Annotated in this window: 46 protein-coding genes and 2 pseudogenes (1 of these 48 running past the window's edge); 13 read left to right on the plus strand and 35 right to left on the minus strand. The window is 72.9% G+C overall.

Annotation, left to right across the window (positions count from 1 at the left end; all coding sequences use genetic code 11):
• Positions 1-100 precede the first annotated feature (100 nt).
• The 9 genes and pseudogenes from AMK24_RS26775 to rimP all read right to left on the minus strand — a co-directional run.
• Positions 101-1,048 (minus strand): annotated as a pseudogene (locus AMK24_RS26775) (bifunctional riboflavin kinase/FAD synthetase); the annotation flags it as partial.
• Between the two features lie 44 nt (positions 1,049-1,092).
• Positions 1,093-4,647: a trypsin-like peptidase domain-containing protein gene (locus AMK24_RS26780; RefSeq protein WP_073771468.1), complete on the minus strand. Its 3,555-nt coding sequence runs from the start codon at positions 4,645-4,647 to the stop codon at positions 1,093-1,095.
• 220 nt (positions 4,648-4,867) lie between these two features.
• The gene (gene truB, locus AMK24_RS26785) at positions 4,868-5,767 is read right to left on the minus strand and encodes a tRNA pseudouridine(55) synthase TruB (protein ID WP_073771469.1); all 900 of its coding nucleotides are present in this window, start codon (positions 5,765-5,767) and stop codon (positions 4,868-4,870) included.
• Positions 5,764-6,246 (minus strand): 30S ribosome-binding factor RbfA, encoded by a 483-nt coding sequence (rbfA, locus tag AMK24_RS26790; protein WP_073771470.1) that lies wholly within the window; start codon positions 6,244-6,246, stop codon positions 5,764-5,766. The genes truB and rbfA overlap by 4 nt, the downstream gene beginning before the upstream one ends.
• A gap of 53 nt (positions 6,247-6,299) precedes the next feature.
• Positions 6,300-6,593: a DUF503 domain-containing protein gene (locus AMK24_RS26795; protein ID WP_073771471.1), complete on the minus strand. Its 294-nt coding sequence runs from the start codon at positions 6,591-6,593 to the stop codon at positions 6,300-6,302.
• A gap of 199 nt (positions 6,594-6,792) precedes the next feature.
• Positions 6,793-9,906 (minus strand): translation initiation factor IF-2, encoded by a 3,114-nt coding sequence (infB, locus tag AMK24_RS26800; RefSeq protein WP_073771472.1) that lies wholly within the window; start codon positions 9,904-9,906, stop codon positions 6,793-6,795.
• A 147-nt stretch (positions 9,907-10,053) separates the two neighbouring features.
• Positions 10,054-10,341: a YlxR family protein gene (locus AMK24_RS26805; protein ID WP_199876509.1), complete on the minus strand. Its 288-nt coding sequence runs from the start codon at positions 10,339-10,341 to the stop codon at positions 10,054-10,056.
• A 113-nt stretch (positions 10,342-10,454) separates the two neighbouring features.
• Positions 10,455-11,495: a transcription termination factor NusA gene (gene nusA / locus AMK24_RS26810; protein WP_073771474.1), complete on the minus strand. Its 1,041-nt coding sequence runs from the start codon at positions 11,493-11,495 to the stop codon at positions 10,455-10,457.
• Between the two features lie 2 nt (positions 11,496-11,497).
• Positions 11,498-12,001 (minus strand): ribosome maturation factor RimP, encoded by a 504-nt coding sequence (gene rimP, locus AMK24_RS26815; protein WP_073771475.1) that lies wholly within the window; start codon positions 11,999-12,001, stop codon positions 11,498-11,500.
• A 176-nt stretch (positions 12,002-12,177) separates the two neighbouring features.
• Between rimP and AMK24_RS26820 the strand changes: the two genes are divergently transcribed.
• The 3 genes from AMK24_RS26820 to AMK24_RS26830 are packed head-to-tail and all read left to right on the plus strand — an operon-like array spanning position 12,178 to position 14,262.
• Entirely contained in the window at positions 12,178-12,732 is a 555-nt protein-coding gene (locus AMK24_RS26820; RefSeq protein WP_073771476.1) for a hypothetical protein, read from the plus strand.
• On the plus strand, positions 12,729-13,247 hold the full coding sequence (locus AMK24_RS26825; RefSeq protein WP_073771477.1) for a ferritin-like domain-containing protein: 519 nt from the start codon (positions 12,729-12,731) through the stop codon (positions 13,245-13,247). Before AMK24_RS26820 ends, AMK24_RS26825 begins: the two co-directional genes overlap by 4 nt.
• Before the next feature lie 31 nt (positions 13,248-13,278).
• A complete protein-coding gene (locus AMK24_RS26830) occupies positions 13,279-14,262 on the plus strand; it encodes an aminoglycoside phosphotransferase family protein (protein ID WP_073771478.1) in 984 nt (327 codons plus the stop codon).
• 70 nt (positions 14,263-14,332) lie between these two features.
• On the opposite strand, the gene AMK24_RS26835 is transcribed toward AMK24_RS26830, so the two are convergent.
• The 12 genes from AMK24_RS26835 to AMK24_RS26895 all read right to left on the minus strand — a co-directional run bounded on the left by AMK24_RS26835 (position 14,333) and on the right by AMK24_RS26895 (position 32,359).
• Complete coding sequence (locus tag AMK24_RS26835) at positions 14,333-16,036, minus strand: proline--tRNA ligase (RefSeq protein ID WP_073771479.1); 1,704 nt, start codon at positions 16,034-16,036, stop codon at positions 14,333-14,335.
• 36 nt (positions 16,037-16,072) lie between these two features.
• Positions 16,073-16,672: a GNAT family N-acetyltransferase gene (locus AMK24_RS26840; protein WP_073771480.1), complete on the minus strand. Its 600-nt coding sequence runs from the start codon at positions 16,670-16,672 to the stop codon at positions 16,073-16,075.
• A gap of 139 nt (positions 16,673-16,811) precedes the next feature.
• Positions 16,812-17,657: a GNAT family N-acetyltransferase gene (locus AMK24_RS26845; RefSeq protein ID WP_073771481.1), complete on the minus strand. Its 846-nt coding sequence runs from the start codon at positions 17,655-17,657 to the stop codon at positions 16,812-16,814.
• 205 nt (positions 17,658-17,862) lie between these two features.
• On the minus strand, positions 17,863-19,017 hold the full coding sequence (ispG, locus tag AMK24_RS26850; protein ID WP_073771482.1) for a flavodoxin-dependent (E)-4-hydroxy-3-methylbut-2-enyl-diphosphate synthase: 1,155 nt from the start codon (positions 19,015-19,017) through the stop codon (positions 17,863-17,865).
• Between the two features lie 182 nt (positions 19,018-19,199).
• Positions 19,200-20,510 carry a M50 family metallopeptidase gene (locus AMK24_RS26855; RefSeq protein ID WP_073771483.1) on the minus strand — a complete coding sequence of 437 codons (1,311 nt, stop codon included), beginning with the start codon at positions 20,508-20,510 and terminating at the stop codon, positions 19,200-19,202.
• On the minus strand, positions 20,507-21,760 hold the full coding sequence (dxr, locus tag AMK24_RS26860; RefSeq protein WP_073771484.1) for a 1-deoxy-D-xylulose-5-phosphate reductoisomerase: 1,254 nt from the start codon (positions 21,758-21,760) through the stop codon (positions 20,507-20,509). Before dxr ends, AMK24_RS26855 begins: the two co-directional genes overlap by 4 nt.
• A 346-nt stretch (positions 21,761-22,106) precedes the next feature.
• Complete coding sequence (locus AMK24_RS26870; RefSeq protein ID WP_073771486.1) at positions 22,107-24,062, minus strand: acyl-CoA dehydrogenase family protein; 1,956 nt, start codon at positions 24,060-24,062, stop codon at positions 22,107-22,109.
• 361 nt (positions 24,063-24,423) lie between these two features.
• Positions 24,424-25,869 (minus strand): aldehyde dehydrogenase family protein, encoded by a 1,446-nt coding sequence (locus AMK24_RS26875; protein WP_073771487.1) that lies wholly within the window; start codon positions 25,867-25,869, stop codon positions 24,424-24,426.
• Between the two features lie 87 nt (positions 25,870-25,956).
• Positions 25,957-27,252 (minus strand): MFS transporter, encoded by a 1,296-nt coding sequence (locus tag AMK24_RS26880; protein ID WP_073771488.1) that lies wholly within the window; start codon positions 27,250-27,252, stop codon positions 25,957-25,959.
• Between the two features lie 238 nt (positions 27,253-27,490).
• Positions 27,491-28,087 (minus strand): TetR/AcrR family transcriptional regulator, encoded by a 597-nt coding sequence (locus AMK24_RS26885; protein ID WP_073771489.1) that lies wholly within the window; start codon positions 28,085-28,087, stop codon positions 27,491-27,493.
• A gap of 55 nt (positions 28,088-28,142) precedes the next feature.
• Positions 28,143-29,717, minus strand: a complete 1,575-nt coding sequence (locus AMK24_RS26890; protein ID WP_073771490.1) for a PucR family transcriptional regulator — start codon at positions 29,715-29,717, stop codon at positions 28,143-28,145.
• A gap of 206 nt (positions 29,718-29,923) precedes the next feature.
• On the minus strand, positions 29,924-32,359 hold the full coding sequence (locus AMK24_RS26895; RefSeq protein WP_073771491.1) for an ATP/GTP-binding protein: 2,436 nt from the start codon (positions 32,357-32,359) through the stop codon (positions 29,924-29,926).
• 267 nt (positions 32,360-32,626) lie between these two features.
• Between AMK24_RS26895 and gabT the strand changes: the two genes are divergently transcribed.
• Positions 32,627-33,967: a 4-aminobutyrate--2-oxoglutarate transaminase gene (gene gabT / locus AMK24_RS26900; protein WP_073771492.1), complete on the plus strand. Its 1,341-nt coding sequence runs from the start codon at positions 32,627-32,629 to the stop codon at positions 33,965-33,967.
• 169 nt (positions 33,968-34,136) lie between these two features.
• Entirely contained in the window at positions 34,137-34,985 is an 849-nt protein-coding gene (locus AMK24_RS26905) for a phosphatase PAP2 family protein (RefSeq protein ID WP_073771618.1), read from the plus strand.
• Here the strand turns inward: AMK24_RS26905 and AMK24_RS26910 are convergent.
• The 8 genes from AMK24_RS26910 to AMK24_RS26945 all read right to left on the minus strand — a co-directional run bounded on the left by AMK24_RS26910 (position 34,936) and on the right by AMK24_RS26945 (position 44,881).
• Positions 34,936-36,759 carry a chitinase gene (locus AMK24_RS26910; RefSeq protein WP_073771493.1) on the minus strand — a complete coding sequence of 608 codons (1,824 nt, stop codon included), beginning with the start codon at positions 36,757-36,759 and terminating at the stop codon, positions 34,936-34,938. The genes AMK24_RS26905 and AMK24_RS26910 overlap by 50 nt on opposite strands.
• 69 nt (positions 36,760-36,828) lie before the next feature.
• Positions 36,829-37,323: a hypothetical protein gene (locus AMK24_RS26915; RefSeq protein WP_073771494.1), complete on the minus strand. Its 495-nt coding sequence runs from the start codon at positions 37,321-37,323 to the stop codon at positions 36,829-36,831.
• Positions 37,324-37,646: 323 nt separating this feature from the next.
• Positions 37,647-39,062 (minus strand): NAD(P)/FAD-dependent oxidoreductase, encoded by a 1,416-nt coding sequence (locus AMK24_RS26920; RefSeq protein ID WP_073771495.1) that lies wholly within the window; start codon positions 39,060-39,062, stop codon positions 37,647-37,649.
• 23 nt (positions 39,063-39,085) lie between these two features.
• Positions 39,086-39,889, minus strand: coding sequence for an ABC transporter permease (locus tag AMK24_RS26925; protein WP_073771496.1), 804 nt, complete (start codon positions 39,887-39,889; stop codon positions 39,086-39,088).
• Entirely contained in the window at positions 39,889-40,821 is a 933-nt protein-coding gene (locus AMK24_RS26930) for an ABC transporter permease (protein ID WP_073771497.1), read from the minus strand. Before AMK24_RS26930 ends, AMK24_RS26925 begins: the two co-directional genes overlap by 1 nt.
• A complete protein-coding gene (locus AMK24_RS26935) occupies positions 40,818-41,969 on the minus strand; it encodes an ABC transporter ATP-binding protein (RefSeq protein WP_073771498.1) in 1,152 nt (383 codons plus the stop codon). The genes AMK24_RS26930 and AMK24_RS26935 overlap by 4 nt, the downstream gene beginning before the upstream one ends.
• Positions 41,970-42,044: 75 nt before the next feature.
• Positions 42,045-43,292: an ABC transporter substrate-binding protein gene (locus AMK24_RS26940; RefSeq protein ID WP_073771499.1), complete on the minus strand. Its 1,248-nt coding sequence runs from the start codon at positions 43,290-43,292 to the stop codon at positions 42,045-42,047.
• Positions 43,293-43,366: 74 nt separating this feature from the next.
• Entirely contained in the window at positions 43,367-44,881 is a 1,515-nt protein-coding gene (locus AMK24_RS26945) for a gamma-aminobutyraldehyde dehydrogenase (protein ID WP_073771500.1), read from the minus strand.
• 210 nt (positions 44,882-45,091) lie between these two features.
• Between AMK24_RS26945 and AMK24_RS26950 the strand changes: the two genes are divergently transcribed.
• Positions 45,092-45,649, plus strand: a complete 558-nt coding sequence (locus tag AMK24_RS26950; protein ID WP_073771501.1) for an NADAR family protein — start codon at positions 45,092-45,094, stop codon at positions 45,647-45,649.
• A gap of 212 nt (positions 45,650-45,861) precedes the next feature.
• On the opposite strand, the gene AMK24_RS26955 is transcribed toward AMK24_RS26950, so the two are convergent.
• Positions 45,862-46,578: a DUF4190 domain-containing protein gene (locus AMK24_RS26955; RefSeq protein WP_079190649.1), complete on the minus strand. Its 717-nt coding sequence runs from the start codon at positions 46,576-46,578 to the stop codon at positions 45,862-45,864.
• 121 nt (positions 46,579-46,699) lie between these two features.
• Here AMK24_RS26955 and AMK24_RS26960 point away from each other — a divergent pair, with 121 nt between their 5' ends.
• The 3 genes from AMK24_RS26960 to AMK24_RS26970 all read left to right on the plus strand — a co-directional run bounded on the left by AMK24_RS26960 (position 46,700) and on the right by AMK24_RS26970 (position 49,363).
• Positions 46,700-47,734, plus strand: coding sequence for an adenosine deaminase (locus tag AMK24_RS26960; protein ID WP_073771503.1), 1,035 nt, complete (start codon positions 46,700-46,702; stop codon positions 47,732-47,734).
• 22 nt (positions 47,735-47,756) lie between these two features.
• Positions 47,757-48,479, plus strand: coding sequence for a glycerophosphodiester phosphodiesterase (locus tag AMK24_RS26965; RefSeq protein ID WP_073771504.1), 723 nt, complete (start codon positions 47,757-47,759; stop codon positions 48,477-48,479).
• 86 nt (positions 48,480-48,565) lie between these two features.
• Positions 48,566-49,363, plus strand: a complete 798-nt coding sequence (locus AMK24_RS26970; protein WP_073771505.1) for an SAM-dependent methyltransferase — start codon at positions 48,566-48,568, stop codon at positions 49,361-49,363.
• A 74-nt stretch (positions 49,364-49,437) separates the two neighbouring features.
• Here the strand turns inward: AMK24_RS26970 and AMK24_RS34935 are convergent.
• From AMK24_RS34935 to AMK24_RS26980, 3 genes and pseudogenes are all read right to left on the minus strand, one after another.
• Positions 49,438-49,620 (minus strand): annotated as a pseudogene (locus AMK24_RS34935) (hypothetical protein); the annotation flags it as partial.
• Between the two features lie 98 nt (positions 49,621-49,718).
• Positions 49,719-50,882: a polyamine ABC transporter substrate-binding protein gene (locus AMK24_RS26975; RefSeq protein WP_073771506.1), complete on the minus strand. Its 1,164-nt coding sequence runs from the start codon at positions 50,880-50,882 to the stop codon at positions 49,719-49,721.
• A 181-nt stretch (positions 50,883-51,063) separates the two neighbouring features.
• Complete coding sequence (locus AMK24_RS26980; protein ID WP_073771507.1) at positions 51,064-52,503, minus strand: gamma-aminobutyraldehyde dehydrogenase; 1,440 nt, start codon at positions 52,501-52,503, stop codon at positions 51,064-51,066.
• 176 nt (positions 52,504-52,679) lie between these two features.
• Here AMK24_RS26980 and AMK24_RS26985 point away from each other — a divergent pair, with 176 nt between their 5' ends.
• The 4 genes from AMK24_RS26985 (at position 52,680) to AMK24_RS27000 (ending at position 56,631) form a co-directional block, all read left to right on the plus strand.
• Complete coding sequence (locus AMK24_RS26985; protein WP_073771508.1) at positions 52,680-53,171, plus strand: Lrp/AsnC family transcriptional regulator; 492 nt, start codon at positions 52,680-52,682, stop codon at positions 53,169-53,171.
• Positions 53,156-54,535: an aspartate aminotransferase family protein gene (locus tag AMK24_RS26990; RefSeq protein ID WP_073771509.1), complete on the plus strand. Its 1,380-nt coding sequence runs from the start codon at positions 53,156-53,158 to the stop codon at positions 54,533-54,535. Before AMK24_RS26985 ends, AMK24_RS26990 begins: the two co-directional genes overlap by 16 nt.
• Positions 54,536-54,751: 216 nt before the next feature.
• Positions 54,752-55,489 (plus strand): ABC transporter ATP-binding protein, encoded by a 738-nt coding sequence (locus tag AMK24_RS26995; RefSeq protein WP_073771510.1) that lies wholly within the window; start codon positions 54,752-54,754, stop codon positions 55,487-55,489.
• Positions 55,471-56,631, plus strand: coding sequence for a hypothetical protein (locus AMK24_RS27000; RefSeq protein WP_073771511.1), 1,161 nt, complete (start codon positions 55,471-55,473; stop codon positions 56,629-56,631). Before AMK24_RS26995 ends, AMK24_RS27000 begins: the two co-directional genes overlap by 19 nt.
• 105 nt (positions 56,632-56,736) lie before the next feature.
• Here the strand turns inward: AMK24_RS27000 and AMK24_RS27005 are convergent, their stop codons facing one another.
• Both AMK24_RS27005 and AMK24_RS27010 read right to left on the minus strand, forming a co-directional pair.
• Positions 56,737-57,192: an SRPBCC family protein gene (locus AMK24_RS27005; protein WP_073771512.1), complete on the minus strand. Its 456-nt coding sequence runs from the start codon at positions 57,190-57,192 to the stop codon at positions 56,737-56,739.
• Positions 57,193-57,338: 146 nt separating this feature from the next.
• On the minus strand, positions 57,339-57,545 hold the final stretch of the coding sequence (locus AMK24_RS27010) for an ABC transporter ATP-binding protein (RefSeq protein WP_073771513.1). 822 nt of this gene lie beyond the right edge of the window; the window shows 207 of its 1,029 coding nt (coding positions 823-1,029); its start codon lies beyond the right edge, outside the window — the gene reads right to left on this strand; its stop codon occupies positions 57,339-57,341.

Genomic DNA, 57,545 nt, shown 5'->3' on the forward strand with positions numbered 1-57,545 from the left:
TGACCTCCGGGGAGTTCCGCGACCAGGTGCTGGCCCTGGCCCGGGGCCTGATCGCCCACGGTGTGCGGTTCGGCGACCGGGTCGCGCTGATGTCCCGCATCCGGTCGTAGGCGGCGGTCAGCTCGCCGCAGCGCTTCACGTCGGCCGCCATCGCGACGAGGAGATCGTCGATCGAGTCGAACTTCAGCATGCCGCGTACGTACGCGAGGAAGTCGATGGCCACGTGCAGCCCGTACAGGTCCAGGTCGACCCGGTCGATGGCGTACGCCTCGACGGTCCGTTCGGTGCCGTCGAACTGCGGGTTCGTGCCGACCGAGATCGCGGCGGGCATCGACTCGCCGTCCACCTCCAGCCAGCCGGCGTAGACGCCGTCGGCGGGGATCGCGGTGTGCGGCAGGGTCTCGACGTTGGCCGTGGGGAAGCCGAGCTCGCGACCGCGCTGGGCCCCTCGCACCACGATGCCCTCCACCCGGTGCGGGCGGCCCAGGATCTCGGCGGCCCCGGTGACGTCGCCCTCCGCGATCAATCGGCGGGTCAGCGTGGAGGAGAACGGCAGTCCGCCACCCGCCTCTCCGGTGACGTACAGGTCGATGACCTCGACGGTGTAGTCGTAGGTGGCGCCCAGCTCGGTCAGCAGCCCGACGTCGCCGGCGGCCTTGTGGCCGAAGCGGAAGTTGGGGCCCTCGATGACGGCCTTCGCGTGGAGCCGGTCGACGAGGACCTTCGCGATGAAGTCGGCGGGCGCCAGCTTGGAGAACTCGGCGGTGAACGGCAGGATCAGCACCGCGTCCACGCCCAGCTCCGCCATCAGCTCGGCGCGCCGGTGGTGCGGGGCGAGCAGCGGGGGGTGGCTGCCGGGGCGGACGACCTCGCTGGGGTGCGGGTCGAAGGTGACGACGACGGACGGGATGCCCAGCTCACGGGCGCGCTCGACGGCCCGTCCGATGATCAGCTGGTGTCCGCGGTGCACACCGTCGTAGGAGCCGATGGTGACGACGCTGCGTCCCCAGTCCTGGGGGATGTCCTCCAAGCCACGCCAGCGCTGCACTGTGACCGCTCCTCGCCCGAACCCGTGTACGTGTCGTTAGTCGATTACGCAGGTCTAAGACTGCCATGCTCACGTCCCGCCGCCTGCATCGGCATCGGGATCGGCGGACGTGACGTCTGCGACGAGGCGAGCGCCCGGCGGGCGCCCGGGCCGACCACCGCCGCCCACTCCTCGGGGGCGTCGGCCAGCCAGCGGCTGATGAGGGCGGCGAAACCGGGCACGTCACGGGCGCTGTCGACCAGCCCCCGGTCGAAGCGGGCGGCGCCCTCGGGGGTGCGGACCAGCAGCATCCCGGTGCGGTGGACGAGGGCGCGCGTACGGGCCTCCGGGCGGCGCGGCGAACCGGCGGCGGCGGCCCGGAGCAGGGCCTCCAGCACGTCCGGATCCCGGCCGGTGGTCTGCTCGAACTCCAGCAGGACCTCCAGCAGTTCGGCCCGCAGCGGCCGGGAGTCCGGGCTTCCGGGCCCGGCGAGCACCCGGGCCAGCTCGGCGCGGACCGGAGGCGGCGCGGGGCGGTCGCGCAGCAGGCCGGTCACCAGCGGCAGCAGCAGGGCGCGGGCCGCCGGGCCATGCTCCAGCCGGAGGTCGACGTACTCGGCGACGTGCACGCCGTCGTCGGGGTGGGCGTCGATGTACTCCCGTACCAGTCCGGCGACGTGCAGCGCGAGCGCGGGCGTGTCGAGCCCGGCGAGGGCCCGCAGCACCGCCGCCCCGCCCTCGCCGGGGTGGGCGAGGCGGGCGCGGAGGGCGGCGAGGACGGGCTCCGGGTGGGCCGGGAACACCTCGGCGAGGAGTTCGACGGGGAGGCGGGGGTCTCCGGTGGCGAACGCGCGCAGGGTGTCGGGGAGGTGGCGGCCCCGGGACTTCGGGTCGCGGACGAGCAGGGCGCGGGCGGCGGCGTGGAGCTCGGCGTCCTCCGCACGCCCCAGCAGGATCTCGGCGGCGCCGCGCAGCAGGGCCCGGTCGTCCTCGGCGGTGACGTGCCGGTGGAGGAGCCCGGCGTAGCGGGCGGCGGCGGATCGGCGGGCCGGGCGGTCCTCGTCGCGGGCCCAGCGCTCGACGGCCCGGCAGAGTGCGGTGGGTTCACCGTCCGCGAGCGCGGCGAGCAGCTCCCCGGCCCGCTGGTGCGGGGTGGCGATCAGTGCGTCGGCCAGCTCGTCGAGGGCGAGGCCGCGGCGGGCGTACAGGAGGGTCTGGGCCGCGGCGGCGACCGTGGGGGGCTGCGGTACGTCCGGTGCGTCGGGGCCCGCGAGCAGCGGGCGTTCGTCGGTGAACCAGCGGCACAGCAGCGGCTGCACGGCGGGGGCGTCGAGGGCGAGCCGGTGGGCGACGGCGTCCAGATAGCGTTCGTCGCCGTCGGTGCGGGGCAGTCCGTCGACGGGCACGAGGCGGCGGAGCAGGTCGATCCGGTCCTCCTCGGGCAGCCGCAGCCGCCGCCAGAACCAGGGGCCGAACTCTCCGTACGCCCCGAGGCCTCCCGGTCCGCCGCGGGCGGCGGAGCAGCGCGTGATGCGTCCGGCGAGGACCCGCAGGACGCCCAGGTACGGGCGGGCGTCGGCGACCCGGAGCAGGCTGCCGCCCAGGAGATGGGCCGCCCACCAGGCGGCGTCCTCGTCCTGCGGGCCCCCCTCGCTCCTCAGCCGGTCCAGGGCCTCGATGAGGTCGGCCATCCGGTGCGCGAGGGCTGCGGCCCCCTGGCGGCGGCCGAGGAGCACCATCGCCTGGATCACCGGTCCGATGCGGTGCCGGGGCACGGGCAGGCTGCGGGGGTCGCCCGCGTCGTGGGGACGGGGGGTCGCCCGGTCCCGCTCGGCGCTCCCCCGGTGCCAGCGGTGCACCAGGGAGCGCAGGGCCGCGTCCAGGTCGAGATGGGCGCCTTGCACCCAGTCGCCCAGTTCCTCGTGGGCGAAGCGGTAGCCGGTCCCGGCGGGGACGAGCAGGCCCTCGGTCAGCACGGCGGAGGCCCACCCGGTACGCCAGGGGAAGACCTCCTCGAACGCCGCCCGGTCCAGCTCGCCCTGGCCGGGGCCCAGGCAGCGGCGGGCCGCCTCGTGGACCTGGCCCGCCACCCGGGCGGCCAGCCGGCGCACGTCCGCGCCCCGCGGCTGTTCGTCGGCGGCGGCCGCGATGCGGACCGCGGCGCGCACGCACAGCAGGTCCAGGTGGGCGCCGAAGACGTCCTCGGTGTCCGGGCGGCCCGGCACCCCGGGCGGCAGGGCGGCGCGGACCTCGGCGAGGAGGCGCAGGGTGAGCGGGTGGCGGTCGTGGCCGGGGGCCAGGGCGGTGGGCGGGATGCCGTACGCCTCCTTGGCGCGCTCCGCCTGCTCGGGGGTGAGGTCGCCCAGGCGCAGGGCGGGCGGCAGCCGGCGGGCGGGACGGCGCGGGCGGTGCAGGGCTCCCGGCGGGTAGAGGCCGCCCGCGGTCTCCCAGTGCTCGGGGCGGCAGGCGACGACGAGCCGGACGCCCCGCTCGCGCAGCCAGGCGGCGGTGGCGGCCGTCCACTCGGGGAGCCGGTGGGCCAGCAGCGGCGGCATCTCCTCGGGGCCGTCCAGGACCACCAGGAGCGGGTGCCCGGCCTCGGCGGCGAGCCGGGCGACGCGCTCGGGGGTGGCCGTGCCCATGTCGCCGCGGGCGCCCCCGGCGGTGACGATCCGGCCGGAGCGGACGAGCGCCCGCTGTGCCGCGTCCGCGATCGAGACGTCGTCGGCCAGCAGGTCCGCCCCGCGCAGCCAGAGCGTGGGGGCGGGCGCGCCGCCGTCCGCGCGGCGGGCGGCGAGGGCGGCCAGTTCGGTGGTGCGGCCCGTGCCGGGAGCGCCGACGAGGCCGAGGACCGGGGCCGTACCGGAGGCGAACGCGGCCAGCTCGGCGTGGACCTCCTCCCGCTCGACCGGCGCGATACGGGGCTTGGGGCCGTCCGCCGAGCCGACCGATGTGGCGGTGAGCTGGAGGGCTCCGGCGAGGTTGAGGTGGGGGCCGTAGCAGGGGGCGACGGCGGCGTTGCGCCGCAGCAGGGCGTCGAGCGCGTCGTCCGCGCCCCGGGCGATCGGCAGGGCGAGTCCGGCCGCCTGGTGCCCGGCGGTGAGGGCGGTGCACAGGACGCCGAGGACCGCGCCGGTGGCCGGGTCGGTGACGGGGCCGCCGATGGCCGCGCCTCCCGAGCGCAGGGCGTCGCGGCCGTCGGTGCCGAGGGCCAGCTCCAGGGCGGCGGGGACCGGGTGGCCGGCGCCGTCCGGGGCGGTGTAGGTGGCCGGGGTGGTGCCGAGGACCCGGGCCTCACGCCGTCCGTGGGCGGCGATGTCCACGTAGCCGCCGGGTTCGGGGCGGTCCCGCCCGGCGATGGGCAGGGGCTCCGCGCCCAGGGCGTCGGGGCCGCCGGTGCGCAGCAGGGCGAGGCCGAGGGCGGGCAGCGCGGTGATGTCCTCGGGGGCGATGGAACAGGTGCGGTCGTCGGTTCCGCGGAGGAGGAGGGGGCCCGGGGAGGTGACGGCCTGGTGGGCGGTGACGACGGTGCCGCGGTCGTCCGCGACGAACCCCGTCCCGCGCGGCCGGCCGGCCTGATCACAGATGCTCACCAGTTTCGACCGGTCCCCACTGCCCATGGGTCGACGGTAGGCCGCCGGTGGTCCCACGGAGCGCGCGGACGGGGAAAGCGCCCCCCACGCCCCCGGCGTTCACTCCGAGCGCCCGTCCGTTGGGGTGAATAAGCGTGTCCCCCGGGGAGCAGGAATGGTGCCGGGGAGGGGAACGTGGAGCGGGCACCGGGTGGGGGCAGGGGCGCCCGCTCCACGCAGGAGAGGAGGCCGGTCGTGCGACCCCGGCTCAGGCGAAGACGGCGAGGCTCTTGGCCTTGCCCTTCTCCTCCTCGACGAGCACGAGGAACGCGCCGTCCGGCCCGAAGACCGCGACCGGCCCGGGCGGGTGGGCGGGCATGTCCAGCCGTACGCCGTTGAGGAGCAGCTTGGCGCGCCTGTCGTCCACGTCCCAGCGGGGGAAGGCCGCGTCGGCAGCCCGGGCGATCGGCATCACGGCCAGCTCCTCCTGGTGCTGGTCGAGCGTCCGGGCCGCGTCCAGCCCGTACGGGCCGACCCGGGTGCGGCGCAGCGCGGTCAGGTGGCCGCCGACGCCGAGTCCGGCGCCGAGGTCGCGGGCGAGGGCGCGGATGTACGTCCCCGAGGAGCAGACGACGGAGACGACCAGGTCGAGCACGGGGGTTCCGTCCTCGGCGACGGCCTCGCGGACGTCGTAGACGCGGAAGGAGGAGACGGTCACCGGACGGGCCGGGATCTCGAACTCCTCGCCCCCGCGCACCCGCGCGTAGGACCGCTTGCCGTCGATCTTGATGGCGCTGACCTTGGACGGCACCTGCATGATCGCGCCGGTCAGCGCGGCCACCCCGGCATCGATGCCTTCGCGGGTCACACCGGAGGCGTCGGTGGACGAGGTGATCTCGCCCTCGGCGTCGTCGGTGACCGTGTCCTGGCCGAGGCGGATCGTGCCGAGGTACTCCTTCTCGGTCAGGGCGAGGTGGCCCAGCAGTTTGGTGGCGCGCTGGACGCCGAGCACGAGGACGCCGGTCGCCATCGGGTCCAACGTGCCGGCGTGGCCGACGCGTCGCGTGCGGGCGATGCCGCGCATCTTGGCGACGACGTCGTGCGAAGTGAAGCCGGACGGCTTGTCGACGATGACAAGGCCGTCCGGCGTGGTGGTCTGCTCGGTCATGCGGAGGCGGGGCCCTCGTTCTCGTCGGTCGAGCCGGGGGTCTCCGCCTCGTCGTCCTCGTCCTCGGGCTTGCGGTACGGGTCGGCCTCGCCGGCGTACGTGGCGCCCGTGGACACCTGGCGCACCTCCGCGTCCTTGGCCCGCGCCTTGTCGAGGAGGTCCTCGATGGTGCGGGCGTTGTCCGGGAGGGCGTCCGGCACGAAGGCCAGGGTCGGTGTGAACCGGACCCCGGTCTGCCGCCCGACCTCGGAGCGGAGGACGCCCTTGGCGCTCTCCAGCGCCGCGGCGGAGGCCGCGCGCTCCTCGTCGTCGCCGTAGACCGTGTAGAAGACCGTGGCCTCCCGCAGGTCCCCGGTGACCCGGGCGTCCGTGATCGTCACGAATCCCAGCCGCGGATCCTTGATTCGCCGGTCCAGGGTCTCCGCGACCACGACCTGGATGCGATCGGCCAGCTTGCGGGCCCGCGCGTTGTCGGTCACCGGTCCGTCACTCTTCCTTCTGGTTTCGCTCGACTGTCAGTCTTCGTCACGTGTCAGTCTTCGTCACTGTGCAGCCGCCGTCTCACCGACAGCAGCTCCACCTCGGGGCGCGCCGCGACCAGCCGCTCGCAGCGGTCCAGCACGTCCGTGAGGTGTCCGGTGTCACCGGAGACCACGGCAAGGCCGATCTCGGCCCTGCGGTGGAGATTCTGCCCGCCGGTCTCGGCCGCGCTCACCGCGTACTTGCGCTGGAGCTCGGCGACGATCGGGCGGACGACGGAACGCTTCTCCTTCAACGACCGTACGTCGCCGAGGAGCAGATCGAAGGACAAGGTCCCCACATACATGTGTGTCCGGATGTCCCGCCGGTTCGGGTTCGTGCCCCGCCAGAGCTTGCCGGGGACATCAGAACCGTACCGGAACGGCCGGAGCCGATCGACGGAAATACGACCCGTCGACCGGCCCCGACCGTGGTGGAGGGGGGCCGGGAGCGGACTCCCGGCACCCTTCCGACTTCCCTGCGGATCCTCGCGGACCCGAGGTGGATCAGCCTCGCGGCTTCTCGCGCATCTCGTACGTCGCGATGACGTCGTCGATCTTGATGTCGTTGAAGTTTCCGAGGTTGATACCGCCCTCGAAGCCTTCGCGGATCTCGGTGACGTCGTCCTTGAAGCGGCGCAGACCGGAGATGTTGAGGTTCTCCGCGATGACCTTGCCATCGCGCAGCAGGCGCGCCTTGGTGTTGCGCTTGACCTCGCCGGAGCGGACCAGCACACCGGCGATGTTGCCCAGCTTGGACGAGCGGAAGATCTCGCGGATCTCCGCCGTGCCGAGCTCGACCTCTTCGTACTCCGGCTTGAGCATGCCCTTGAGGGCCGCTTCGATCTCCTCGATCGCCTGGTAGATGACCGAGTAGTACCGGACGTCCACGCCCTCGCGCTCGGCCATCTGCTCGGCACGCCCCGCGGCGCGCACGTTGAAGCCGATCACGATGGCGTCGGAACCCGTCGCCAGGTTGATGTCCGACTCGGTGACCGCACCCACACCGCGGTGCAGGACCCGGATGTCGACCTCTTCGCCGACGTCGAGCTGGAGCAGCGAGGACTCGAGAGCCTCGACCGAACCGGACGCGTCGCCCTTGATGATGAGGTTGAGTTCCTGGACCAGTCCGGCCTTGAGCGCCTCGTCCAGGTTCTCCAGGGAGAACCGGACGCCCTTGCGGGCGAAGTTGGCGTTGCGCTCACGGGCGGCGCGCTTCTCGGCGATCTGACGGGCCGTGCGGTCCTCGTCGACGACCAGGAAGTTGTCGCCGGCGCCCGGGACGTTGGTGAGACCGAGCACCAGGACGGGGGTCGAGGGACCCGCTTCCTGGACGTTCTGACCGGTGTCGTCGAGCATGGCGCGGACCCGGCCGTAGGCGTCGCCCACGACCATCGTGTCGCCGATGCGCAGCGTTCCGCGCTGGACCAGGACCGTCGAGACGGCACCGCGACCACGGTCGAGGTGGGACTCGATGGCGATGCCCTGCGCGTCCTGGTCGGGGTTGGCCCGCAGGTCGAGCGAGGCGTCGGCGGTGAGGACGACGGCCTCCAGAAGCGCCTCGATGTTGAGGCCCTGCTTGGCGGAGATGTCGACGAACATGGTGTCGCCGCCGTACTCCTCGGCCACCAGACCGAACTCGGTGAGCTGACCGCGCACCTTGGTCGGGTCGGCGCCCTCGACGTCGATCTTGTTGACCGCGACCACGATCGGCACCTCGGCCGCCTTGGCGTGGTTCAGCGCCTCGATCGTCTGGGGCATCACACCGTCGTTGGCCGCCACCACGAGGATCGCGATGTCGGTCGACTTCGCACCACGGGCACGCATGGCGGTGAACGCCTCGTGGCCCGGGGTGTCGATGAAGGTGATCCTGCGCTCTTCGTCGTTGACGTCCGTCGTGACCTGGTAGGCGCCGATGTGCTGGGTGATGCCGCCGGCCTCGCCCGCGACCACGTTGGTCTTGCGGATCGCGTCCAGGAGTCGGGTCTTACCGTGGTCGACGTGACCCATGACGGTCACGACCGGCGGACGGGAGACCAGGGCCTCTTCGCCGCCCTCGTCCTCGCCGAACTCGATGTCGAAGGACTCGAGCAGCTCGCGGTCCTCCTCCTCCGGGCTGACGATCTCCAGGACGTAGTTCATCTCCTCGGCCAGGAGGCGCAGCGTGTCGTCGGAGACGGACTGCGTGGCCGTGACCATCTCGCCGAGGTTCATCATCACGGCGACGAGCGACGCCGGGTTGGCGTTGATCTTCTCCGCGAAGTCGGTGAGTGAGGCGCCGCGCGACAGCCGGACGGCCTGTCCGTTGCCGCGGGGCAGCATGACGCCGCCGACCGACGGGGCCTGCATGGCCTCGTACTCCTGGCGCCTCTGCCGCTTCGACTTGCGGCCGCGACGCGCGGGACCGCCGGGGCGGCCGAAGGCGCCCTGCGTGCCACCGCGGCCACCGGGACCACCCGGACGGCCACCGAAGCCGGGACGACCGCCGAAGCCGCCGCCGCCACCGGGACGACCGGCACCGCCGCCGCCACCGCCGGGACCGGCCGGACGGCCGGCGAACCCGCCGCCGCCGCCACCGGGACGACCCGCGAAGCCGCCACCGCCGGGACGACCGCCACCGGCGCCGCCGGGACGGCCGGCGCCGCCGGGACCGCGGCCACCGCCGCCGGGACCGGGACGCGGGCCGGCAGCGGGACGCTGCGGCATCATGCCCGGGTTCGGACGGTTACCGGCGGGACCGCCGCCGGGACGCGGAGCCTGCGGGCGGGGCATGCCGCCCGGGGTGGGGCGGGCGCCGCCCTGACCCTGGGCGCCCTGGGGGCGCGGGGCGCCGCCGGGGCCACTGCCCTGCGGGCGCGGGGCGCCGGGGCGCTCCGAGCCGCCACCGGGGCGCGGGGCGCCGCCGGGACGGGGCGCCGAGGGGCGCGCCATGCCGGTGGAACCGCCGGAGGTGAAGGGGTTGTTGCCCGGACGGGGACCGGCCGGACGGGCGCCGCCGGGGCGCGGTGCGCCCTGGCCGGCGGGACGCGCGGGGCGGTCGCCGCCGCGCTGGCCGCCGTCACGCTGACCGGCGTCGCGCTGACCGCCGTCACGCTGGCCGCCGCCCTGGGCCGGACGGGCCGGGGCGGGGCGGGGGCCGGGGGTGGCGCCCGCGGGACGCGGGGCCTGGGGCTGCTGCGGGGCTGCCGGGCGCTCCGGTGCCGGGGCCGAGAACTCGGCGGCCGGGACCGGGGTGACCGGGGCCTTCGGGGCAGGCTTCGGGCCCGGACGGGGGCCCGCCGAGGGCGAGGGCGCCGCCGGGGTGCTGCTCGGGGCCTCGGCGGCGGCCGGCTTGGGGGCCGGTGCGCCGGGCTTGGGGGCAGCGGGACGTGCCGCGGCGGCCGGGGAGGGCGCCGCGGGCTTGGCGGGCGTCGCCTTGCGGGGCGCGCCCGGCTTCGCAGCGGACTTGCCGGCGTTGCCGCCGGGCCCCTGCAGTGCGTCGGTCAACTTGCGTACAACCGGCGCCTCGATCGTCGAGGACGCCGAACGGACGAACTCACCGAGTTCTTGGAGCTTGGCCATGACGACCTTGCTCTCCACTCCGAACTCCTTGGCGAGTTCGTATACCCGGACCTTAGCCACTTCGCTCCTTTTAGGTCCGGGTTACCGCCGGACCGTCGCTACTTCATGGGCGTACTCATCGCGTACTCATCGAGTGCTCATCGCAATCTCGACCTACTTCCAACTCGCGAGGTACCTGACCGCACGGGGCCCCGTGCCGTTCATTTCTTACGTTTCTTCCGGTGTCGCCCGCTCAACGAACCGCGTCAGAGCCGCGGTGTCGAACGGCCCCTTGGCCTTGAAGGCCCGGGGGAACGCCCGGCGGCGAACCGCCAGGTCGAGACAGACAGAGACGGGGTGCACGTAAGCACCCCGGCCGGGCAGCGTACCGCGTGGATCAGGGGCGCAGGCGCCCTCGTCCACCACGATGCGCAGCAGCTCGCTCTTGGCCGCTCGCTCCCGGCACCCCACACAGGTGCGCTCGGGGCAAGCGCGTGCTTGCGTCCGGCCAGACACGGTTAAGTCTACCTCCCCGTACCGACCTCGCCGCTTTGGGGCAAAAATCGAACGGATGTTGTCGTGATCTCAGCGGCGTGCACTCCAGATCTATTCCCTGGAGCCGCTCCGGGTCAACGCCTTTCCGAGCGCTCCCGGGCGCGCTCGGCCCGCTCGCGGTCGGTGTTCTCCCGCTGCTCGTCCGTCTCGGTGTCCGGCCGGATGTCGATCCGCCAGCCGGTGAGGCGGGCGGCGAGGCGGGCGTTCTGCCCCTCCTTGCCGATCGCCAGCGACAGCTGGTAGTCCGGCACGGTGACCCGGGCGGAACGGGCTCCGAGGTCGACGACCTCCACCTTGCTCACCCGGGCGGGCGAGAGGGCGTTGGCGACCATCTCGGCCGGGTCGTCGGACCAGTCCACGATGTCGATCTTCTCACCGTGCAGCTCGGCCATCACGTTGCGCACCCGGCTGCCCATCGGGCCGATGCAGGCGCCCTTGGGGTTCAGGCCGGAGCGGGTGGAGCGCACGGCGATCTTGGTGCGGTGGCCGGCCTCGCGGGCGATGGCCTCGATGACCACCGAACCGTCCGCGATCTCCGGGACCTCCAGCGCGAAGAGCTTCTTCACCAGGCTCGGGTGGGTGCGCGAGAGGGTGACCGAGGGGCCTCGGACGCCCTTGGCGACCCGGACGACGTAGGTGCGCAGGCGCAGGCCGTGGGTGTACTGCTCGCCCGGGACCTGCTCCTGGACCGGGAGGATGGCCTCCAGCTTGCCGATGTCGACCAGGACGTTCTTGGGGTCCTTGCCCTGCTGGACGACGCCCGTGACGACGTCGCCCTCGTGGCCCGCGTACTCCCCGAAGGTCTTGTCGTCCTCGGCGTCGCGCAGCCGCTGCAGGATGACCTGCTTGGCGGTGGTCGCGGCGATCCGGCCGAAGCCGGAGGGGGTGTCGTCGAACTCCTCGGGCTCCTGGCCCTCCTCGAGGTCGGCCGGGTCCTCCTTGGCCCACACCGTGACGTGGCCGTTCGCGTCGAGCTCCACGCGCGCCCGGCGGTGGCTGCCGTCGGTGCGGTGGTACGCGATGAGGAGGGCCGATTCGATCGCCCCGACGAGCACCTCGAAGGGGATCTCCTTGTCCTGCGCCAAGCCCTTCAGAAGCTTCACATCGATGTCCACGGCTACGCCTCCTCTTCCTTCTTGTCCTTGCGGTTGAATTCGATCTCCACGCGCGCCTTGGCGATCTCGTCGAAGGCGAGGCGGCGGGCGGTGGGCTTGCGGCCCTTGACGCCGGGAACCTCCAGGTCGAGCCCGTCCTCGTCCACGGCGAGGATGCGGGCGACCAGCTCCCCGGAGCCGTCGCCGGCCAGGTGGAACCTGGCCAGCCGGCCGACGGCGCGTACGTAGTGGCGGTGCTCGGTCAGCGGGCGGTCCGCGCCGGGGGAGCTGACTTCGAGGACGTACTCGCCCTCGCCCATCGCGTCGGTCTCGTCCAGCTTCTGGGAGATCGCGCGGCTCAGCTCCGCGCAGGCGTCCAGCTCCACGCCCTCGTCGGAGTCCACGATGATCCGCAGCACTCCTCGGCGGCCGGCCCGGGACACCTCGATCTCCTCGAGGTCCAGCTGCTGCGCGCTGACGAGCGGTTCCAGCAACCCGCGCAGCCTCTCGCTCTGGGTGGTGCTCATCCGGGTGACTCCTCGGCCGCGTGTGCTGTTGTGGGGATCGTCGTGCGTCAGGTCAAAGGGTATCCGGTCGCCAGGGGTGTTGCCGTCCGCCCACCGGCCGGCCGCGGGTACGCTCACGTGCGGTGATCACATCAGGACAGATCCTGTCAGGACCGGTCCAGGGCCGAAGGAGAAACGTGCGGCGCACGGGGACGACGCGCAGGGGGGCGCTCACCGCGACGGGGGCCCTCGCCCTGGGGGCGGTGCTGACCGGCTGCGGGGGCGACGGCGAGGCGGCCGGGGGCGGGGGGCCCGCGCGCTCCGAAGCGGAGAGGGCCGAGCGGGCGCTGCGGGAGAAGGCGGTGCGCGACGGCGCCCTCCTGCTCGCCCGGTACGACCTGGTGGCCGAGGCGCACCCGGCGACGGCGGCGGGGCTGGCGCCCCTGAGGGCGGCGGTGGCCGAGCACGGGAAGGCGCTGGCGCCGCCCCGCGCGAAGGGCGCACCGCGGCGGGACGGACCGGAGGGCGCGTCCGCGAAGAGCTCCCCGCCCGCGCCGCCGGGCCCGGTGGCGGCCGACCCCGGGGCCGCGGTCAAGGAGTTGGCGACGGCCGAGCGCCGCCGGGCCGACGCGCACGCCGAGGCCCTGCTGAAGGCCGGCCCGGAGCTGGCCCGGCTCCTGGCCTCGGTGGCGGCGGCCGCGGCGGCGCACGCGTATCTGCTGACCGGACTGGCCGAGGAGGCGGCCGCATGAGCGTCCGTTCCGTCCGGCCGTCCGAGGACGACGCCGCTTCCCCCGAACTGACCGCCGTCCAGGCGGCCCTGGCCGCCGAGCACGCCGCGGTGTACGGGTACGGGGTGCTGGGCGGCCGCCTCGACGGGAAGCGGGGCGCCGAGGCCCGCGCGGCGTACGACGGACACCGTTCGCGGCGTGACGCGCTGGCGCGCACCGTCCGCGACCTGGGCGGCCGGCCGGTGGCGGCGGCAGCCGCGTACGCTCTGCCCTTCGCCGTCGCGGACGCCGGGTCGGCCGAACGGCTGGCCGCGGTGCTGGAGGACCGGATCGCGGGGGCGTACGCCGACCTCGTGCGGGCCTGCGAGGGCCCGCGCCGCAAGGAGGCCGCGGGCGCGTTGCGGGAGGCCGCGGTGCGGTCGGCCCGGTGGCGGGGAGGCAACGTAGCCTTTCCGGGGCTCGCCGAGCGGGCCGCGGGCGCGGACCCTGCCGCGACGGCCCCGGTGGAGGCGGCGGGCGCGGACGGGCCGCGCTGATCCGAAGGACCGGAAAGGGAACACACGACGTATGGGCTTCGAACCGCCACCGCGCCTGGAGCGCGCACTCGGTGAGATGTACGGGGACGCCGCGGCGGCCGACTGGCTGGCCGGGCTCCCCGCGTTGACCGAGCGGGCGCTCGCCGCGGGGGACGGCCTCACCGCGGAGCGGGTGGCCGCTCCCGGCGGGCGCAGCTCCCTGGTGGTGCTGGTGCGGCGGGCGGACGGGGCCCCGGCGGCGCTGAAGATCGCTCCGCCGGTCGCCCGGCCCGATCTGGAGCGGGCGGCGCTGGAGCACTGGAACGGCTGGGGAGCGGTGAAGACGCTGGCCGCGCCGGGGCTCGGGGCGTCCGAGGAGCCGGGGCCGGGCACGCCCGGGCCGAAGGGGGCGGAGTCCGGCGCGGCGGAGGCCGGAGCGAGCGGGCCGCTGCTGCTGGAGCGGCTGCACCCGGAGGTGTCGCTGCGTTCGCTGCCCGAGGCGAAGGCCCTGCTGGAGGCGGCGGGAACGGTGCGCCGGCTGTGGGTGGAGCCGCCCGCCGGGCACGGTTTCGAGACGGTGGCCGCGCGGACCGGGCGGCAGAGCGCCGGGATGCGGACGGCGGCCGAGGCCGATCCGGAGCTGGCCCCGCTGGTGGAGGCGGCGTTCGCGGCCCGCGCGGAGCTGGTCGAGGGGCCGCCCGAGCTTCTGCTGCTGCACGGCAACTTCCGGCAGAGCAAGGTGCTGTCCGGGGAGCGGGCGCCGTGGCTGACGGTGGGTCCGGAGCCCTTGGTCGGGGAACGCGCCTACGACCTGGCCCGGCTGGTGCGGGACCGGGTGGAGGACCTGATCGCCTCGCCCGGCGGTCCGGTGACGGCCCGGCGGCGGATCAAGAAGCTGGCGGAGTCGCTGGAGGTGGACCAGGCGCGGCTGCACGGCTGGACGCTGTTCCGGGCGGTCGAGTCGGGCACCCGCGCACTGGCCGAGGGGCGGCGGCAGATGGGCGAGGTCAATCTGGAGTTCGCGGGCTGGCTGTGAGCGCCGACCGCGCCGACGGTACGAGGAGGCCCCCGCGCGACGTGCGCGCGGGGGCCTCCTCAGCGGTCGATCAGGTGAGATCGGCCGTCAGGCGGGCGATCGCCTCGTCCGCCGTCAGCTCCTCGCGCTCGCCGGTGCGGCGGTCCTTCAGCTCCAGGACGCCGTCGCCGGAGCGGCGGCCGGCGACCAGGATCTTGGGCACGCCGATCAGCTCGGAGTCGGTGAACTTCACACCGGGCGAGACGCCGGGGCGGTCGTCGACCAGGACCCGCAGGCCCGCCTCGGCCAGCTTCTCCGAGACCTCCAGGGCCAGCTCGGTCTGGAGGGCCTTGCCCGCGGCGACGACGTGGACGTCGGCCGGGGAGACCTCGCGGGGCCAGCACAGGCCCTTGTCGTCGGCGGTCTGCTCGGCGAGGGCGGCCACCGCGCGGGAGACGCCGATGCCGTACGAGCCCATCGTGACCCGGACGGGCTTGCCCTGCTGGCCGAGGACGTCGAGCTGGAAGGTGTCGGCGTACTTGCGGCCGAGCTGGAAGATGTGGCCGATCTCGATGGCGCGGTCCAGGGTGAGGCCGGCGCCGCACGCGGGGCAGGGGTCGCCCTCCTCGACCACGACGACGTCCACGTACGCGTCGACCTCGAAGTCACGGCCGGCGACGACGTTCTTCGCGTGCTTGCCCTCCTGGTTGGCCCCGGTGATCCAGGAGGTGCCGGGGGCGACGCGGGGGTCGGCGAGGTAGCGGACCTTCTCCAGGCCCTGGGGGCCGACGTACCCGCGTACGAGGTCGTCGCGGCCGACGAAGTCCTCGGCGGTGACCAGCTCGACGACGGCGGGCGCCAGGTGCTCGCCCAGCTTGCCGAGGTCGACCTCGCGGTGGCCGGGGACGCCCACGGCGACGATCTCGCCGTCCACCTTGACCAGCAGGTTCTTCAGGGTGGCGGAGGCGGGGACGCCCAGGTGCGCGGCGAGCGTCTCGATGGTCGGGGTGTCGGGGGTGTCCAGCTCCTCGACGGCGCCGTGCGCCGAGCCGTCGACCGGGGCGAGCGCGAAGGTCACGGCCTCGGTGTTGGCGGCGTAGTCGCAGTTCGGGCAGTCCGCGAAGGTGTCCTCGCCGGCGGCGGCGGGGGCGAGGAACTCCTCGGAGGCGGAGCCGCCCATCGCGCCGGAGACGGCGGAGACGACGCGGTGGTCCAGGCCGAGCCGCTCGAAGATCTTGATGTACGCGGCCCGGTGCAGGGCGTAGGAGTGCGCCAGGCCCTCGTCGGTGGTGTCGAAGCTGTACGAGTCCTTCATCTGGAACTCGCGGCCGCGCAGCACACCGGAGCGGGGGCGGGCCTCGTCGCGGTACTTCGTCTGGATCTGGTAGAGCATCACCGGCAGGTCCTTGTAGGACGTGCACTGGTCCTTGACCGTCTGGGTGAAGATCTCCTCGTGGGTGGGGCCGAGGAGGTAGTCGCCGCCCTTGCGGTCCTTGAGGCGGAAGAGCAGGTCGCCGTACTCCTCCCAGCGGCCGGACGCCTCGTAGGGCTCCTTGGGCAGCAGGGCGGGCAGCAGGACCTCCTGGGCGCCGATGGCGTCCATCTCCTCGCGCACGACGTGGGAGATGTTGTCCAGGACCTTCTTGCCGAGCGGCAGCCAGGACCAGATGCCGGCCGCGTTGCGGCGCACGTACCCGGCGCGGACCAGCAGCTTGTGGCTGAGCGTCTCGGCGTCCGCCGGGTCGTCGCGCAGTGTCTTGACCATCAATCGGGACATGCGCTGGACCTGGGCCATGGTGAACTCCTGCTCGCAAGGGTGGTGAGCCCGAGGTTAACCGGGCGGCGCGGGCGGGCGGAAATCCATTCCCCCCGGGCGCAGCAGCGGGAGGGGCGCGCCCATGACCGCGTACGGCTGCGGGGCGCTCGGGAAGACGACCCGGCCGGCGAGGTCGCGGTAGCCGAGGGAGCGGTACAGGGCGCGGGCCGGGCTGTCCTTGTCGATCGCGGAGAGGATCGAGCGGGGCTGCTCGACGGCGTCGGTGACGGCGGTGATCAGGGAGCGTCCGAGGCCGTGCCGCTGGTGGTCGGGGTGGACGTGGAGTTCGGTGATGACGAAGGAGTCGTCGAGCCAGTCGTCGGTGCCGGTGGCCCGCAGGTAGGGCTCGACGACGGTGGACCACCACTGGGCGCGGTCGTTGGGCAGCCCGTAGACGAACCCGACGAGCCGCCCGTCCGGTGCGAGGGCGCCGAGGGCGCGGGCGCGGGGGTGCTCCAGGTGCCTGAGGACGATGTGGCGGCGCACGTCGATCTCGTCCTGCCTGAGTCCGAAGGCCGCGGCCTGGACGTGCAGGGCTTCGTCGACGCGGGCGGCCAGGTCGACGGGGCCGATCCGGGCGCGGGGGTGTGCGGGGCCTTCTCCGGGGGCTGCCATGCCGGAACCCTACTGGCCGGGGGGACCGGACGGGGCGGCGCGGCGGGGCGGGGCAGGCCCCGGCGCGGGGCGGTCGGCGTCCGACGCGTCCGGAACGGGGCCCGGCGGCTCGCGGGTCGCGGGTCGCGGCGGGACGGCGTCAGAACAGGACGCTCATGAACGCGCCGACCTCGCGGAAGCCGACGCGGTGGTACGCCTTGCGGGCGGGGGTGTTGTAGTCGTTCACGTACAGGCTGACGACGGGGGCGACGTCGGCCAGGGCGTAGCGCAGAACGGCTGCCATGCCGGCCTCCGACAGGCCCCTGCCGCGGTGTTCGGGGGCGACCCAGACGCCCTGGATCTGGCATGCCTGGGGGGTGGCCGCGCCGATCTCCGCCTTGAAGACGACCTTGCCGTCGTCGATGCGGGCGAACGAGCGGCCGGAGCCGATGAGTTCGGCGACGCGGGCCTGGTAGAGGAGTCCGCCGTCGCCGGCGAGCGGGGAGACGCCGACCTCCTCGGTGAACATCGCCACGCAGGCCGGCATCAGGACCTCCATCTCGTCCTTGCGGATGCGGCGGACGAGCGGGTCGGGCGTGATGTCGGCGGAAAGGCTCTCGGTGACCATGAGGGGCTGGTTGGCGCGGACCTCGCGGGCGGGGCCCCAGCTCGGTTCGAGGAGCCGCCACAGCTGGGTGGTGGGCTCGGCGGGGCCGACGATGGAGGAGCAGCGGCGGCCGGCGCGGCGGGCGCGGTCGGCGAAGGCGCGGACGGCTTCGGGACCGGCGCAGATGGGGACGAGGTTGGCGCCGGAGTAGCACAGGGAGCGGAGCATGCCGTCGGCGTACCAGCCCCACATCTCGCCGCCGAGGCGCCAGGGGTCGAGTCCCGCGACCTGCACGCGGGACGTGACGAAGGCGTTGGCCACGGGCTCGCTCTCCAGGATGGCGAGTGCGGCGCCGAGGTCGCTGGGTTCGAGGACCCGGGTGGTGGTCTGCGTCAACACGAGGGGGCCTCACCATACGGTCTGCTGATTTCCGCACTGTAACCGAGAAGGCTCTCGAACGCCGCCCGAGTCCGGGGACCGGCCCGCCGGGAGACCGCCGCCCCGTCGTGCCGTGCGCGGACGCCTCCGTCCGGCCGGGCGGCACGGGTACGCCGCCGCCCCGCCGGGCGCGGGGCCCGGCGGGGCGGCGGGGTGGAGGCGCGGGTCAGCTGATGGAGACCTCGGGCTCGCCGGACGGGATGCCGTCCTTCTCCATCTGCTCGGCGATCTTCATGGCCTCTTCGATGAGGGTCTCGACGATCTTCGACTCGGGGACGGTCTTGATGACCTCGCCCTTCACGAAGATCTGGCCCTTGCCGTTGCCGGAGGCGACGCCGAGGTCGGCCTCGCGGGCCTCGCCGGGGCCGTTGACGACGCAGCCCATGACCGCGACGCGGAGCGGGACCTCCATGCCCTCCAGGCCGGCGCTGACCTGGTCGGCGAGCTTGTAGACGTCGACCTGGGCCCGGCCGCAGGAGGGGCAGGAGACGATCTCCAGGCGGCGCTGCTTGAGGTTCAGCGCCTCCAGGATCTGGAGGCCGACCTTGACCTCCTCGGCGGGCGGGGCCGAGAGGGAGACGCGGATGGTGTCGCCGATGCCCTCGGAGAGCAGCGCGCCGAACGCGACGGCCGACTTGATGGTGCCCTGGAACGCCGGGCCGGCCTCGGTGACGCCGAGGTGCAGCGGGTAGTCGCTCTGGGCGGCGAGCTGGCGGTAGGCGTTGACCATGACGACCGGGTCGTTGTGCTTGACCGAGATCTTGATGTCGCCGAAGCCGTGCTCCTCGAAGAGGGACGCCTCCCACAGGGCGGACTCGACCAGGGCCTCGGGGGTGGCCTTGCCGTACTTCCTGAGGAGCCGCGCGTCCAGGGAGCCGGCGTTGACGCCGATCCGGATCGGGGTGCGGGTCTCGCCGGCCGCCTTCGCGATCTCCTTGACCTTGTCGTCGAACTGCTTGATGTTGCCGGGGTTGACCCGGACGGCAGCGCAGCCCGCGTCGATCGCGGCGAAGACGTACTTCGGCTGGAAGTGGATGTCGGCGATCACCGGGATCTGCGACTTCTTGGCGATGGTGGCCAGCGCGTCGGCGTCGTCCTGCGTCGGGCAGGCGACCCGGACGATCTGGCAGCCGGACGCCGTCAGTTCGGCGATCTGCTGGAGCGTGGCGCCGATGTCCGACGTACGCGTCGTCGTCATCGACTGCACGGACACGGGCGCGTCGCCGCCGACCGCGACCGAGCCGACCTGGATCTGTCGGCTGACCCGTCGGTCGGCGAGCTTGGTCGGAACGGCCGGCATTCCGAGAGAAATCGCAGTCATGCGCTGTGCATCCCCAAGGTGTGGATCGAGGTCCCGAGATCGGCGGGCTCCGGCCTTCGAGGTTACGGCACCGGCGGCGGGACGGACGCACCGTGTCGACATGTCCCCCCCTTGGTGAGCGGCCGGACACGGTAGGTGTGTCCGGCCGTCACCCGTGGGGCGCCCGGGGCGGGGGGGGGTCGTCAGGTGATCTTGACGGGGTTCACGATGTCGGCCACCAGGACCAGCAGCGTGAAGCAGATGAAGAGACCGGCGACCACGTAGGCGACCGGCATCAGCCGGGCCACGTCGAACGGTCCCGGGTCGGGGCGCCGGAAGACCTTGGCCGTGTTGCGCCGCAGCGACTCCCAGAGCGCGCCCGCGATGTGCCCCCCGTCCAGCGGGAGCAGCGGGAGCATGTTGAACAGGAACAGCGAGAGGTTGAAGCCCGCGAGCAGGAACAGCATCATCGCGACCTGGTTCTGCGCGGGGATGTCCAGGTTCATCACCTCGCCGCCGATCCGGGCCGCGCCGACCACGCCGACCGGCGAGTCGTCGGCCCGTTCGCCGTCGCTGAAGGCCGCGTCCCACAGGGCGGGGATCTTGGACGGCAGGGCGATGATCGAGTCGACGCCGTTCTCGATCATGTCGCCCATGCGGACGACGGAGTCGCCGAAGGAGAGCGGCACGATCTCGGTCCGCGCGGCGAAGCCGAGGTAGCCCGCCTTGACGAACTCGTCGGGGACGACCTCGCCCTTGCCGTCCTTCCTGGCGACGGCGTTCTCACGCAGGACCGCGTTGAGCGTGACTTCCTCGCCGTCGCGTTCGACGACGATGGTGGCGGGGCCGATGGTCTCGCGGATGCGGTCGGAGAGCGTCGCCCAGTCGTCGACCTCGGTGCCGTCGAAGGCGACGATCCGGTCGCCCTCCTGGAGCCCGGCGGCCTTGGCGGGCGAGACGGGGTCGCCGCTCCTGCAGGTGTCGCGCTTCTCGCTCTGCGCGATCACGCACTTCTGGACCCCGGCGACCTCGGTGGTCTGGGTCTGGAAGCCGAAGGTCATCGCGACGCCCATGAAGATGGCGACGGCGAGGACCAGGTTCATGAAGGGGCCGGCGAACATCACGATGACGCGCTTCCACGGCTTGCGCGTGTAGAAGAGCCGCTTCTCGTCGCCCGGCTCCAGTTCCTCGTAGGCGGCGGAGCGGGCGTCCTCGATCATGCCGCGCCACGGGGAGGTGGAGCGGGCTTCGAGGCGGCCGTCGGGTCCTGGCGGGAACATCCCGATCATGCGGATGTAGCCGCCTGCCGGGATGGCCTTGATGCCGTACTCGGTGTCGCCCTTCTTCTTCGACCAGAGCGTCGGGCCGAAGCCGACCATGTACTGCGGAACCCGGACGCCGAACATCTTGGCGGTGGAGAGGTGGCCCAGCTCGTGCCAGGCGATGGAGAAGAGCAGGCCCACGACGAAGACGGCGATGCCCAGGACCGTCAGCAGGATCGAGGTCAGACTCATGCGTGCGCCTCCGCTGTCGCTTTCGCCGAGAGTTCCCGGGCCCGTGCGCGGGCCCACGTTTCCGCTTCGAGGACGTCCGCGACGGTGAGCGGGGTTCCCGGGGCGGGAGCGCCGTGTTCGGACACCACGGCGGTGACCGTGTCCATGATGCCGTTGAACGGCAGCCGTCCGGCGAGGAACGCGTCGACGCACTCCTCGTTCGCCGCGTTGAAGACGGCCGGGGCCGTGCCGCCGAGCCCGCCGACGTGCCGGGCGAGCCCGACGGACGGGAAGGCGTCGGTGTCCAGCGGGAAGAACTCCCAGCTGGACGCCTTCGTCCAGTCGAAGGCCGGGGCGGCGTCCGGGACGCGCTCGGGCCAGCCGAGGCCGATGGCGATGGGGCCGCGCATGTCGGGCGGGGTGGCCTGCGCCAGCGTGGAGCCGTCGCTGAACTCCACCATCGAGTGGACGTAGGACTGCGGGTGGACGACGACCTCGATCCGGTCGAACGGGATGTCGTAGAGGAGGTGCGCCTCGATGACCTCCAGTCCCTTGTTGACCAGGGTCGCGGAGTTGATGGTGATGACCGGTCCCATCGCCCAGGTGGGGTGGGCGAGGGCCTGCTCGCGGGTGACGTGGGCCAACTCCTCGCGCGTACGGCCCCGGAAGGGCCCGCCGGAGGCGGTGACGACGAGCTTGCGGACGTCGGCGCGGGAGCCCGCGGCGAGCGCCTGGAAGAGCGCGGCGTGCTCGGAGTCGACCGGGATGATCTGGCCGGGGGCGGCGAGCGCCTTCACCAGCGGCCCGCCGACGATCAGCGACTCCTTGTTGGCGAGGGCGAGCGTGCGGCCCGCCTTCAGCGCGGCGAGGGTCGGGGCGAGCCCGATGGAGCCGGTGATGCCGTTGAGCACGGTGTGGCACTCGCTCGCCGCGACGGCGGTGGCCGCGTCGGGGCCGGCCAGGATCTCGGGGAGCGGCTCCCCGGCCCCGTACCGTTCCCGCAGCGCGGTGCGCAGGGCGGGGACCGCGGCCTCGGCGGCGACGGCCACCGTGTTCACCCGGAGGCGGTGGGCCTGTTCGGCGAGGAGGGCGACCCGGCCGCCGGCGGCCGAGAGCGCCGTGACCCGGAAGCGGTCGGGGTTGCGCAGGACCAGGTCGATGGCCTGGGTGCCGATGGACCCGGTGGAGCCGAGGATCACGAGATCCCGGCGGCCGTCCGCGGCGTCGAAGACGAGATGCGGATCGGCGAGGGGGGCGGGGCTGTCGCTCATGCCCCCATTGTTGCCGCTCCCGCTGTGCGGGAGGACAGCGCGTCCCGGCGGGCCGCGGATCGGCTGCGGGGGCGGACCGGAATCCCCGCCGTCCGGGCCCGGCCCCGGACCCGCGTACTCCCGGGCCGCCACCCCCAGCCGGCGTTGACGACGCTCGTGATCAATACACCTGGGGCATGTTGCGAAAGTAGCGTCGTCCGCCCGGAGGGCGGGTTCGGCGGCGTCCGGTGCGTGCGATCGCAAGGCGGAGGGACGCCCCGATACCGGATGTATCGGGGCGGCCCCGACAACGCCGCGAGCGTGCGTGCCGGGCGTCGCCGAGCAGGCGGGACTCTCGAAACACGCCCTAGAGGACCGGTCGGCGCCGGTTCTCCCGTGCGGAGGGCCCGGGGGTGGCGTCCGCGATCCAGGGGCCTTCGCCGCTGGGGTCGACGACCCCCTCCTCCAGCCAGGTGTACATACCGGACAGGACGCCGTCGACCACGCGCCGGTCGAGGTCGTCGGTGTTGGACCACAGCCGGGTGAACAGCTCCTCGACCCGGACGCGGGCCTGCTCGCAGAAGGCGTCCGCGAGCTGGTACGCCTCGCGGCCGTGCTCCCCCGCCCCCCGCAGGTGCTCGGCGCGGACGCAGGCGGCGCTCATCGCGAAGAGCTCCGCGCCGATGTCGACGATCCGGCTGAGGAAGCCCTGTTTGGTCTCCATCCGGCCCTGCCAGCGGGACATGGCGTAGAACGTGGACCGGGCGAGCTTGCGGGAGGACCGCTCGACGTACCGGAGGTGGCGGGAGAGGTCGCGGTGCCCGGCGGGGTGGAACTCCGCGTACGTACGCGGAAGGCGGCCCGGCCCGACGGCGAGTCCGGGCAGCCAGCGGGCGTAGAACGCGGCGGCGTCCACCCCCGCCCTCGCCTTGGCGGAGAGCGGCTTGTCGGGGTCGATGAGGTCGCCCGCGACCTTCAGGTGGGCGTCCACGGCCTCACGGGCGATCAACAAATGCATGATCTCGGTGGAACCCTCGAAGATCCGGTTGATCCGCATGTCGCGGAGCATCTGCTCGGCGGGTACGGCGCGTTCGCCGCGGGCGGCCAGCGAGTCGGCGGTCTCGAAGCCCCGGCCGCCGCGGATCTGGACCAGTTCGTCGGAGATGAGCCAGCCCATCTCGGAGCCGTACAGCTTGGCGAGGGCGGCCTCGATGCGGATGTCGTTGCGGTCCTCGTCGGCCATCTGCGAGGAGAGGTCGACGACGGCCTCCAGGGCGAAGGTGGTGGCCGCGATGAAGGAGATCTTCGAGCCGACCGCCTCGTGCTTCGCGACGGGTCTGCCCCACTGCTCGCGTACGCCGGACCATTCGCGGGCGATCTTCAGCGACCACTTGCCGACGCCCACGCACATCGCGGGCAGGGAGAGGCGGCCGGTGTTGAGGGTGGTCAGGGCGATCTTCAGCCCGGCCCCCTCCGGCCCGATCCGACAGGCTCCGGGCACCCGGACGCCGTGGAAGCGGGTGACGCCGTTCTCGATGCCGCGCAGTCCCATGAAGGCGTTGCGGTGCTCCACGGTCACGCCGGGGGCGTCGGCCTCGACGACGAACGCGGTGATGCCGCCGGGGTGGCCGTCGGAGGCGGGGACGCGGGCCATGACGACCAGGAGGTCGGCGACGACGCCGTTGGTGGTCCAGAGCTTCACCCCGTCCAGGACGTAGTCCGGCCCGTCGGGCACGGCGGTGGTGGCGAGGCGGGCCGGGTCGGAGCCGACGTCCGGCTCGGTCAGCAGGAAGGCGGAGATGTCGGTGGTGGCCAGCCGGGGCAGGTAGACGTCCTTCTGCTCCCGGGTGCCGAAGATCTTCAGGGGCTGCGGTACGCCGATCGACTGATGCGCGGAGAGCAGCGCGCCGATCGCGGGGCTGGCGGACCCGGCCAGGGCGAGCGCCTTGTTGTAGTACACCTGGGTGAGGCCGAGGCCGCCGTACCTGGTCTCGATCTTCATCCCGAGCGCGCCGAGCCGCTTGAGCCCGTCGATCACCTCGTCGGGAATCCGCGCCTCGCGCTCGATCAGCGCGCCGTCGACCCGCGTCTCGCAGAAGGCGCGCAGCCTGGCCAGGAACTCCTCGCCGCGCCGGATGTCGTCGGGCGGCGGCAGGGGGTGCGGATGGATCAGGTCGAGCCGGAAGCGCCCGAGGAACAGCTCCTTGGCGAAGCTGGGCTTGTGCCAGTCCCGCTCACGGGCGGCCTCGGCGACGCGGCGCGCCTCGCGCTCGGTGACCTTGGGCGCCTCGGGGACCTGAGGCGTGTTGTGCGGTGCGGACATGGGGGACCTCGCCTCGCCGCGCGCCGCCGGGGCGGATGGGCGCCTGGGCGCACGGGCTTCTCGTCGCTGCTGCCGGTGGGCTGCTCCTGGTCCGTATGTAACCCGTGCACCGGCGGTTCGGCACCCGCACAAGGTCCGCGCGGAGCGAGCGGAGGGGGCGTGCGAGCCCCGCTCCTCACCGCTCGCGGCGGCCCGGCGGGCAGCGGACACGGCGATCCCAGGCCGCCTTCACCGCCCCGCGCTCCGCCCGCCGTGTACGCGCGAACGGCCCGAACCCCCGCACAGTGGGTTCGGGCCGTCCGTCGTGCACCCCGCCCGCGCCCGCTGTCCAGGCGGGGGCACGGGCAGGGTCGTCCGGGGGTTACAGGGCGAGGCCGGTGAGGACCAGGACGCGCTCGTAGGTGTAGTCGTCCATGGCGTAGCGCACGCCCTCGCGGCCGACGCCGGACTGCTTGGCGCCGCCGTACGGCATCTGGTCGGCGCGGTAGGAGGGGACGTCGCCGATGATCACGCCGCCGACCTCCAGGGTGCGGTGGGCGCGGAAGGCGGTCTGGAGGTCGTGGGTGAACACGCCTGCCTGAAGGCCGTACTTGGAGGAGTTGACGGCGGCGAACGCCTCGGCCTCCCCGTCGACCTTCTGGAGGGACATGACCGGGCCGAAGACCTCTTCGCAGGAGAGCGTCACGTCGTCGGGGAGGGCGGCGAGGACGGTCGGGGCGTAGGTGGCCCCGTCGCGCTTGCCGCCGGTGAGCAGCTCCGCGCCGCCCCGGACGGCCTCGTCGACCCACGCCTCGACGCGCTTGGCGGCGTCCTCGCTGACGAGCGGGCCGACGTCGGTCGTGGCGTCGGCCGGATCGCCGGTGGCCAGGGCCTCGACGGCGGCGACGATCTTCGGGACGAGCCGGTCGTAGACCGAGGCGTCGGCGATGACGCGCTGCACCGAGATGCAGGACTGGCCGCCCTGGTAGTTGGAGAAGGTGGCGATCCGGGTGGCCGCCCAGTTGAGGTCCTCGTCGGAGGCGTAGTCGCCGAGGACGACCGCCGCGCCGTTGCCGCCCAGCTCCAGGGTGCAGTGCTTGCGGGGCACCGACTCCATGATCGCGTAGCCGACCGGGCCCGAGCCGGTGAAGGAGATGACCGGCAGCCGCTCGTCCTGGACCAGGGCGGGCATCCTGTCGTTCGGGACGGTCAGGACGGACCAGGAGCCGGCCGGGAGGTCGGTCTCGGCCAGCAGCTCGCCCAGGATCAGGGAGGAGATGGGCGTGGCCGGGGCGGGCTTGAGGATGATCGGGGCGCCGACGGCGATGGCCGGGGCGACCTTGTGGGCGCTGAGGTTCAGCGGGAAGTTGAAGGGCGCGATGCCGAGGACGGCCCCGCGCGGGAAGCGCCGGGTCAGCCCGAGCCGGCCGGTGCCGCCGAGGTCGGTGTCGAGCCGCTGGGCCTCGCCGCCGTTGAAGCGGCGGGCCTCCTCGGCGGCGAACCGGAACACGGACACGGCCCGGCCGACCTCTCCGCGGGCCCACTTGATCGGCTTGCCGTTCTCCGCCGAGATCAGCTGGGCGATCTCCTCGGTGCGCTCCCCCAGCCGCCGTACGACGTGGTCGAGCGCGGCGGCCCGGACGTGCGCCGGGGTGGCGGCGAACTCGTCGCGCACCGCGTGGGCGGCGGCGACGGCCTCCTCGACCTGGGCGTCGGTCGGCACGCTGACGGTGCCGACGAGGCGTCCGTCGTACGGGTTGGTGACGTCGAAGCTGTCGGCACCGGTGGCCCGGCGGCCGGCCACCCAGAAGGCGTGGGGCGAAGTCATGGAGGTTCCGGCCCTTCGGAGGTCGTGACGGAGGTGGCGGGCGCCCGGGGGCTTCCGCCGTCGTCCCACGGTAGGGGGACGAGACGCTCAGGGCGTTTGTCCGGCATGGAGCGGAGCGGGGGCCCGCTGCTCCGAATTGGCGGAAGGGTCGTCACCTCCGGCCGGGTCTTCACCGGTGGACGGGCCGCCGTCGGCGGAAGGGCCGCCGTGGAGGGAACGGTCGTCCGGTCCGGCCGCCCCGGGCGCCTTCCCGCGTCGGAGCAGATCCGGTACGAGAGTGAGCAGACCGGTCACCGCGAGGGCCGCGCCCAGCCAGAGCGGGGCCCGGGGGCCGAACCGGTCGAGGCCCAGACCGCCCAGCGCGGAGCCGAGGACCACGCCGAGGGTGATGAAGGAGCTGTGGACGGTGTTGACGAGCGGCCGGGCGTTGCCGGTCCGCTGCACCCGGGTGACCAGAGCCGGGTTCATGGTGACTCCGACGAGGCCGACGCCCAGCATGCAGAGAACCGCCCAGACCTCCACCCCGGCCAGCAGGGCGAATCCGGTGAGGAACACCGCGTTCAGGGACAGGCCGCCGACCAGGACGGGAAGGGTGTGCCGGTCCGCGAGTCGGCCGACGACGGTGTTGCCGACGACGGTGGCGGCGCCGTACGCGAGGAGGAGCAGCGGGACGGCGCCCGGGGAGAAGCCGGTGACGTCGGTGAGGATCGGGTTGAGGTAGCTGAAGGCGGAGAAGGTCGCGCCGATGACCATGGTGCTGGTCAGCAGGGTGAGCCAGAGCCGGGGAGCGCGGAAGGCCGTCAGTTCGGAGCGGAAGGTCCCGCTGCCCTCCGGTCGGTCCGTCCGGCGCACGCCGACCGCGGTGCACAGTGCGGCGGCCGCCGTCAGCGCGGAGATGGCCCAGAACGCGGCCCGCCAGCCGTACCGCTCGCCGGTCAGGGTGGCCAGCGGGAGCCCGAGCAGGGTGCCGAGCATCAGGCCGTTGAGGACGACCGCCATGGCCCGGCCGCGCTGTTCGGGGCGGGTGAGCTGGGAGCCGAGCGAGATCGCGACGCCGAAGAACGCCTGCGAGGCGACCCCGGTGACCACGCGGGCGACCACCATGACGGGGTAGCCGGACGCGGTGGCGGCGAGCACGTTGCCGGCCAGGAAGAGCGGGAAGAGGACCATCAGCGCGGTCTTGGGCGGGAGGCGCAGCAGGGCGACGGAGAGCAGCGGGCCGCCGAACGCCATGGAGAGGGCGAAGACGGTGATCAGGTAGCCGATCTGCGGGACAGTGACGTCCAGGCCCTCGGCCATCTGCGGCATCAGTCCGGCGACGACGAATTCACTGGTGACCATGGCGAAGATGCCGAAGGCCAGAACGTGGACAGCACGGGGCACGGGCGGGTTCTCCCTGGAGTGAGATTTTGTATCGATCAGTTCAAAACGTGGATGCGGGCAGCCCTGACCCGCCCCGGCCCGGCAGACGGAGATCCGACCGGACGGGCGGACGGGGAGGCGGACAGTCGGGCGGCTGGGCGGACACCCGGACACCCAGGCGGCCAGGCGGTCAGGCGGTCAGGCGGTCAGGCGGTCAGGCGGTCAGGCGGTCAGGCGGTCAGGCGGTCCAGAGCAGCGCTCAGCGGGTCAGGGCGTCCAGCGCGACGTCGGCGACGGACCGGACGGCCGCCCGGTCGGCCCCGCCCTGGGCGGCGATCCGCATGCCGCCGATGACCGCGTTGAGGTATCGGGCGAGCGCGTCGGGGCCCCGCGCGGAGGTGATGGAGCCGTCGCGCAGGCCGGCGGCGAGGACGCCGGACAGGCTCCGCAGCCTGCGGGCGGCGTCCCGGTCCAGGAGGCGGGCGACCTCCGGGTCGCGGGCCGCCAGCTCGACCGTGGAGTTGACCCCCAGGCATCCCAGGCTGCGACCGTCGGGGCGGTGGTCGAACTCGTCGGCCACGATCTTGTCGAGCAGGGCGCGCACCCGCTCGCCCGGCGGGCGCGACGCGTCGTCGAGCACGGCGTCCTGGGCGTCGGCCATGGCGTCCAGGTAGCGCGCGAGCGAGCGAGCGAACAGCTCGCGCTTGCTCCGGAAGGTGTTGTAGATGCTGCTGCGCCCCAGCCCCGTCGCGTCGCACAGGTCCTGGGTGGAGGCGGCCTCATAGCCGTACTCCCAGAAGGTGCGCATCGCGGCGTCCAGGGCCTGTTCCTCGTCGAACTGTCGCGGTCGGGCCATGGCAGCACTCTAAGGTTTTGTACTGAACGATGCAATACGGTGCCGGGCCGGTCGCTCACCCTTCGGCGGGGGCCGCCGCCTCGGTCGCCTTGAGGGCGAGCCACAGCTCCATGCGGACGTCCGGGTCGTCCAACGAGCGGCCCAGGATCTCCTCCACCCGGCGCATCCGGTAGCGCAGGGTGTGCCGGTGCACACCGAGGTCGGCGGCCGCCGCGTCCCACTGGCCGTGGCGGGAGAGCCAGGCGCGCAGGGAGGCCACGAGGTCGCCGCGCCCCTTGGCGTCGTGCTCGTACAGCGCGCGGAGCATGCCGTCGGCGAAGGCCCGTACCGCGTCGTCGGCGAGCAGAGGCAGCACCGAGCCGGTCGCCAGCTCCTCGTGTTCGACCAGCGCCCTGCCGCGGCGGCGGGCGACCGAGAGGGCCTGCTCGGCCTGCTTGTACGCGGCGGAGACGGCGATCGGGCCGGCGGGGGCGGAGAGCCCCACCACGACGTCGCCGTCGTCGGCGCCCCCCTCGCGCGGGGCGCGGTCGTCCTGGGCCGCGGCGTAGGCGGCGCAGGCGGCGACGGCGGCACCCCCGTCGGCCGCCAGGACGAGGACGCGCTCGGCCTCGGGGACCAGGAGCAGGGCCTCTCCGGTGCGGGCGGCGGCCGCCTCCATCGTCTCGGTGAGCGCCTCGGCCCCGGCAGGCGTGGCGGCCTCCGCGATGAGCAGCCGGAACGGGGCGTCGAGCAGGTCGCCGTAGAGGTCCCCCGCGACGGCGCGGGCGTGGTCGGGCCGCCCGGCGAGCAGCATGCGCAGGACGGCGGCGCCCAGGCGCTGCTCGGCGCCGTGGAGGGCGCGGGAACGGGCGGTGGTCAGGGTGAGGAGGGCGACGGCGGAGTTCACGGCGTACCGCTCGGCGGTGCCCAGGGCGGCCCCGGTGCCGACCGCCAGCGCGCCGCGGGCCCGTCTGCCGGTGCCGAGGGACTGGAGCTCGACCCGGTCGTCGCTGCCGCCGACGACGACGCTGGCGGGGGCGGGGCGGTCGCGGAGGCGTTCGACGTCGGGGGTGAGGCGGGCGGCACGGCGGGCGGCCCACTCGGGGGCGGCGGCGAGGACCGCGCCGGAGGCGTCGTACAGGGCGGCCCAGCCGTCGACGTGGGCGGCGAGCCGGGCGAGGAGGCCGGCGGGCCCGTCCCCCGCGAGCGCGGCCTTCGTCAGTTCGCGCTGGGCCTCGAAGCCGGCGGTGACCGCGCGGTACTGGTCGGCGGCGATGGCGGCGGAGACGGCCTTGCTGATGGCGAGGAACGGGGTGCGGCGGGGCACTTCGAGGAGCGGCAGCCCGGCCTCCTCGGCGGCCTCGACCAGGGCGGCCGGAACCTCCTCGTAGTTCACCCCGACCGCGAACCCCACGCCGGCGACCCCGGCCCCCTCCAGCCGTCGCACGTAGCGCCGCATGGAGTCGGCGTTCTCGGCGTCGAGGTTGGTGGCGGTCACGAGGAGGAGTTCGCCGCCGTCCATGTACGGGACGGGGTCGGCCAGCTCACTGGCGTGGGCCCACCGCACGGGCGTACCGAGCCGGTCCGCGCCCGCCCGCACGACGAGCTTGAGCGCCGGGTGCTGGACGAGCGAGGCGAGCGTGGGGGGCATGAGCGGAAAACCCTCGGGTCGGGGACGGGGCGCGGCACCGCGATCCGGCCCGCGGAACCACCGGCCGGTTCGCGGGCCGGATCGCCGAGGGGATCGGGGATGCCGTTTGCGCCGTCGCGTATGAACGGCCGTCTCCGATTCTGCCAGGGCGGCAGAGTCCCCGGAACCGCGCGCCCCCGCCCCGAGCTCTTCCGGCCCGCCGCCGCTCAGCCGTCGAGGCGGACGAGGAGCGGGGGGGCGTGTTCGCCGTGGACGGTGGTGACCCGGATGACGGCGTGCCCAGCCGGGACCGCGTAGGCCAGTTCGGACGCCGACCAGCGCTCCTTCTCCACCTGCCGTACGGTCACCGCGTCCGTGGTCACGGCCTTGCCCGTGACGAGCTTGCGCACGGCATGCAGGGCTCGAGTGAACGGCTGGTCAGCGAAGACGGTGTGCTGGGCGACCTCCCGGGTCTCGACCCATTCCTTGCCCCACGCTTCGGCGAAGCGCTTGCCGTCCCAGGTGGTGATGCCGGAGAAGGCCGCCGTGCAACCGACCGCCCCGAGCAGCGGGGTGTGCAGGGCCTCGGGGACGTCGTCGACGGTACGGAGGGCGAGGACCGCCCCCGCGTTGACCGAGCGCAGCCGGCGGATCCCCCGGACTGTCTCGGCGGTCACGGTGTGGGTGGCGTCGTCCAGGACGAGGCAGGCGAAGAGCGTCGTGTCGGTGCGGGCGGCGGTGATCGCGGTGAACTGGGCCAGGAGCAGCCGGGCGAGCAGCCGGGACGCCTCCGCGTGGCCGCGCTCCGGCAGATCCACGCGGACCCGCAGCGGGTACTGGCCGAGCGCGCGCAGTTCGAAGGGCCGGGCGTCCGGGCCGGTGGCGAAGAACCCGGCGAACGCGGGCCGGTCGAGCAGGGCGATCCGGTCGGCGAGGACGGGGGCGGGATCACCGGAGCCGCCCGCCTGCCGGGCCCGCGCGTCCAACTCTCGGAGCATCGCCTGGTGGCCGCCGGCTTCGAGGGTGGCGCGGAGCGCGGTGAGCGCGACCGGTGCGCCGTCGAGGAGTTCACGCAGTTCGGGCACGGAGGGGAAGTGGCCGTGGGCGGTGCGGTACGGGCCGAGCAGTTGGGCGAGGACGGTGGCGGCGCGGCGGCTGTCGAGGCTGCCGACGTCCCCGACGAGTCCTTCGGCGAGGACGGCCGCCGCCTCGTCGGGGTCGGTGGTGCCTCCGTACAGGTCGATGTCGTGGGCGGAGTCGGGGTGGCCCACGCGGACGACGACGTCGAAGGCGTCGTCCGGGCCGAGCGGGGCGTCGGTCCCGCCGACTGCGAGGACCGCGGCCTGTCCGGCCAGGGCCCGTAGCGCGAGGGCCTCGACAACCGGTCGGACCAGCCGGTCCGACTTCCCGGCCCCGGGCGGCCCGACCGCGAGCAGGGAGGTGCCGAGCAGGGCGGGATCCAGTGCGAGGCCCGTGCCCCGGCGGACGTAGGGGTTGTGCGGGTCGTCGGCGCATCGGCCGATCCGGACCTGGCCGGTGAGCACGTCGTGGCGAGCGGTGCGGCGGGGCAGGTCGCGGTGGCCGGAGGGATGGGGGGCGGCGGCTCCGCCGGTGCGCAGCACGGCCTCCGCGAGAGGGGGGAGCCGGTCGGGCCGCTGGGCGGCGCGTGCCCAGGCATGGCGCAGCCGGGCCACATCCACGTCGTTCATGCGTCCGGTGCGGACCTCGGCGGTGAGCGTGTCGGCGGCATCGGTCCAGCCCGCGGCGCGCAGGTCGGGCCACTGGTCGGCAGTGGTCGCGGTGGCGGTGGCGGCGACGTCCCGTGGGGGTGGGGAGCCGCCGCCGCGACGGGCGGCGACCAGCTCGCGCCAGCGTCCGAGCCGGGCGAAGGGCCAGAGGACGGCGGCGGCGATCAGCCCGTAGATCACGTTGACGACGGTCTGACTCTGGTAGATCTCCCCGCCTGCGACGGAGGCCACGAGGACCAGGATCGGGCGGACGACCGGAAGCGTCTCCTTCCAGACGAGCAGTTGGGCCAGGCCCGCCGCCGCGGCCGTCGCGAGGGCGAGGAAGGGTTGCCCGCGCTCAGTCACATGGCGGCGGAACAGCTCGGCGAAGTTGCCGATCCGGCCGCACCCGTAGGCCAGCAGGCCGAAGAGGATCGCCTCGTACACGGTGAGAGCGTCCCTGCCCTCGATGGTGCGGGGGCCGCCGGAGGTGCCCGGGTTCCACCACTCCCCCGGCGTGAAGAGCTTCAGGGGAACGAGACGGTAAGGGAGGTAGCCGTTGCGCCACAGCGCCCACAGCAGCAGGGCGGAGAGCAGGGAGATCAGCGCGCCGACCAGCAGCGATCGGTCCGAAACGGTTTCGGACGCCTCGGGCGGCGGCGGGGTGTACCCGTACCGCCAGACGCCGGGCTCCTGGGGCGGGCGGGGCGTACGCAGCCAGGCGTCGACCGAGGCGCCGGGGGGCGGCTGCTCGGCCGGCGGAGCTGTCGCCGGCCGGGCCGGCGGGGGTTCGACCGGTGCGGCCCCGTACCGGGGCGCCTCGTAGGCGGTGGGCGGCGGCACCCGCGGCGGGGCGGCGGGCGGGGGCGGAACGGCCGGTGAGGGGATCCTGCCCGCGCTGGATCCCCGTACGTTCCGCGTGCCCTCGTCGTCCATGAACCACTGCCCCCTTGACCTGCCGGTCCGTATCGCTGCCCCGGTCAATCTAGTGTGCGCGCACGGGGAGTTCAGCGACGCGCCCGGATGGTGAACGTCCGGGCGGCGTGGGGACTCGTGTCACCTCGGGAGACCGCCCGCCCGGCCATCTGTCCGCCGAGGACAAGGACACACCCCCACCACTCCCGATCGGAGCATGCCCGCACCCCTCCCCCGCCCCTAGCCTGCAGAAAACAAGAGCGTCCGAAACACCCCCAGGAGCCCCTCATGACCGCAATCCCGCAGGAGCGCCGCGTCGTCACTGCCATCCCCGGCCCGAAGTCCGTCGAGCTGCAGGCCCGGCGTACCGCGGCCGTCGCCGCGGGTGTGGGCTCCACGCTGCCGGTGTTCACCGCCCGCGCGGGCGGCGGGATCATCGAGGACGTGGACGGCAACCGGCTGATCGACTTCGGGTCCGGGATCGCCGTGACCTCCGTGGGCGCGTCCGCCGAGGCCGTCGTGCGGCGGGCCTCCGCGCAGCTCGCGGACTTCACCCACACCTGTTTCATGGTCACGCCGTACGAGGGGTACGTCGAGGTCTGCGAGCAGCTCGCCGAGCTGACGCCGGGCGACCACCCGAAGAAGTCCGCGCTGTTCAACTCGGGCGCCGAGGCCGTCGAGAACGCGGTGAAGATCGCCCGCGCCTACACCAGGCGCACCGCCGTCGTCGTCTTCGACCACGGCTACCACGGCCGCACCAACCTCACCATGGGCATGACGGCGAAGAACATGCCGTACAAGCAGGGCTTCGGCCCGTTCGCGCCCGAGGTGTACCGCGTCCCGGTCGCCTACGGCTACCGCTGGCCGACCGGTGCGGAGAACGCCGGCGCCGAGGCGTCCGCGCAGGCCGTCGACCAGATCACCAAGCAGATCGGGGCGGAGAACGTCGCCGCGATCATCATCGAGCCGGTGCTCGGCGAGGGCGGCTTCATCGAGCCCGCCAAGGGCTTCCTCCCGGCGATCGCGCAGTTCGCCAAGGACAACGGCATCGTGTTCGTCGCGGACGAGATCCAGTCCGGCTTCTGCCGTACCGGCCAGTGGTTCGCCTGCGAGGACGAGGGCATCGTCCCGGACCTGATCACCACCGCCAAGGGCATCGCGGGCGGGCTGCCTCTCTCCGCCGTCACCGGCCGCGCCGAGATCATGGACGCGGCGCACGCGGGCGGTCTGGGCGGCACGTACGGCGGCAACCCGGTCGCCTGCGCCGGCGCCCTCGGGGCCATCGAGACCATGCGCGAGCTGGACCTGAACGCGAAGGCCAAGCGGATCGAGGAGGTCATGAAGGGCCGCCTCGCCGAGATGCGGGCCAAGCTTCCCAACGGCGACGTCATCGGGGATATCCGCGGGCGCGGCGCGATGATCGCGATCGAGCTGGTGAAGTCCGGCACGAAGGACCCGAACCCGGAGGCGGCGGGCGCGCTCGCGAAGGCCTGCCACGCCGAGGGGCTGCTCGTCCTCACCTGCGGTACGTACGGCAACGTCCTGCGCTTCCTGCCGCCGCTGGTGATCGGCGAGGACCTGCTGAACGAGGGCCTCGACCTGATCGAGCAGGCGTTCGGCAAGCTCTGACCGTCCGCACACACGGTCGAGGATTTCGTCGGACGGATGCCGGGCGGGGCGGCGGAAGACCGCTCGCGCCCGGCATCCGGGTGAAGCCTGTGAAGAACGTGTGCGGGGGCGATGGCGGGTGGCGGTGGCGGCTGTCGGCCGCCCCCTCACTGCCGTACGGTTTCTGCAGATGAGAGAAACACCTCGGCCGCGGGAGACCTCGGCCGACTCCGGGCCGGGGCTTCCCCGGCACCGCCCGGAGCATGCGTCCGCGCATGCCGGAGCCGACGGCTCCGGGACTCCTCACCGATCGGACGGCCGCCCGCCCCACACCCCCCGGGGCGCGCGGCGAACCGATCCCGCCGGCCATCCCGGAACAACCCCCCCTGTTCCCGGGTGGCCGGCCCCTCTCGTTTCCGGCGTCCTCGGCCTCCTCGCGCTCCTCTTCGCGCTGATCACCTGGCAGGTCGTCGTCGAGGGCCCGCTCCTGCGGCTGGACGAGCGCGTGGGGGCGGCGCTGTTCGAGCGCGGGCCCGCGGCCCTGACCCAGTTCCTCTCCGACCTCGGCGGGATGCCGGTGGCGCTCCCCGTGCTGGCCTGCGTGCTCGGGTACGCCCTGTGGCGCCGCGCCCTCGGGCTCGCCGTCTGCGCGGCCCTGACCATGGCGGCGGTGCCCGCGCTGGTGATCCCGCTGAAGGTGGCGACCGCCCGGCAGGGGCCGCTGACCGAGGCGGTCGACTACTACCCGTCCGGCCATACGGCGACGGCCGCCGTGGCGTACGGAGCCTCGGCCCTGGTGCTGCTGGCCCTCCCCCGCCCGGCGTTGCCGCGCAGGGCCTCCTGGCCACGGGCGTGGATGACGCCCGTCGCCGCGATCCTGCTGACCACGGCGACGGGCGTCGGTCTGGTGCTGCACGGCTACCACTGGCCGCTGGACGTGCTGGCCAGTTGGTGCCTGGGGCCGTTGGTGCTGGCGCCCCTGGGGTGGGTCAGTTGCCGAAGTAGGCGTCGAAGTTCTTCGAGAACTCCCAACCGTTGAAGCGGTCCCAGTTGATGGACCAGGTCATCAGGCCGCGCAGGTCGGACCAGGTCCCGTGGGTCTGGTAGGAACCGCAGCCGGTCTTCCTGGTCAGGCAGTCGAGCGCCTTGGTGACCTCGGCCGGCGAGGTGTGGCCGTTGCCCGCCTGGGTGGAGGCCGGGAGGCCGATGGCGACCTGGTCGGGGCGCAGCCCCGGGAACACCTTGGTGGTGTCGCCCGCCACCGGGAAGCCCGCGAGCAGCATGTCGGTCATCGCGACGTGGAAGTCCGCGCCGCCCATGGTGTGGTACTGGTTGTCCAGCCCCATGATCGGGCCCGAGTTGTAGTCCTGGACGTGCAGCAGGGTCAGGTCGTCACGCAGCGCGTGGATGACCGGCAGGTACGCCCCGGCGCGCGGGTCCTGGCCGCCCCAGGGGCCCGAGCCGTAGAACTGGTAGCCGAGCTGCACGAAGAAGGTCTCCGGCGCCATGGTGAGGACGAAGTCGGAGCCGTACTTCGCCTTGAGCGTCTTCAGCGCGGAGATCAGGTTGACGATCACCGGTGAGGTCGGGTTGCGGAAGTCGGTGTCGCCGGTGTTGAGCGAGAGGGAGTGGCCCTCGAAGTCGATGTCGAGGCCGTCGAGGCCGTAGGTGTCGATGATCTTCGAGACCGAGGTGACGAAGGCGTCCCGGGCGGCGGTGGAGTTGAGCTGGACCTGGCCGTTCTGGCCGCCGATCGAGATCAGCACCTTCTTCCCCGCGGCCTGCTTGGCCTTGATCGCCGCCTTGAAATCGGCCTCGGACTCCACGTTCGGGCACTCGGCGGCCGGGCAGAGCGAGAAGCGGATGTCGCCGGAGGTGACGGAGGTGGGTTCGCCGAAGGCGAGGTTGATGACGTCCCAGGAGTCGGGCACGTCCGCCATCCGCGTGTAGCCGGAGCCGTTGGCGAAGCTGGAGTGCAGGTAGCCGACGAGGGCGCGGGGCGGGAGCTCGGCGCCGCCGCCCCCGCCGCCCGCGGTGGTGGTCACGCTGAGGGCCGCCGACTTCGCGGACTCCCCGGCCGCGTTGGCGGCGGAGACCTGGAAGCTGTACGCCGTGGAGGGCGTCAGGCCGGTCACGGTGGCGGAGGGCCCGGTGACCGAGGCGACCTTCGTGCCGCCGCGGTAGACGTGGTAGCCGCTCGCGCCGGAGACCGCGTTCCAGGAGAGGGCGACGGAGGTGGACGTGGTCGCGGTCTGCTTGAGGCCGGCGGGGACGGCCGGGACCACCACGGGGTCGCCGCCGGGACCGACGAGGGTGAGGTCGTCGGCGTAGTAGGCGGGGGCGCCGTACCAGCCGTGGGTGTACACGCTCACGGAGGTGGTGGAGGGGCCGGTCTTGAAGGTGGTGGTGAGCTGCTTCCACGCCCCCGGGGACTGGGTCCAGGTGGAGACGTCGGTGGCGCCGGTGCCGGACGCGCCGAGGTAGACGTAGCCGCCCTGCACCCAGGCGCTCAGCGTGTACGTGGAGTTGGGCTTCACCGTGACGCTCTGGGAGCACTTGGCGTGGTCGCTGCCGGCCGGGACGGCCTTGAGCGCGGAGGCTCCGGAGCGCTTGGGCGCGGTGACCGCCGCCCCGCTGGAGCTGGAGCAGGCCCAGCCGTCCAGGCCGGCTTCGAAACCGCCGTTGCGCGCCAGGTCCGTGTCGGCGGCGCCGGCCGCCGGGGCCGTGGCGACCAGGGCCCCGGCGGCGATCAGGCCGGCCGAGCAGGCGGCCAGGAGTCGGGAGAATCTCACGGTTGGTCCGGTGCGTTCCACAACAGCCTCCGCGCGGGGGGAAATTCGGGGTGTGGCGTGCGCACAACATGGTCCAGACCAATGAGGTTGTCAAGACCTCTGGCAGTCGGCGCGGCCCTCCGGCCGCCGCTCGCGGGCTTCCTGGGCGGCGGCGCCCGCCGCTTCGTGCATCGCGCGTTCGAGGAGCCCGGCGTCGGTGAGGGTTCCCGAACCGTCCGGCGGGATCAGCCAGCGCACGCCCCCGGCGGGCCGGCCCGGGTGCGGCACGACGACCCAGGCGCCCCAGCCGCAGGCCCGGACGCCGGCGCCGACCCAGCGGGAGGAGGTGCCCGACGGGACGAAGAAGCCCGTGCGGGACCCCCCGTGGCCGGTGAGCACGGGGCCGGGGCGGTCGAGGAGGCGGGCGAGGACGCCGAGCGTCGGACGCCCCAGCTCGCCCGGGAGGACCAGGACGTCCCAGCACCTGCCGGCGGGAAGGAGCGCGATCCCTTGCGGGTGGCGCTCCCACTCCCACCGGCAGGCGCCGGGATCCGGCGCCGCCGATGCGAGCCACTCGACCGCCGCTTTCGTTTCCGGCCCTGCCATGGTCCGCCTCCCGTGACCGCGAGCGCCGACGGAGTTCCGCCGGTGCGTCTGTGTACGAGAGGGGATTCGGAGCCGGCTGTGACGCGGATCGGGCCCACCGGTCGGTAGTGAGGTGGATCACATCGGCCGACCGGGGCGTGTTTCGAAAGTAGCGTCGTCCGCCCGGAGGGCGGGCTCGGCGGCGTCCGGTGCGTGCGATCGCAAGGCGGAGGGACGCCCCGATACCGGATGTATCGGGGCGGCCCCGACAACGCGGCGAGCGTGCGTGCCGGGCGTCGCCGAACAGGCGGGACTTTCGAAACACGCCCCAGGGCCGGGGCGGCTCAGCTGTCGAAGCCGAGGCCCAATCTGTCCATGGTCTTCAGCCACAGGTTGCGGCGTCCGCCGTTGTCGTCGGCGCGGGCCAGGGACCGCCGGGTGATCTCGATGCCGGCCCAGGCGAAGGGCTCCGGCGGGAACGGCATCGGCTTGGAGCGGACCATCTCCAGCCGGGTCCGCTCGGTCTCCTCGCCGGAGAGCAGGTCCAGCATCACCTCGGCCCCGAACCGGGTGGAGCCGACGCCGAGACCGGTGTATCCGGCGGCGTAGGCGACCCGCCCCCGATGGGCCGTGCCGAAGAACGCGGTGAAACGCGAACAGGTGTCGATCGCCCCTCCCCAGGCGTGCGAGAAACGCACTCCGGAAAGCTGCGGAAAACAGGTGAAGAACTGCTCCGCGAGCTTCAGGAACGTCTCGGGGCGCTGATCGAGATCGGCGTTCAGCTTTCCCCCGTAGGGATAGATCGCGTCGTATCCGCCCCACAGGATCCGGTTGTCGGCGGAGAGCCGGAAGTAATGGAACTGATTGGCGCTGTCGCCGAGCCCCTGGCGTCCCTTCCAGCCGATGGACTCCAGCTGCCGGGGGGTGAGCGGTTCGGTCATCAGCGCGTAGTCGTAGACCGGCACGGTGTACGGCCTCACGCGCTTCACGAGCGAGGGGAAGATGTTGGTGCCGAGCGCGACGCGGCGGGCGAAGACCCGGCCGTAGGGGGTGCGGAGCGCCATCCCCGTACCGGAGCGGACGAGGTCCAGGCCGCGGGTGTGCTCGTAGATCCGTACGCCCAGCTCCCGGCAGGCCCGCTTCAGCCCCCAGGCGAGCTTCGCGGGGTGCAGCATCGCGACCCCGCGCCGGTCCCAGAGGCCGCCGAGGAAGGTGGGCGAGTCGACTTCGGCGCGCAGGGCGTCGCGGTCCAGGAAGTCCACGCCCGTGATGCCGAGCTTCACGATCTCCTCGTGCCATTCCCGCAGCTCCTGGAGCTGGTGGGGCTCGGTGGCGACGTCGATCTCGCCGGTCCGCTCGAACTCGCAGTCGATGCCGTAGCGGGCGACGGCGGCCTCGATGGCGTCGAGGTTCCGCTCCCCCAGCTCCTCCAGCTTCGCGATCTCGCCGGGCCACCGCTCCACGCCGTTGGCCAGCCCGTGGGTGAGGGAGGCGGCGCAGAAGCCGCCGTTGCGGCCCGAGGCGGCCCAGCCCACCTCGTGCCCCTCGATGAGGACGACGTCCCGGTCCGGGTCGCGCTCCTTGGCGATGAGCGCGGTCCACAGACCGCTGTAGCCGCCGCCGACGACCAGCAGGTCGGTGTGCTCGTCGCCGGTGAGGGCGGCCAGCGCGTCGGGCCTGTCCGGATCGTCGAGCCAGTACGGGACCGGCTTGGCGCCGGAAAGGGAATGTGCAGCGGTACGCATGGCAGCTGGGGCCATGGTTTCCAACTCCTTCGGGAATTTCAGTTTCGTGCGGTGCTCTTGCGTCGGCTCGCGATGAGCTGGCCGACGAGCACCATCAGTACCGCGAGGACGAACATCGCGGTGCCGATGACATTGATCTGCACGGGCGTGCCGCGCTGCGCCGAACCCCAGACGAACATGGGGAACGTGACGGTGGAGCCCGCGTTGAAGTTCGTGATGATGAAATCGTCGAACGAGAGCGCGAAAGCGAGCAGCGCCCCCGCCGCGATGCCCGGCGCGGCGATGGGGAGGGTCACCCGTACGAAGGTCTGCACGGGGCCCGCGTACAGGTCGCGGGCGGCTTCCTCCAGTCGCGGGTCCATCGACATGACGCGCGCCTTGACGGCGGTCACCACGAAGCTGAGGCAGAACATGATGTGCGCGATCAGCACGGTCCAGAAGCCGAGCTGGGCGCCCATGTTCAGGAAGAGGGTGAGCAGGGAGGCGGCCATGACGACCTCGGGCATCGCCATCGGCAGGAAGATCAGCGAATTGATCGCCCCGCGCGCCCGGAAGCGGTAGCGGACCAGGGCGAAGGCGATCATCGTGCCGAGCGCGGTCGCCCCGAGCGTCGCCCAGAAGGCGATCTGGAGCGAGAGGGAGAGCGAGCCGCACAGGTCGGCGACGCCGCACGGGTCCTTCCAGGCGTCGAGCGAGAACCGCTGCCAGGCGTAGTTGAAGCGCCCCTTCGGCTTGTTGAACGAGAACACCATCACGACGATGTTCGGCAGGATCATGTACGCGAGGGTCAGCAGACCCGCGATGACGACCAGGTTCCGGCGTATCCAGCGCAGTACGGGCATCAGACCAGGTCCTCCGTCCCGGAGCGGCGGATGTAGACGGTGACCGCCAGCAGGACGATCGCCATGAGGATGAACGAGAGCGCGGCGGCCGTCGGATAGTCCAGCACCCGCAGGAACTGGCTCTGGATGACGCTGCCGACCATCTTGGTGTCGGTGGAGCCGAGCAGTTCGGCGTTGACGTAGTCGCCGCTGGCCGGGATGAAGGTCAGCAGGGTGCCGGAGACGACGCCGGGCATGGAGAGCGGGAAGGTCACCTTGCGGAAGGTGGTGGCGGGGGTGGCGTAGAGGTCGCCCGCCGCCTCGTGCAGCCGGCCGTCGATCCGCTCCAGCGAGGTGTAGAGCGGCAGGATCATGAACGGCAGGAAGTTGTACGTGAGGCCGCAGACCACGGCCATCGGGGTGGCCAGGACGCGGCCGGGCTCGGTCCAGCCGAGCCAGCCGGTGACGTCCAGGACGTGCAGGGTGTCGAGCACGTCCACGACCGCGCCGCCGTCGGCCAGGATCGTCTTCCACGCCAGCGTGCGGATGAGGAAGCTGGTGAAGAACGGGGCGATGACCAGTACCAGCACCAGGTTGCGCCAGCGGCCCGCCTTGAAGGCGATGAGGTAGGCGAGCGGGTAGCCCAGCAGCAGGCACAGGACCGTGGCGGTGCCCGCGTACAGCAGGGACCGGATGAACTGCGGCCAGTACTCGCGCAGCGCGTCCACGTACGTCTGGAAGTGCCAGGTGACCTCGAAGCCCTGTTCCAGCGAGCCGGTCTGGACGGAGGTGGACGCCTGGTAGACGAGCGGCAGGGCGAAGAAGACGAGCAGCCAGAGGATGCCGGGGAGCAGCAGCCAGTAGGGGACGAGCCGCTTGCGGGTGGAGGGCTTGCGGAGCACGGGCTCCTGGGGTTCGGCGGAGGGCGCGGGCGGCGCCGCGGTGGCGCTCATTCCCCGTCCTCCACGCTGGTCGCGCCCGCGTCGATGTCCTGGGCGGCGTCGAGTCCGAAGGTGTGGGCGGGGTTCCAGTGGAGGACGACCTCGGCGCCGGGGACCAGGCGCGTGTCGCGCTCGATGTTCTGCTCGTACACCTGGAGGGCCGTGCCGGCCGGGCTCTCGACGACGTACTGCGTCGAGACGCCGATGAAACTGGAGTCGGTGACGCGGCCAGTGACGCGGTTGCGGCCGGGGGCGACGGTGTCCGCGTCGTCCGCGTGGGCCAGGGATATCTTCTCGGGCCGGATGCCGAGGAGGAGCCGGCCGCCGCTCGCGGTGGGGGCCGAGCACCGCTCGCGGGGCAGGGTGAGCTTCCCGCCGCCCGCGCTCACCGTCAGCTCCTCGCCGGTGGAGAGGATCTCGCCCTCGATGAGGTTGGAGGTGCCGAGGAAGTTGGCGACGAAGGTGGTGCGCGGGTTCTCGTAGAGGTCGGCGGGCGCGCCGAGCTGTTCGACGCGGCCTCCGTTCATCACCGCGACGGTGTCGGCCATGGTCATGGCCTCCTCCTGGTCGTGGGTGACGTGGACGAAGGTGATGCCGACCTCCGTCTGGATGCGCTTGAGCTCCAGCTGCATCTGACGGCGGAGCTTGAGGTCGAGGGCGCCGAGGGGTTCGTCGAGCAGCAGGACCTGCGGGTGGTTGATGAGGGCGCGGGCGACGGCGACGCGCTGCTGCTGGCCGCCGGAGAGCTGGTGCGGCTTGCGGCGGGCGAAGTCGCCGAGCTGGACCAGTTCCAGCATGTCCTCGACCTGCTTCTTCACCGACTTGATGCCGCGCCGCCGCAGCCCGAAGGCGATGTTCTCGGTGATGTCGAGGTGCGGGAAGAGCGCGTAGCTCTGGAAGACGGTGTTGACGGGCCGTTTGTACGGGGGCAGGTCGGTGATGTCCCGGTCGCCGAGGAAGACCGTGCCGGTGGTGGCCTCCTCCAGGCCGGCGATCATCCGCAGGGTGGTGGTCTTGCCGCAGCCGGACGCGCCAAGCAGGGCGAAGAAGGAGCCCTGGGGCACGGTCAGGTCGAGCGGGTGCACGGCGGTGAAGGAGCCGTAGGTCTTGCTGATCCCGGTGAGGCGGACATCGCCGCCCGCGGTCTGCTGCTGTGTCATGGGTCGCGGTCCCAGTGTGTTCGGGGGAGGGTGCGGGGAGGGGGCGGCCCGGCCGAGGGGCGCGCCGGGGGCGGGTCAGGCGCCGATGAGCTTGGCGAACTTCTCCTCGTACGCCGTCTCTTCCTTCGTGCTCAGGGAGCGGAAGGAACGGGACTTCGCCGCCATCTCCCGGTCGGGCAGGATCAGCGTGTTGGAGGCCATCTCCGGGTCGATCTTCGCGAGTTCACCGCGTACGCCGTCGACCGGACAGACGTAGTTGATGTACGCGGCGAGCCGGGCGGCGACCGGCGGCTCGAAGTAGTAGTCCATGAGCTTCTCGGCGTTGGCCTTGTGCCGGGCGTGGGCGGGGACCAGGAGGTTGTCGCTGGAGGTGATGTAACCGGCGGCCGGGATCGCGAACTTGATGTCCGGGTTGTCGGCCTGGAGCTGGATGATGTCCCCGGCCCAGGCGACGCAGGCGGCGATGTCGCCCTTGCTGAGGTCGGCGGTGTAGTCGTTGCCGGTGAAGCGGCGGATCTGCTTCTTGTCGACGGCCTTCTGGAGCCGGCCGATCGCCTCGTCGAAGTCGGCGTCGGTGAACTTCCCCGGGTCCTTGCCCTGGTCGAGCAGGGTCATGCCGATGGTGTCGCGCATCTCGGAGAGGAAGGAGACACGGCCCTTGAGCTTGGGGTCGTCGAGGAGCTGCGTGACGGAGTCGACCTTGCGGCCGCCGGTCGCCTTCACGTTGTACGCGATGACGGTCGGTATGCCGGTCCAGGGGTAGGAGTAGGCGCGTCCCGGGTCCCAGTCGGGGGTGCGGAACTGGGCCGAGGTGTTGGCGAAGGCGTGCGGGAGGTTCGAGGCGTCGAGCTTCTGGACCCAGCCGAGGCGGATCATGCGGGCGGCGAGCCAGTCGGTGACGCAGATGAGGTCGCGGCCGGTGTCCTGGCCGGCGGCGAGCTGCGGTTTGACCTTCCCGAAGAACTCGACGTTGTCGTTGATGTCCTCGGTGTACTTGACGCGGATTCCGGTGCGCTTGGTGAACGCCTCCAGGGTGGGGCGGCTCTTCTCGTCCTCGGAGACGTCCATGTACTCGGTCCAGTTGGAGAAGTTCACCACCTTCTCCTTCGCCGAGTGGTCGTCGGAGGCGGTGCCGCCCTCGGCGCGTCCTGCGGGCGGGATGCCGCACGCGCCGAGGGTGGCTGTCCCGCCCAGCGCGAGCGCGCCCATGCCGGAGGCGCGCAGCAGCGACCGGCGGGTGAGGGCGCCCCGGCCGTTGCTCAACGACCGCCTCATCGCCGCCAGTCGGGCGGGAGTGAGGCGCTCGGTCTCGTAACTCTCCATACGCTGTTGCCCTTTCGGGTGGGAGGCCGCCGGGGGCCGCCGCCGCGGGCGGTCCCCCGATCGTGCGGCAGCTGCTATCGGTCCCCGAAGATCGTGCGGTGCCAGTCCTTGCGGGCGACCGCCGTGTTGTCGTACATGACGTGCTTGACCTGCGTGTACTCCTCGAAGGAGTACGCCGACATGTCCTTGCCGAAGCCGCTGGCCTTGTATCCGCCGTGCGGCATCTCGGAGAGGATCGGAATGTGGTCGTTCACCCAGACGCACCCCGCCTGGATCTCGCGGGTGGCGCGGTTCGCGCGGTACAGGTCGCGGGTCCAGGCGGAGGCGGCCAGTCCGTAGGGGGTGTCGTTGGCGAGGGCGATGCCCTCGTCGTCGGTGTCGAAGGGCAGCACGACCAGGACCGGGCCGAAGATCTCCGCCTGGACGACCTCGCTGTCCTGGGCGGCGTCCGCGATGAGGGTCGGCCGGTAGTAGGCGCCGTCCGCGAGGTCGCCGCCGGGGGCCTCGCCGCCGGTGACGATCCGGGCGTAGCCGCGGGCCCGCTCGACGAAGGCGGCGACGCGGTCGCGCTGGGCGTGGCTGATCAGGGGGCCGAGGTCGGTGGAGGCGTCGAAGGGATCGCCGAGCCGGACGGTCTCCATGAGGGCGGCGACGTCCCGGACGAAGGCGTCGTAGAGGGGGCGCTGGACGTAGGCGCGGGTGGCGGCGGTGCAGTCCTGGCCGGTGTTGATGAGGGAGCCGGCGACCGCGCCGTGCACGGCGGCCTCCAGGTCGGCGTCGTCGAAGACCACGAAGGGGGCCTTGCCGCCCAGCTCCAGGTGGAGGCGTTTGACGGTGGCGGTGGCGATCTCCGCGACCCGCTTGCCGACGGCGGTGGAGCCGGTGAAGGAGGTCATCACCACGTCCGGGTGGCCCACCAGGTGTTCGCCCGCCTCCTTGCCCGCTCCGGTGACGATGTTGACGACGCCGTCGGGGATGCCGGCCTCGGTGGCCGCCTGGGCGAACATCAGCGAGGTCAGCGGCGTCAGCTCGGCGGGTTTGAGGACGATGGTGTTGCCCGCGGCGACGGCCGGGAGGATCTTCCAGGCGGCCATCTGGAGCGGGTAGTTCCAGGGGGCGATGGAGCCGACGACGCCGATCGCCTCGCGGCGTACGTAGGAGGTGTGGTCGCCGTCGTACTCGGCGGCGGCCCTGCCCTCCAGGTGGCGGGCCGCGCCGGCGAAGAAGGCGGCGTTGTCGACGGTGCCGGGGACGTCGAACCCGGTGGAGAGCTTGACCGGCTTGCCGCACTGGAGGGATTCGGCGTACGCGAAGTCGTCGGCCTGCTCGGCGAGGACGGCGGCGAAGCGGTGCATGAGGTCGGAGCGTTCGCCGGGTGTCGCGCCGGACCAGCCGGGGAAGGCCGCGCGGGCGGCGGCGACGGCCGCGTCCACGTCGTCGGCGCCCGCGAGCTCGTAGCGGAGCACGCTCTCGCCGGTGGCGGGGTTGACGATGTCGTGGTGGACGCCGGACGTGCCGGGGAGCAGTCTGCCGCCGATGTACTGCGCTCCGTCCGCGAAGCGGTCCTGGACCTGGAAGCCGTTGCTCATGACGCTCTCCTCCGCCGCGATGCCCGCTCTGCGGCGGGGGCGGCGTAGCTTCTTCCTGAATTGAGTGCCGATCCTGACAGAGGGGTTCACGGCCAACAAGTGATTCCGTTGTTGCCTTTTGGTTACGCGACGGAATCTGTCGACCATGTGTCGTGTCGGTGCGGAAATCCCCGTACGGAGTGTCCGTGGCGGATGCCACACTCACCTGCCATGGGACAGATCGAGGGGCTTCTGGCGGACGTGGCGCGGGGCGAGCGGGTGAAGTATCTGCCGTTCTGGGGGCACCGCCCGCGCCCGGACGGCCGGCTGGGAGCCGGTTGTCTGAGCCAGTGGTGGCCGTCGCCGTTCACGGTCGACGGGGTCGTGTACGCGAGCGCCGAGCACTGGATGATGGCCGGCAAGGCGCGGATCTTCGGCGATCCGGAGGCGGAGCGGGCGGCGGTGTCGGCGAAGAGCCCGGCGGCGGCGAAGAAGGCGGGACGGCTGGTGCGCGGCTTCGACGAGGACGTGTGGGCGCGGGAGCGGTTCGCCCTGGTGGTGGCGGGCAGCGTCCACAAGTTCGGGCAGGACCCGGAGCTGGCCGGTTATCTGCTGTCCACCGGCGACCGGGTGCTGGTGGAGGCGTCTCCGCTGGACCGGATCTGGGGCGTCGGGCTCGCGGCGGACGACGAGCGGGTGGAGCGGCCGCAGGAGTGGCGGGGGCTGAATCTGCTGGGCTTCGCGCTGATGGAGGCCCGGGAGAAGCTGCGGGCCGACGCGGCGGGGTGAGCGGCGTCGAGGCCGGTACGGGCGCGGCGGCCGGATCGGTACGCACGCGGCGGGCGCGGGGGCCGGACATCGGTACGCGCGCGGCGGGCGCGGCGGCCCGGGACCTGCGGCCGCGCCGGCGGGCGCACGCCGTCCGGCCGGCGGCGGCGCCGCGACCGCCGGTCGGGCGGGGAGCGCCCCTGCCCGGCCGGCGGTGGTCGAGGGGGCGTCCCCTACCGGCGGTCCTCGACGACCAGCGACGTCGCGAACGGGTCGTCGTAGGAGTCGTCGTAGTCCGAGTCCCTGTCCGCGGTCGTGGCGGCCCAGATGATCAGGCCGAGGATCGTCGCGCCGACGACGATGCCGACGGACCCGAGGATGACCCCGGCCAGCGCCATCCCCCGGTTGGTGGCCTCGCCGCGCTTGGCCCGGCCGAGGCCGATGATGCCGAAGATCAGCGCCAGGATGCCGAGAATGATGTTGAGCCCGTAGAGGCAGAAGCCGACCACCGAGACGATGCCGATCACCATCGCGGCCGTGCCCAGGCCGTTGTTGGGCGCGGGGCCCCAGCCGGCCGGGCCGACTCCGTAGGCGCCGTAGCCCGGGTAGCCGCCGTACGGCTGCGCGGGAGGGGCCGGGTAGCCGTAGTGCGCGGCCGACGGCGGGACCGCGTGGCCGGGCCCGTGGGGGCCGATGGGCGGCGGAGGCATGTCCGAGGGCGCCGGCCCGAAGGTCCCGGGTCCGGGCCGGGGTATCGGCCCGGTGCCCTCCCCGGGGCCCGCGCTCGGCATCGACGTCACGGTCGGCTGGTCGTGGACCGCGGGCGGTGTGTGCGCGGCGGGCGGCGGGGTCTGCGCGCCCTGCTTGCCCAGCTCCACCCCGCTCTCCGGCGGCGCCCACGGATCGCGCGGCGCGGCCCCGCCCCCGGGCTGCTGTGTGTTGTCTGACATGGGCCTCCCCCATCGTGGTCCCGTCATGCTACGGCCAGGGCTCACGCCGCCGGACCCCGCCTGCGATGATCGGTGGGGCCGGTGCGCCCGGCCCTCACCACGCCGAACCGGGAGATTTCCGATGACCGACCCGCACCCCTTCATCGCCGGACTGCCCAAGGCCGAATTGCACGTCCACCACGTCGGGTCCGCCTCGCCCCGGATCGTCGCGGAGCTGGCCGCCCGCCACCCTGACTCCAAGGTCCCCACGGACCCGGAGGCGCTGGCCGACTACTTCACCTTCACCGACTTCGCCCACTTCATCGAGGTCTACCTCTCGGTGGTGGACCTCGTCCGCACCCCCGAGGACGTCCGGCTGCTCACCTTCGAGGTGGCGCGGGACATGGCACGGCAGAACATCCGGTACGCGGAGCTGACCGTGACCCCGTACAGCTCGACCCGCCGGGGCATCCCCGAGACCGGGTTCATGGAGGCCATAGAGGACGCCCGCCGGGCGGCCGAGGCCGAGCTGGGCGTCGTCCTGCGCTGGTGCTTCGACATCCCGGGCGAGGCCGGTCTCCGGTCGGCCGAGGAGACCGTCCGGCTCGCGCTGGAGCACCGGCCCGAGGGGCTGGTCTCCTTCGGCCTCGGCGGACCGGAGATCGGGGTGGACCGCCCGCAGTTCAAGCCGTACTTCGACCGGGCCATCGCCGAGGGCCTGCACTCGGTGCCGCACGCCGGGGAGACCACCGGGCCGCAGACGGTCTGGGACGCGCTGACCGCGCTGCGCGCCGAGCGCATCGGCCACGGCACCAGCTCCGTGCGGGATCCGAAGCTGCTGGAGCACCTGGCCGAGCACCGTATCGCCCTGGAGGTCTGCCCGACGTCGAACATCGCCACCCGGGCGGTCGCCGACATCGAGCGGCACCCGATCCGGGAGATGGTCCAGGCAGGTGTGCTGGTGACGGTCAACAGCGACGACCCGCCGATGTTCGGCACCGACCTCAACAACGAGTACGCGGTGGCGGCGCGGCTGCTGGAGCTGGACGAGCGGGGCATCGCGGAGCTGGCGAAGAACGCCGTGGAGGCGTCGTTCCTCGACCCGGCGGGCAAGCGGAAGCTGGCCGAGGAGATCGACACGTACACGGCGGACTGGCTCCGGGCGCCCGGTCGCTGACCCGGTGATCGACAATGGCCCCATGGCCGACACCCCCGCCCCCGCCCGCCGCGTCACCGCCGTGGCCCACCGCGGCGACCCGTATCTCGCCCGCGAGAACACCCTGCCCTCGATCCGTTCCGCCCTCGAACGGGGAGCGGACGCGGTCGAGATCGACGTACGGGTGACCCGCGACGGGGTGCCCGTGCTGCTGCACGACGCGACGCTGGAGCGGCTGTGGGGCCACGACCGGCGCCTCGACCGGCTGGACCACGCGGAGTTGGAGGAGCTGACCGGCGGCGGGGTGCCCACCCTTCGCAAGGCGCTCCTGGCGGCCGGGGCGCACCGGGTGATGGTGGACCTGCCCGGCTCCACGGACGCCTCGGTGAGGAAGATCGTGGGGACGGTCGGGGAGTGCGGGGCGGAGGAAAGGGTGTACTACTGCGCGAACGCCGAGGCGATGCTGCGGGTGCGCGCCGCCGACCCGGCCGCCGAGATCGCCCTGACCTGGAACACCCTGGCCCCGCCGCGCCCGGAGCTGTTGGCGGCGGTCAGGCCGCGCTGGCTGAACTACCGCTTCGGCCTGGTCAGCCGGGAGTTGGCGGAACGGGCGCACCGGGACGGGCTGCTCGTCTCCGCGTGGACGGCCGACACGAAGCGCACGATGCGCAGGCTGATCGACCGGGGCGTCGACTCGATCACCACCAACCGGATCGACGCGCTCCACCAGGTGCTGGCCAACTCGCCCGGCCGCGAGGCTCCTTGATCGGTCCGGCATGATGGGGGGCCGCACCGGCCCACCACCGCACCATGCTCGCGGCAGGGGCCCTCCGTCATCGAGGAGCAGACGCCATGGACCCCCGCCCGCAGACAGCCGCCGCCCGGATACGTTCCGACGTCGCGCACAACGCCCGTGTCTGGAACTACTGGCTGGGCGGCAAGGACAACTACCCGGTGGACCGGGCGGTGGGCGACCAGGTGACCGGGATGTACCCGAGCATCGGCGAAGTGGCCCGCGCGGACCGGGCGTTCCTCGGCCGGGTGGTGCGCCATCTGGCCGGCGACGTGGGCGTCGACCAGTTCCTCGACGTCGGCACGGGTCTGCCGACCGTGAACAACACCCATGAGATCGCCCAGCACACCGCGCCGCACGCGCGCGTCGTGTACGTGGACAACGACCCGATCGTGCTGGCCCACGCCCGTGCGCTGCTGACCAGTTCGCCAGAGGGCGCGACCGAGTACGTGGACGCGGACGCGCACCGCCCGGAGCAGATCCTGAGGGCCGCCGAGCCCACCCTGGACCTGGGGCAGCCCGTCGCGGTGATGATGCTCGGCATCCTGAACTTCGTGCTGGACACGGACGAGGCGCGGTCCATCGTGCGGACGCTGATGGCGGCGGTGCCCCCGGGCAGCCACCTGGTGCTGACCCACCCGACGCTGGAGCTGGGCGGCGAGGGCAACGAGGCGGCGATGCGGTTCTGGAACGAGAACGCCACCCCGCCGATCACCGCGCGCAGCCGGGAGGAGTTCGCCTCGTTCCTGGAGGGGCTGGAGATCCTGGAGCCGGGGATCGTCTCCTGCTCCCGCTGGCGGACGAACCCGCGGGAGCCGGAGGTGGCCCAGTTCGGGGTGGTGGCCCGGAAGCCCTGAGGCGCCGGCCGGGGCCGTCGGCACGGCTGCGCGGCCCGTCGGGACGGCTGCGCAGTCCGTCTGCGCGGCTGCGCGGGCCGCTCGCGGTCGACGGTGTCGAGCCCTTCGCGGACCCGGGTGATCCACTCCGTCAGGCCTGGGAAGTGCTCGGGGACCGGGGACGCGGAGGCGCTCAGCAGGTCCTCGGCCCAGCGGAGTCCGGTGACGAGGGGGAAAGCCGTGAGCCCGCTCGGCACCGGACAGACGATGAGGACCACCCACCACCCGCGTACACGCCGCGCGGGGGCGTGTCCCTCGCTTCTGTCCGCAGCGTACGCCCGCGTTCACCGCCTCTTCACGCCGCCCCGGCAGGGCTTCACAGGCCGACGATGGAGTTCCACTTCTTGGCGAAGTCCATCCGTTCCTCGGAGGTGATGTCGCGCGCGATGGCGAGCCGTTTCCGCATCGCGTCGTCGGGGAAGATCAGCGGGTCCTCGGCGAGTGCGGCCGTCTCCTCGTCCTTGGCGGAGGCCAGGACGTCCCGGGCGGCGGGCACGGGGCAGACGTAGTTGACCCAGGCGGCGAGTTCGGCGGCGACCTCGGGGTCGTAGTAGTGGTCCACCAGGCGTTCCGCGTTGCGCTTGTGGCGGGCGAGGTTGGGGATCATCAGGGACTCCGCCCACAGTTCGGCGCCCTCCTCGGGGACGACGAACGCGATGTCGGGGTTGTCGGCCTGGAGCTGGATGACGTCGCCGGAGTACGCCTGGCAGGCGAGCACGTCGCCGGTGGCGAGGTCCTTGATGTAGTCGTTGCCGGTGAAGCGGCGGATGTGCTTCGAGCGGACCCGCTCCTCCGTCTGCTCGCAGATCTCGTGGAAGTCGTCGGCCGTCCAGCGGGTGATGTCGACGCCGTTGCCCTGCATCAGCAGCGCGAACGACTCGTCGAGCCCGGAGAGCAGGGTGACCCGGCCGCGCAGGTCGTCCGCCCACAGTTCGTTCGTGGACCGGATCTCGCGGCCGAGCTTCTTCCGGTTGTAGGCGATGCCGGTGATGCCGGACTGCCAGGGGACGCTGTGGAGCCGCCCCTCGTCGAAGGCGGGGGTCCGCAGCAGCGGGTCGAGGTGTTTGACGACGTTGGGCTGCCGCGCGCGGTCCATCTCCTGGACCCAGCCGAGCCGGACGAAGCGGGCGGCCATCCAGTCGCTGATGACGACCAGGTCCCGGCCGGTCTCCTGGTGGTTCATCAGCGCGGGGCTGATCTTCCCGAAGAACTCGTCGTTGTCGTTGATCTCCTCCGTGTACGTGACGGAGATCCCGGTCCGCTCCGAGAAGGCGTCCAGGGTGGGCCGTTTCGACTCGTCGTCCTCGTCGGTGTCGATGTAGAGCGGCCAGTTGGCGAAGTGGAGCGTGCGGTCGGTGGCGGAGCGGTCGCGTCCGGCCCGTTTCCCCGGCTCGACGAAGGCCGCGGGCACGCCGCAGCCGGCCAGGGCGGCGCCGGCCGCCCCCGCCCCGAGGGCGCGCAGGAGGGAACGGCGGGACACGGGGTTCTTCCTGATCGCTCGCACCAGCGCAGGATGCCGGGCGGCGGCTCGGCGGACAATGGACCAAGCGTCCAGCGGGGCGGGCCCGCTCCGCACACCTTGTACAGCGGGGAACGTGCGGAGGGGAACGGGAACGGCCCCGGGACGGAGCCCGGGGCCGCGTACCGCCTCGGCGAGAGGCTCAGTCCTCGATGGACGTCATGACGTGCTTGATGCGGGTGTAGTCCTCGAAGCCGTACGCGGAGAGGTCCTTGCCGTAACCGGACTTCTTGAACCCGCCGTGCGGCATCTCGGCGACCAGCGGGATGTGGGTGTTGATCCACACGCAGCCGAAGTCGAGGTTCTTGGACATGCGCATGGCGCGGGAGTGGTTCTGCGTCCAGACCGAGGAGGCGAGCGCGTACTCGACGCCGTTGGCGTACTCGACGGCCTGCTTCTCGTCGCTGAAGGACTGGACGGTGATGACGGGGCCGAAGACCTCGTTCTGGATGATCTCGTCGTCCTGCTTCAGGCCGGAGACGACGGTCGGGGCGTAGAAGTAGCCCTTGTCGCCGACCCGGTGGCCGCCCGCCTCGACCTTGGCGTGGGCGGGAAGACGCTCGATGAAGCCGCTGACCTGCTTCAGCTGGTTGGCGTTGTTGAGCGGGCCGTACGCCACGTCCTCGTCGTCCGGCTGCCCGGTCTTCGTGTCGGCGGCGGCCTTGGCCAGAGCGGTGACGAACTCGTCGTGGATCGACTCGTGGACCAGCACGCGGGTGGCGGCCGTGCAGTCCTGGCCCGCGTTGAAGAAGCCGGCCTCGGAGACGCCCGCCACCGTCTTGGCGATGTCGGCGTCCTCGAAGACCACGACGGGCGCCTTGCCGCCGAGCTCCAGGTGGACGCGCTTGACGTCCTTGGCGGCGGACTCGGCGACCTGCATGCCGGCCCGTACCGAACCGGTGATGGAGGCCATCGCCGGGATCGGGTGCTCGACCATGGCGCGGCCGGTGTCCCGGTCGCCGCACAGGACGTTGAAGACGCCCTTGGGGAGGATCCGGCCCATGATCTCGGCCATGAGCACGGTCGACGCCGGGGTGGTGTCGGACGGCTTGATGACGACCGTGTTGCCCGCGGCGAGGGCCGGGGCGAACTTCCACACGGCCATCATCAGCGGGTAGTTCCACGGCGCGACCTGGGCGCAGACGCCGACCGGCTCGCGGCGGACGATGGAGGTCAGGCCCTCCATGTACTCGCCGGCCGAACGGCCCTCCAGCAGACGGGCGGCCCCGGCGAAGAAGCGGATCTGGTCGACCGCCGGCGGGATCTCCTCGCTGCGGGTCAGCCCGATCGGCTTGCCGGTGTTCTCCGACTCGGCGGCGATCAGGTCCTCGGCCCGCTCCTCGAAGGCGTCCGCGATCTTCAGCAGGGCCTTCTGTCGCTCGGCGGGCGTGGTGTCGCGCCAGGCGGGGAAGGCCGCGGCGGCGGCCTCCATGGCGGCATCGACGTCGGCCTGACCGGAGAGCGGGGAGGTCGCGTAGACCTCTTCCGTCACCGGGTTGACCACATCGATGGTCCGCCCGTCCGCGGCGTCCCGGAACTCTCCGTTGATGTAGTTGCGCAGACGGCGCACCTCGGTGGTCACAACCACCCCTCCTGTCGGCTGTCCGATGGGTGAGACGTCCACCTTAATCGCTGCGGTGACGCTTTCGACATACCCAACCGCCGCCAACTTCGGATTCAGTCAGATCCAAGCACTCAGACAACGAATTTCATCGATCTGGGGTTGCGAGACAGACGAGGGCGGTGCATGGTGGATGCGTGGCCAGTCGCAGCGCAGACTCCAGGACAGGGAACGGATCACCGCACGCGGTCGATGCCGTCTCCCTCGCAATCATCGAGCAGCTCCAGGAGGACGGACGGCGCCCGTACGCCGCGATCGGCAAGGCCGTCGGCCTCTCCGAAGCGGCCGTGCGCCAGCGCGTCCAGAAGCTGCTCGACCAGGGCGTGATGCAGATCGTCGCCGTCACGGACCCGCTCACCGTGGGGTTCCGGCGCCAGGCGATGGTCGGCATCAACGTCGAGGGCGACCTCGACCCGGTGGCCGAAGCCCTGTCGGCCATGGCCGAGTGCGAGTACGTGGTGATGACCGCGGGCTCCTTCGACCTGATGGTGGAGATCGTCTGCGAGGACGACGACCACCTTCTGGAGATGATCAACAAACGCATCCGGACCCTTCCCGGCGTGCGCTCCACCGAGAGCTTTGTTTACCTCAAGCTCAAGAAGCAGACCTATATGTGGGGAACCCGATAGCCGTGAGCAAGGACCTCAGCCGAACCGCGTACGACCACCTGTGGATGCACTTCACCCGCATGTCGGACTACGAGAACGCACCCGTTCCCACCATCGTGCGCGGCGAGGGAACGTACATCTTCGACGACAAGGGCAAGCGCTACCTGGACGGCCTCTCCGGCCTGTTCGTGGTCAACGCCGGCCACGGTCGTCACGAGCTCGCCGAGACGGCGTACAAGCAGGCCCAGGAGCTCGCCTTCTTCCCGGTGTGGTCCTACGCCCACCCGAAGGCCGTCGAGCTGGCCGAGCGGCTCGCCGACTACGCCCCGGGCGACCTCAACAAGGTCTTCTTCACCACCGGTGGCGGCGAGGCCGTCGAGACCGCCTGGAAGCTGGCCAAGCAGTACTTCAAGCTCCAGGGCAAGCCGACCAAGTACAAGGTCATCTCGCGTGCGGTCGCCTACCACGGCACCCCGCAGGGCGCGCTCTCCATCACCGGCCTCCCGGCCCTGAAGGCCCCCTTCGAGCCGCTGGTCCCCGGTGCGCACAAGGTGCCGAACACCAACATCTACCGCGCCCCGCTCTTCGGCGACGACCCCGAGGCGTTCGGCCGCTGGGCCGCCGACCAGATCGAGCAGGAGATCCTCTTCGAGGGCCCCGAGACCGTCGCGGCCGTCTTCCTGGAGCCCGTGCAGAACGCGGGCGGCTGCTTCCCGCCGCCGCCCGGCTACTTCCAGCGGGTCCGCGAGATCTGCGACCAGTACGACGTGCTGCTCGTCTCCGACGAGGTCATCTGCGCCTTCGGCCGGCTCGGCACGATCTTCGCCTGCGACAAGTTCGGCTATGTGCCGGACATGATCACCTGTGCGAAGGGCATGACCTCGGGCTACTCCCCGATCGGCGCCTGCATCGTCTCGGACCGGGTCGCCGAGCCGTTCTACCAGGGCGGCAACACCTTCCTGCACGGCTACACCTTCGGCGGCCACCCGGTCTCCGCGGCGGTGGGCCTCGCCAACCTCGACATCTTCGAGCGCGAGAACCTCACCCAGCACGTCCTCGACAACGAGAACGCCTTCCTGACCACGCTCCAGAAGCTGCACGACCTGCCGATCGTCGGCGACGTCCGCGGCAACGGGTACTTCTACGGCATCGAGCTGGTGAAGGACAAGGCCACCAAGGAGACGTTCACCGACGAGGAGACCGAGCGCGTCCTGTACGGCTTCCTCTCCAAGGCGCTGTACGAGAACGGCCTGTACTGCCGGGCCGACGACCGCGGCGACCCGGTCGTCCAGCTCGCCCCGCCGCTGATCTCCGACCAGTCCACGTTCGACGAGATCGAGGGCATCCTGCGGAACGTCCTCACGGAGGCGTGGGCCAAGCTCTGACCGCCACCAGGTCCCCCGGCCGATAGCCGCCCAGCGGTCATTTCATCGGTCCACGCGGCCCGGATACACCCCTTCGAGTGAGAAGGGGGGTGTCCGGGCCGCGCGCCGTGCGCCCGCACCGGTCCGACTCCCTACGGTGCCCAGTGACCGATCGGCCGCGTCTTCGTTCCCCCGTACGGGGGAACGGGAAATCTGACCTGAACCGAGGTGTACGCCATGGTGGCCCCGCCGGACAACGACGTGATCTGGGCGCGTTCCCTGCACCACTCCCACAACGGATCGCCCGGGCTCGGCGGCGTCTCCCTCGGCGTCCGGGACGCCGAGATCCTCGCCGTGACCGGGCCCCGCGGCAGCGGGAAGACGACGCTGCTGCACTGCCTCTCGGGCCGCCTGGTCCCCCAGGAGGGCGAGGTCTGGTTCAACAGCGTGCCCGTCCACACCATGGCCCCCCGGGTCCGCGAGCAGCTGCGCCGCGAGCGCTTCGGCTGGATCGGCGCGGACCCCCAGCTGGTCCCCGAGCTGACCGTCCGGGAGAACGTCGCGCTGCCCCTGCTGCTGCGCGGCGTCCCGCACCGGGCCGCCGGGAAGGCGGCGGCCGAGTGGATGGAGCGCCTGGACATCGCCGCCTTCGCCAAGAAGCGGCCGCACGCCCTGCTCCAGGCGCAGCGCCAGCGGGTCTCGGTGGCCCGCGCCCTGTGCGGGTCGCCGACGGTGGTCTTCGCCGACGAACCGACCGCGACCCTGCACCGCACGGACCGCGCCCAGGTGCTGCGCACCTTGACCGCAGCGGTCCGCTCGCACGGCATCACCCTGGTGCTGGCCACGCACGACGCGGAGGTCGCCGCGCTCGCGGACCGGGCGGTCCCGATGCTGGACGGCCGCTGCGTCGCCACGGTCACCCTGCCCGCGAAACCGGAAGCGGAGGGCCGCGCGGCGTGCTCGCTCTCCGTCTAGCCCGCGGCTCCCACCCCCTCGTCCTGGTCCGCCGGCTGCTGGTGGCCGCCGCCTCGGCCGGCGTCGGGTTCCTCCTCCTGTGCGCCCTCGGGTACGCCGCGGCCCACCCCGCGTCCCCCGGTTCGGTGCTGCGGCTGCTGTGGTGCTTCGTACCGCTGGCCGCCACCGTGCAGTTCGCCGTGGCGGTGGCCCGGGCCGACCCGAGCACCCGCCCCCGGCCGGGCCTCTCCGCCCTGGGCATGGGCCCGGTCCGGCTCTCGGCGCTGGCCGCGGTCTCCACGGCCCTCTCCACCACCCTCGGCTCGGTGGTGGCCCTGCTCTTCTTCCTGCACCTGCGCGGCGATCTGACCGGGATGCCGTTCGACGGCGGCGCGGCGGATTTCCTCGGCGCGGGCGCCCCGCTGCCGCTCGCCGCCGCGCTGACGCTGCTGGCGCTGGTCCCGGTGACCGCCTCGGTGGCCGGGGCGCTGGCGCTGCGGTCACGGCCCGACCCGGCGCGGGACGCCTTCGGCTCCGAGGAGCTGCCGGAGCCTGCCCCGGCCCCGGCCGGGCTCCCCTGGGGCGTGGCCCTGGTCGCCGTCGGGCTGGCGGTCGAGGCGGTCGCCTCCCGGGGGACGGGCGGCAACGCGTTCCCGCTGCCCGGACGGTACGACTCCACCCCGGTGGCGGTACTGATCGGGTGGACGCTCACCGCGGTCGGCCTGGCGATGGCCGGTCCGAGCCTGACGCACCTGTGCGGGCGGGCGCTGCAGGCGGTGCGCCCCGGGGCCGTACGGCTGCTGGCGGGCCGCGTCCTGATGGACGAGGCCCGCCGGATCGGCCGCCCCCTCGGCGTCGTCTGCGCCGTGGTGTCCGCGGCGATCGCCGCGTCCACCCTGTACGGGGGCGGTGAGCGCCCCTACGGTCCGCTCACCGCGCTCGGCGCGGTGCTGGTCATCGGCTGCACGACGGCGACGCTGCTGACCTCCGCGCTGGAGGCCAAGCACGCCCGCGCCCGCACGGTCGAGGCGCTGCTCTCCATGGGAGCCCCGGCCGCCGCCCTGCGCCGGGCGACGGTGCTGCGGGCGGTCGCGCTGCTGGCGCTGTTCGCCCCGCTCACCTGGCTGGTCGCCCGGCTGGCGGCGCTTCCGCTGACGCGGTGACGCGCGGGGCACCCGGGAACGACGACCGCGGGGGCCCTCGCGCCTACCGGGGCGCGGCACGGCCGCCGGGGGCTCCCGGGGGTACGGCGGGAGCCCCCGGCGGGATCAGGGGCGGGCGGCCAGGCGGGCGGCCAGGGCGTCGAAGAACGCCTCCCAGCCGTCCTCGGCCGCCGCGTACTGCTCGGGGGTGAGGTGGCCGCCGCGCTGCTGGAAGGCCAGCTCGGTGGTGCCGTCGCCGAGGTCGCTGAAGGTGACGGTGACGATCTCGCCCCCGGCGTCCTCGGGGGCGGAGGGGTCCAGCAGCGTGAAGACCAGCCCGTCGGGCTCGCTCACCTCGCGGTAGACCCCGTGGAAGGGCATCTCGACCCCCGGCATCACGATGACCAGGCTCCACGAGCCCCCGGGCCGCACGTCCATCGCGACCCGGTCCAGGGGGACCTCCGCCTCTCCCCCGTACCAGGCGGCGAAGTCCTCCGGCGTGGTCCAGGCGGCGAAGACGCGCCGCTGCGGCGCGTGCAGGACGCGGGTGAGGTCGATGCCCTCGCGGGTGCCACCGGTCATGGTCACGGTCCTTGTCGGTTCGGCCGTCCCCGCCGGGGCGGACGCGCGTCCGGCGGAGTGTCCCCCTCCAGCTTGCCCGGCCCCGCGCCCCCGTGTCGCGCCGGCCGGGACCGCGGCGGCCCGCCCGCCCGGCCGCCCGGGGCCCCTCAGCCGGCGCCCTCCGCCAGCACCACCGTCTCCGCCGCGTCGAAGCGCACGCCCACCACCGCGCCCTCGTCCGGGGTGTCCCGCAGGGCGCACTCGGCCTCCAGCACCGGCGCGTTCTCGGGTACCAGCCGTACGGTCACGTGGTGGCCCCGGAAGGTGCGGGCGCCGACCGTGCAGCGCAGGCCCTCCTCCGGAGCGCCGAGCAG

It is taken from the genome of Streptomyces sp. CB02366 (genome assembly GCF_001905905.1).
Taxonomy (GTDB): Bacteria; Actinomycetota; Actinomycetes; order Streptomycetales; family Streptomycetaceae; genus Streptomyces.

Bases quoted from the DNA above. Each gene is read 5' to 3' on its own strand.
- AMK24_RS26930 (WP_073771497.1), bottom strand. From the start codon at position 40,821: ATGAGCGCCACCGCGGCGCCGCCCGCGCCCTCCGCCGAACCCCAGGAG.
- AMK24_RS26825 (WP_073771477.1), top strand. From the start codon at position 12,729: ATGAGCGTCCGTTCCGTCCGGCCGTCCGAGGACGACGCCGCTTCCCCC.
- AMK24_RS26940 (WP_073771499.1), bottom strand. From the start codon at position 43,292: ATGGAGAGTTACGAGACCGAGCGCCTCACTCCCGCCCGACTGGCGGCG.
- ispG (WP_073771482.1), bottom strand. From the start codon at position 19,017: ATGACTGCGATTTCTCTCGGAATGCCGGCCGTTCCGACCAAGCTCGCC.
- AMK24_RS26855 (WP_073771483.1), bottom strand. From the start codon at position 20,510: ATGAGTCTGACCTCGATCCTGCTGACGGTCCTGGGCATCGCCGTCTTC.
- AMK24_RS26840 (WP_073771480.1), bottom strand. From the start codon at position 16,672: ATGGCAGCCCCCGGAGAAGGCCCCGCACACCCCCGCGCCCGGATCGGC.
- dxr (WP_073771484.1), bottom strand. From the start codon at position 21,760: ATGAGCGACAGCCCCGCCCCCCTCGCCGATCCGCATCTCGTCTTCGAC.
- AMK24_RS26970 (WP_073771505.1), top strand. From the start codon at position 48,566: ATGGACCCCCGCCCGCAGACAGCCGCCGCCCGGATACGTTCCGACGTC.
- AMK24_RS26905 (WP_073771618.1), top strand. From the start codon at position 34,137: ATGAGAGAAACACCTCGGCCGCGGGAGACCTCGGCCGACTCCGGGCCG.
- AMK24_RS26995 (WP_073771510.1), top strand. From the start codon at position 54,752: ATGGTGGCCCCGCCGGACAACGACGTGATCTGGGCGCGTTCCCTGCAC.
- AMK24_RS26935 (WP_073771498.1), bottom strand. From the start codon at position 41,969: ATGACACAGCAGCAGACCGCGGGCGGCGATGTCCGCCTCACCGGGATC.
- AMK24_RS26870 (WP_073771486.1), bottom strand. From the start codon at position 24,062: ATGTCCGCACCGCACAACACGCCTCAGGTCCCCGAGGCGCCCAAGGTC.
- AMK24_RS26875 (WP_073771487.1), bottom strand. From the start codon at position 25,869: ATGACTTCGCCCCACGCCTTCTGGGTGGCCGGCCGCCGGGCCACCGGT.
- AMK24_RS26925 (WP_073771496.1), bottom strand. From the start codon at position 39,889: ATGCCCGTACTGCGCTGGATACGCCGGAACCTGGTCGTCATCGCGGGT.
- gabT (WP_073771492.1), top strand. From the start codon at position 32,627: ATGACCGCAATCCCGCAGGAGCGCCGCGTCGTCACTGCCATCCCCGGC.
- AMK24_RS27005 (WP_073771512.1), bottom strand. From the start codon at position 57,192: ATGACCGGTGGCACCCGCGAGGGCATCGACCTCACCCGCGTCCTGCAC.
- truB (WP_073771469.1), bottom strand. From the start codon at position 5,767: ATGACCGAGCAGACCACCACGCCGGACGGCCTTGTCATCGTCGACAAG.
- AMK24_RS26795 (WP_073771471.1), bottom strand. From the start codon at position 6,593: ATGTATGTGGGGACCTTGTCCTTCGATCTGCTCCTCGGCGACGTACGG.
- AMK24_RS26780 (WP_073771468.1), bottom strand. From the start codon at position 4,647: ATGGGCAGTGGGGACCGGTCGAAACTGGTGAGCATCTGTGATCAGGCC.
- AMK24_RS26885 (WP_073771489.1), bottom strand. From the start codon at position 28,087: ATGGCCCGACCGCGACAGTTCGACGAGGAACAGGCCCTGGACGCCGCG.
- AMK24_RS26830 (WP_073771478.1), top strand. From the start codon at position 13,279: ATGGGCTTCGAACCGCCACCGCGCCTGGAGCGCGCACTCGGTGAGATG.
- AMK24_RS26890 (WP_073771490.1), bottom strand. From the start codon at position 29,717: ATGCCCCCCACGCTCGCCTCGCTCGTCCAGCACCCGGCGCTCAAGCTC.
- AMK24_RS26955 (WP_079190649.1), bottom strand. From the start codon at position 46,578: ATGTCAGACAACACACAGCAGCCCGGGGGCGGGGCCGCGCCGCGCGAT.
- AMK24_RS26920 (WP_073771495.1), bottom strand. From the start codon at position 39,062: ATGGCCCCAGCTGCCATGCGTACCGCTGCACATTCCCTTTCCGGCGCC.
- AMK24_RS26945 (WP_073771500.1), bottom strand. From the start codon at position 44,881: ATGAGCAACGGCTTCCAGGTCCAGGACCGCTTCGCGGACGGAGCGCAG.
- AMK24_RS26950 (WP_073771501.1), top strand. From the start codon at position 45,092: ATGGGACAGATCGAGGGGCTTCTGGCGGACGTGGCGCGGGGCGAGCGG.
- AMK24_RS26965 (WP_073771504.1), top strand. From the start codon at position 47,757: ATGGCCGACACCCCCGCCCCCGCCCGCCGCGTCACCGCCGTGGCCCAC.
- AMK24_RS26960 (WP_073771503.1), top strand. From the start codon at position 46,700: ATGACCGACCCGCACCCCTTCATCGCCGGACTGCCCAAGGCCGAATTG.
- AMK24_RS26915 (WP_073771494.1), bottom strand. From the start codon at position 37,323: ATGGCAGGGCCGGAAACGAAAGCGGCGGTCGAGTGGCTCGCATCGGCG.
- AMK24_RS26895 (WP_073771491.1), bottom strand. From the start codon at position 32,359: ATGGACGACGAGGGCACGCGGAACGTACGGGGATCCAGCGCGGGCAGG.
- AMK24_RS26835 (WP_073771479.1), bottom strand. From the start codon at position 16,036: ATGGCCCAGGTCCAGCGCATGTCCCGATTGATGGTCAAGACACTGCGC.
- rimP (WP_073771475.1), bottom strand. From the start codon at position 12,001: ATGAGCACCACCCAGAGCGAGAGGCTGCGCGGGTTGCTGGAACCGCTC.